This is a genomic window from Pseudomonas sp. UC 17F4 (genome assembly GCF_900101695.1).
GTDB lineage: Bacteria > Pseudomonadota > Gammaproteobacteria > Pseudomonadales > Pseudomonadaceae > Aquipseudomonas.
The window spans coordinates 3150505-3208175 of the sequence record NZ_FNKV01000001.1 but is presented as its reverse complement, the minus strand read 5'-3'; the positions used below and the strand labels follow the sequence as shown (position 1 = coordinate 3208175).

Below are 57671 nucleotides of genomic sequence, written 5' to 3'. Positions count from 1 at the left end.
ACCGGGTCGCCAATGCGCTGGCTGCTCATGTGCTGGCTGTTGTCCCGGGCCTGGGCCACGCGGCCCATCAGGCTGTCGATCTGGGTCAGCAGGCGCTGCGCCGCGACCGCCCGCCAATAGGCCGAGCGCACGTCCTGGGTGATGGTGTGGATGACCTTGCGGCGCCGTTCCTGGAGGATCAGGCGCTGGTCGGCCTGCTGCTTGGCACTGACGTAGCTGACACCGAAGTCCAGTACGTTCCAGACCATGGTCAGGTCCGCCACTTCACGGTCGCGGTCCTGGGAGGTCGACGGCTCCAGGGACTGGGTACCGGTCTGCACGCTCTGGCTGCTCGAAGCGCTGACATTGTTGCGCCCGGCGTAGCCGGCTTCCATGGCCATGCGTGGCAGCATGTCGAAGCGCGCCAGGTCGACCTGGCGCTTGGCCAGGGCTTCTTCCATGACCTTAAGGCGTGATTCGAGGTTGTACTTGACCGCCCGGGCCATGGCCTGGTGCAGGGTCAGCGGGCCGTTGAGCGGCTCCTGGTCCTTGAACATACTGACCAGGTCGGTGCGCGCGCGCTCCTCGCTGATGCTGCGCTCGATCGGTTCGCTGGTAACCGCACATCCGCTGATTGCCAGCGCCAGCAAGCTGGCGCTGAACAGTTTCTGACTTTTTTTCATCCTTGGGCCGCCCCCTGGTACGGCTCGATCATCTCTGAATAAGTGCTGGCGTTTCAGGTCCGGTTGCCGATCTGTGTCGGCTGTGCCAGAGCCATGGCCAATTCGCGTACGGGACGCTGTTCGGCGTCCTTGATGTCCTGCAACTGCTGCTCCAGCGAGGCGGCGCCAAACACTGCGCGCAAGCCTTGGGCAGGGTCGGTGGTGCGCCACTGCTTGCCGTCGAAAACCCGCATCGACTCGCCCTCCGGCGCCGCCTCGCGGGCAAACAGGGCGGCAAAGGTACTGGTGCCGAACACGCCCCCATCACCGCCGCCAAAACCGAGAAAGCCCTGCCCCGATCCGTCGCCGCTGCCATCGCTGCTGGCAAATACCTGGGCGATGAAGCTCGGCGCGCTGAGACCGTTGTGAATGAAAATGCTGCCCAGGGTGTCGATGCCACTGCCCAGCGTGCGCTCCTCGAACAGCGGCGCGGGCAGCATCGGCGACGTGCTGGCAACCGACGGCAACTGCGGAACTTGTGGCTGCAGCAGCGGTACGCTCACCGCCGGGTTGCTGACGGGCGGATTGACCCGGAATTCGAGATCGCCGACATCCTGGTTCGGCAATTGATACAGCGGGCTGCTCATCGACACCGCCAGGGCATTGCCGGCGCCGTCGCGGATGCCGCTGTTCAGCGCGTTGAGGCTCAGCCCCAGGCCGCCCTGGCCGCTGATACTGCCCAGGGTTACCCGGTAGGTACGCGCATCCAGTTGCTGCACCGACTGCACCACCCCCGTGGCGCTGCCGCTGGACAGCACGCTGAAGTCAGCGGCATCGACGCCGCTGACCGCCTCGTCAAAGCTCAAGGTGTAGCTCAGCGTCCGCTCGCCGGGCGTTGCCGGAGTTTGCACGGCGATCTCGGCAGGCCGCGGTGCCCGGGCATCGACGAGGATGCCGGCGGTGCTGGCGACGTTGCTCAGGCCGGTGCCGGCATCGTTGCCGCGTGCATCACGCACGGTGCTGCCATTAAGGTCCAGGCTCGGCGCCACGCTCAGGCCATTGCTGGCCTGCAGGCCCGGGCTGATGGTCAGGCGGAACACCAGGGTGTTGCTGCCGGAGCCGGAAACGTAATCGGCATACACCACCCGGCCATTGTCCAGGGTGACCGCCAGGCGCGGCGCGCCATCGGCGGTATCGACCAGCACCGCTTCGTCCAGCTGCACGCTGAACTCCAGCCCCTGCCCGGCGACATAACTGCCCGCCGCCGGCACCGCCACCGCAGTCACGCTTGGCGCCACGCGGTCGATACTGTAGCTGCTGCCTTGCAGGCCCCCTGCAAGGGCGTTGCCGGCCGCATCGGTGATGCCGGTGCCGGTCGGATTCAGGTCCAGGCGCAGGGTGCCGACACCGCTGAGGTTGTCGACCAGGACGCTGTAGGTGCGCCCGTCAAGCTGCGTCACGCTGCTGATCCGCCCGCTGGCGCTGGCGCTGAACGCCAGGCTGAAGTCGGCCAGGTCAACGCCGCTGACGCTCTCGTCGAAGCTCACGGTGTAGCGCAGCGAACCGCTGTTGCTCGGGCTGACATCGACGCGAACGATATCCGCCACTTGTGGCGCTGCGGTATCGATACGCACCCCTGTGGTGCTGGCGAGCCCGTTCAGGCCCAGGTTAAGGGGGTTGCCTGCCGCATCGCGCACTGTGCCACCGTTCAGATCCAGGGTGCTGCCGACCTGGATGCCATCGGCATCGTTGTTACCGGCTTGCACGCTGTACTGGAACACCAACTGGCCGCTACCAGAGCCGGACACATAGCTGGCATAGCGGGTCAGCCCGCCAATAGTCAGCTGCAGGCGCGGCGTGCCGGCAGAGGTATCGACGATCAGCGCTTCACTGGCGTTGACCGTGAAGCTCAGCACGTCGCCAGCGTTGTAGCTGCCTGCTGCCGGTACCGACACGCTGGCCACCGTCGGCAGCACAGCGTCGACCAGTACGCCACTGGTGCTGGCGACGTTGTTGAGGCTGATCAGCGCGTCATTGCCAACGCTGTCGCGCAGTGCACCGCCATTGAGCACCAGGCCGCTGCCCAGGCTGATGCCGGTGCTGTCGAGCTGGCCGTTGCTGACCGTCAGGCGGAACACCAGCGCGCCAGTGCCAGAGCCGGACAGATAATCAGCGAACACTGTGCCGCCAGTGTCGAGGGTGATTTGCAGGCGCGGTGTACCGGTGACCATCACCGCCTCGCTGAGGTTGACGGTAAAGTCCAGGTGCTGGCCAGCGACATAGTTGCCGTCGGCCGGCACCGTAACGCTGTTGACCGTCGGTGCCACCCGGTCGATCTGGTAGCTGGCGCCGCTCTGCCCATTGCTCAGGCTGTTGCCGGCCGCGTCGCTGATGCCGGTGGCGCTGCTGTTGAGGTCCAGGCGCAGGCTGCCAAGGCCGCTCAGGCCGGACACCAGTACGCTGTAGGTGCGCCCGTCCAGCGAGGTGACGCTGCTGATGCTGCCGTTGGCCGTGCCACTGAACACCAGGCTGAAGTCGCTGGCATCGACACCGCTGACCGCTTCGCTGAAGGTCAAGTTGTAGCGCACGCTGCCGGCATTGCTCGGGCTGGCATCGATGGCCAGCAGCGCTCCAGCGCTGGGTGCCAGGGTATCGACCAGCACGCCGGCGGTACTGCCCAGGCCATTGAGGGCCAGCACCAGCCCGTTGCCGGCGGCGTCGCGCAGCGTACCACCGTTGAGGTCCAGGGTGCTGCCGAGCTGAATGCCGTCGGCATCGTTGACGCCGGCATCGACACTGTACTGGAACAGCAACTGGCCGCTACCGGAGCCGGACACATAGCTGGCATAGCGGCTCAGCCCGCCAATGGTCAGTTGCAGGCGCGGCGTACCGGTGGAGGTATCGACGATCAGCGCTTCGCTGGCGTTGACGGTGAAGCTCAGCACGTCGCCGGCCTTGTAGCTGCCCGCAGCCGGTACCGCGACGCTGCCGATAACCGGCGCCACGGCATCGACATTGACGCCCGTGGTGCTGCCGACGTTGTTGAGTGTCGCGACTGCCAGATTGCCCGCCTGGTCGCGAACCGATCCGCCGTTGAGCACCAGGTTGCTGCCAAGGGTGATGCCGTTGCTATCGAGCTGACCGCTGCTGACCGTCAGGCGGAATACCAGCGCGCCGGTCCCGGAGCCGGAAAGGTAATCGGCGAACACGGTGCCGCCAGTGTCCAGGGTGATCTGCAGGCGCGGTGTACCGGTCACCGTCACTGCCTCGCTGAGGTTGACGGTGAAGTCCAGCTGCTGGCCGGCGACGTAGGTGCCATTGGCCGGCACGCTGACACTGGTAACCTGCGGCGCGATGCCGTCGATGACCAGGTTGTGGTTGGCCCCCAGCGAATGGGCGGAGCCCGGCGTTGGCAATGTCAAAACGGCATTGTCGAAGGTGGCGTTGCGAATCACTGCACCATTGAGGGCCAGGGCGGCGCTGCCGGCGTAGTCGAGGTCGGCGCTGGTATCACCGGCCTGCACGGTGTACTGGAACGTCAGGGTGTTAGTGCCCGAGCCGGCCACATAGGTGGCATAGCGATCGATAAGGCCGGTTTCCAGCAGCAAGGCCGGGATGCCGCCAGTGGTGTCGACGCTGACCATCTGGTCGAAGGTCAGGGTCAGGGTAATGCTGTCGCCGGTCTTGTAGCTGCCATTGGCGCTCTGCGCCGAGACATCGGTAACCCGCGGGTTCAACGAGGCGACGTTGATGCTAACGGTGTCGGTGTCGGTCTGCGCCCCGCCGCTGCCGCTGCCGCCCAGGTCGCTGGTGGTGATCTGCAGGCTGGCCGAACCGTGGTAGCCGGCCACCGGGGAGAACACCAGGCCGTTGAGCGCGGCATTGATATCGCTTTGCGAGCCGGTGAAGGTCATGCTCGCATCGCCCGTGCCGCTGCCGACGGTAAACACCAGGCCGCTGAGGCTCGACAGCGTCAGCAGGCCATTGCTGGCGGTCAAGGTCACCTGCAAGGCGGCGCTGCCGGCGTCAACATCGCTGATGCTGATCAGGTTGCCGTTGCCGTTGTTGAAGGTCAGCGAGCCGTCCTGAAGGACGTTCTGGCTACTCGGTACCTGGTTGACCGGCGCATCGTTGACCGCACCAATGGCCAGTGTCACCACCCGCTGAGTGAGCTGCGCCCCGCCGCTGCCCGTGTTGCCGCCATCGTTGTAGGTCACCGTCAGGTTGACGTTGCCGTTGCCGTTGGCGGCGCCGATGTAGGAGACCCCGTTGGCGGCGATAAAGGCGTTGATGTCCGATACCGAGCCGACCAGTATCAGACCGCTGCCCAGCGTGTTGACCGAGACGCCGGCGCCACTGTTGGCGTGCAGTTGGCCCAGCGCCACGCTCAGGGTCAGGGTGACCTGCCCGCTGCCGGCATCGGCATCGCTGATGGAAATGCCCGACACCGTGCCAGAAGCATCTTCATTGAAGTTCAGGCTGCTCGGTACGCTGAGGATCCCGGCGTCGTTGACGGCCTGGATGTTGACGGCCTTGCTGGCGACGGCGCTGTCGCTGTTGCCGTCATTGACCGAGAACGAGACGGTGCGCGTCGAGGTGTCGGGGTTGTCGGAAACGTTGCGATAGCCCACCGATTGCAGGGCGACCTGCCACTGCCAAAGGGTCGCGGTGGCCCCCGCCGACGTCAGGGTCAGGACGCCGGTCGCGGCGTTGTAACTGGCGTTGATGTTGCCCGTAATCGGCGAACCGGAGCTGAACTCCAGTACATCCTGGCCGGCGCGGAAGTTGCCGGTGATGCTGATGGTAGCGCTGGCCAGGGTGTTGCTGTCGATGTCGCTGAGCGTCAGCCCGCTGTCGATTGCCACGGGCCCTGCGTTCTCGAAGTAGGTTTCGCTGCCGCCGCTGGTGGCGATCACCGGCGTGTCGTCTACTGTCGCCACGGTCAAGGTGCGCGTCGCGGCCGGGCTGTCCAGGGTGCCGTCGTTGACCACGAAACTCAGGGTCCGGGTAGCCGTGCTGGGCGATTCGCTCTGGTTGCTGAAGGTCACCGAGGCCAATGCCGCCTGCCACTGCGCAAGGGTGGCAGCGGCGCCTGCGGAGGTCAGGGTCAGCACGCCGGTGGAAACGTCGTAGCTGGCGCTGATGTTGCCCATGGTTGCCGGGTTGTTGGTAAATGCCAGCACGTCGAAACCGCCCTGGAAATTACCGATAATGCTGACCCTGGCGCTGGCCAGGGTGCTGTTGTCGGAATCGCTCAGGGTCAGGCCGCTGTCGATGACTACCGGGGTCGAGGGGCCGTTGTTGCCCTCGACGAAGTGCGCGCTGCCAGCGCTGGTGCTCAGGTTCGGCGCGTCATTGACCGCCGTGACGGTGATGCTGGCAGTGTCGCTGGCGATGGAAAACGCCGTGCTGGCGCCGCTGGCCGTGGTGTCGACCTTGCTGCCCTGCTGCCCTGCCGAGGCGCCAGTCTGGTCCCAGGCCTTGTAGGTCAGGGTTGCCACCATGGCGTTGGCGCCGTCGGGCACCAGGCGCAGCTTGTCGCTACCGCGCAGCAGCAAGGCGCTGTTGCCGGCCACGGCGCCGATATCGCTCCAGGTGCTGCCATCGGTGCTGTACTGCCAGGTGCCGGTGCCGCTGTTCAGGCCGGTGATGGCGATACCGACAAGGGCGCCGGTGTCGACATCGGTTACGCCACTGAGGAAGCTGGCAACGGTTTGCCCGGGGTTGTTCAGCTGGCCATCAGTGATGCCGATGAGCACCGGTGCAGTCGGGGTCAGCAGCGGCGCGTCGTTGACCGCGCTGATTGTGATCTGCGCCTGCGCGGTGCCGACCGAGAAGCTGCTGCTGCCGCCGTTAATGGTGGTGTCGCCAGTGCGGCGTACTGAGTTGCTGGAGGCCGTGCCGCTGGTCTGGTCCCAGGCCCGTAAGGTCAGGCTGGCGCTACCGGCATTGGCGCCATCGGGGACGAAACGCACTTGCGTGGTGCTCGACAGCAGCAGGCCGGCGCTGCTGGAGACCGCGCCGATGTCGGCCCAACTGAATCCGTCGCTGGAGTACTGCCAGAAGCCATTACCGCTGCTGCCGATCACGGCGACGCCGCTCAGCGAACCGGCGCCGTCGACATCGCCATGGCTCAGCCCGGCAAGAATGCTTGCAATCAGCTGGCCGCTGGAGCTGCTGTCTTCATCGGTGCCCGGCAGCACGAACGGCCCGCCCGAGAGGCTGGGCGCATCGTTGCTGGCCTGCACCGTGACCGTTGCGCTGATGGCCAGCGAAGTGCTGTCGGCACCGCCATTGCCGGTGCCGCCGGTGTCCGCCACGCCGCTCAAGGTGATCACCCGGGTGCCGATTGTCGGCGCATGGCTGAGGTTGCTGTATTGCACGCCATCGATCAGCGTCTGGGTCAGGCCGCTGCTGATGCCGGCGGCCTTGGTCAGGGTCACCGTCGCGGTCGCGCCGCTGAGCGTCACCGAATAGCTGAAGCCGTTGATGGCCGTGGTGCCCGAGGCGCCGTTGACCAGGTCGATGTTGCTGCCGTCGAGGGTCAGGCGCTCGTTGCCGGGATCACTGACATTGCTGACGGTGAAGGTCAGCTGCTTGATGCCCTGCCCGGCCTCGACGGTAGACACCACCACCGCGCTGAACAGGTCGACCGGCGCGCCACCTTCGGTGAAGGTCGGGGTGCCGCCGCTGGCGGTTACCGTCGGTGCATCGTTGACCGCGCTGACATTGACGCTGACCAGGGCGCTGGCGTCGCTGGCGCTGTCGCCATCGTTGATGCTGACCTGCACCGTACGCGCCGCGGTTGAGATATCGCCATTGTTGCTGTTGCTGTAGGTCAGGTTGCGCACCAGCGCCTGCACCGCAGCGGCGGTCGCGTTGCTGTTGAGCGAGATCACCAGGTTGCTGCTGGCGCTGCCGCCGGCAAAGCTGCCGATGATCACCCCGGCATAAGTCACGTTGCTGCCCGAGACACCGATCTGCCCGGCCCCGCTGCCCTGGTTGAAGATCCCCAGCAGGTCTTCGCCGCTGACCCGGTTGGCGGTGATCGCCACAGTGACGTTGCCGCCGTTGAAGTCCGCCGAGTCCAGGTCGGTGAGCAGCGCATTGCCGCCGGCATCGAGCAGCACCGGCGCCCCACCCTCGATAAAGGTGTTGCTGTCGCCATTAAGGTTGCTCAGCACCGGCGGGTCATTGGACTTGGTGGTGAAGTTCAGCGTGGTGTTGTTCTTCACCCCCTTGAAGATCGCGCCATCGCCATCGACGAAGGTCTTGGCGTCCAGGCGGATGGCATAGCCGGTGCCCAGTGCCAGGGGGACCGGCAGGGCGATGGTCCAGGTGGTGCCGGAGCCGCTGATCTGCGCACTGCCAATGGCGATGGTCTGGACCACGACATTGTCGAAGGTGCGCACGATGTAGATGTTGCCGCTGCTACCCTTGCTCACCGCTTCGTTGAAGGTCAGCACGATGTTGGCGTTGGTGTCGACGTTGCTGGCGTTGTCGCTGGGCGTCGAGCTGACCACGATCGGTGGGCGGTCGTTCTGTACATACAGGTTGCCGGCGGTGGCGTTGAACCCACCATACAGGTCGATATCGCCGTCGCCGTCGAAGTCGGCGGCGCGATAGGTGGTGCCGGTATGATCGACTAGGCTCAGGCCGGCCAGCGGCGACTGGGCCAGGGTCTGCAGGGTGAAGGTGCCGTCGCCGTTGCTGCGCGCATAGGCGAAAGCTGTGCCGTTGCCGCCAGTCTGGTAGAGGATGTCGGCGTCGCCATCGCTGTCGAAGTCGGCCAGCACCATGCGGCCGAACGCTGCCGGGGCCGGGAACGAGGCGGTTGACTGGCTGCTGAAGGAGGCGCCGTCATTGCGCAGGTAGACCCCGGTGGTGGCGTTACTGCCGGCCAGTACGTCGATGTCACCGTCGCCGTCGATGTCGGCGGCGTAGTAGTTGCTGCCGTTGTGGTCCGGCAGCGTCAACCCGGCAAAGGGTGATTGCGCCAGGGTCAACAAGGTAAAGGTGCCGTTGCCGTTGCTGCGCGCATAGGCGAAGCCGGTGCCGTTGGCGCCGGTCTGGTACAGCAGGTCGGCGTCGCCGTCGTTGTCGAAGTCAGCGGCGAGCATCCGTGAGCCGGCCGCTGGCGCCGGGAAGCTTGCCGTCGACTGGCTGCTGAAACTGCCGCCGTCGTTGCGCAGGTAGGTGCCGGTAGTGCCGTTGACCCCGGCCAGCACATCGAGGTCGCCGTCGCCATCGAAGTCGGCAACGTGGTAGTTGGAGCCGGTATGGTCTGGCAGCGACAACCCGGCAAAGGGCGACTGCGCCAGGCTTTGCAGGGTGAAGCTGCCGTTGCCGTTGCTGCGCGCGAATGCCCAGAGCGAACCATTGCCCCCGGTCTGGTAGAGGATGTCAGCGTCGCCGTCGTTGTCGAAATCGCCCACCACCACCCGGCTGCCGGCGGCGATGGTGGTGCCGCTCAGCGGCGCGCTGCCGGTACTCCAGGAGGTGGCCAGCAGCCCCTGGTAATCGTTGAGCGCCAGGGCCGTGGTTGCCAGCGGGCCGCTGCTGCGCTCCAGGGTCCAGTTGCCGCCCAGCGCACCGCTACCGGTGTCGTCGCTGGAGGCGCCGATGTCGGCACCGGTCAGGCTTGCCAGCTGGCTGACAAAGGCCTGGCCAGCATCGTCCTTGCCGACCTGGCAGCCATACAGCATCAGGTCGCCGTCGGCCTTGAGCGACTGGCCGATGGACTGCAGCGCCTCGCCGTGATCGGCAAGGTTGCTGCTGCTCAGCCAGACATTGCCCAACTGCACGGTACCCGAAGCACCGTGGGAAAATACATGGATGGCATCCAGGTCGCTGCGGCCCTTGAGGTAGTCGGCCATTTGCTGCAGGCCGTCCTTGCCCGGGTCGAGCACCACCACTTCACTGCCCGCCGGCAGGCCCTTGAGGGCTTCCTGCGGGTTGCTGATCTGGCCATCGACAAACACCACTTCATGGCGTTCGCTGGCACTGGCGCCACGCGTATCGGCAGTGGCCAGCGCGGCCCTGTCGGCCTGCGCGGTATCGCTTGCGCTGTCTTTGCCGGTGTCCTTGGCGGCCTCGGCAGTTGCCTCCTGGGCAACCACCGCAACCGAGGCGTCGAACATGATCCGCGGTTCCAGGGCAAACAACAGCGGTGCCTGACCGGCAGGGGTGGGCACTGGCCGGCCCTGGCGTTTGAATCGGTCGATGAACTTCATGTTGCACCTCAGGCTGTACGGGTTGTTGCCCTAAAACTGCTATGGAACGGCTATGGCAGCGGTGGCGCGCATCACGCGCCACCGCGCCGGTTCATCAACCGCGCGAAGGGAAGATGCCTTCGGTGGCGATGATCATGCTCAGGCCCAGGTACGGGCTGAGGTTGTTGAAGGGCTGATTGCCACCGGCAACGCCACAGCTTTGCGCTGCCAGGTTGGTCAGCGCCGTGGGGTTGCCATAGATGTTGACCGTGCCCAGGTTGGCATCGCCGCTCTGCGCCAGCACCAGGCTTGCCGTGCCTTTGTCGGCGCCGGCAGCTTCCGTCGAGACCATTAGCGGATGGCTGTGCATCGGCATTTGCTGCACGGTCAGCGTGGTGTTCTGGCTACCTCCCGTTTCACCGAGATCGACTTCACCCAGGCCCGGGCCCTGGCCCCAACCGACGGGCGAGCGGCCGCGCAGGTCGGGCAAGCCGAAGGTGACCCGGCCGTCGCCGCCATAGATCGTGCCGAGGATCGAAAACAGCGCGGCGTTTTGCGATATCGCCATCAATTGCCCACTGCACATTGCATAACCACGGGGCGCAAAGTTGCCACCGAACATCTTGATCTCACCGAGGAAGGGATCACTCATCTGGCATTACCTGTTTTTGGGTTGTGGGTGTGAACAGATCAGTTCAGGGCGCTCAGGCCTGCGGCTCCCGCTCACGGTGCAGCACCGCCTGCAGCACATGGCGGCCATCGGGCTCGGGCTGCACCGGGGTCATCAGCAGCAACCATTCCTGCTGCTGCGGACCGATAACGCGGTACACGCCCTGGTGCGGCAGCAGGCCGGCGGGCAAGGCGAAAAACACCAGGAAGCATTCGTGGCGGGCGCTCATGGCCACGCCCTCACTCAGTTGCACGCGTTCGACGGCTACGCGCTGCTCCGGCCCCAGCCAGAGCGCAAAGGCATGGCGGTCGGCCGCTTGCAGCTCGGCGAAGGTGGGCATGGGGATCTGGCCGGCGGCGCTCATGAGGCCTGCGCCATCAGGCAGCCAGGCACCGGCTCACGCCGCAGGCGGCGGTAGACCCCCGACTCGCCGACCGGGATAAAACCAAGCCTTGCATACAGCCGTTGCGCCGGATTGTAGTGCTCGACACACAGCTCGCAGGCGAGCCCGCGCTGGTCGGCGCGGCGCAGCAAGTCGTCGAGAATGGCGCTGCCAGTGCCGTGGCCAATGCAGGCGGGCAACAAGGCGATATCGATGAGGTTGAGTGCAGTCTGCCCCCAGAACAGGTACAGGCGGCCGATGGCTTGGCCCTGGCGTTCGACCAGGAGGAACTCACCGTCCGGGTAATGGGCCTGGTAATACTGGTGCTGGGCAGTGAATTGCTGGCGCAGAAACTGCGCAATCTGCTCGGCCGACCAGCCGCTGTGGCGCATTTCGCCGGCGCGGGTGGTGGCGTACAAATGCTCAAGGAAAGGCAGGTCGCCTTGGCCGATGGGGCGGAAACTCAAACCGAGTGGGTTCATCGTGTGTAGCGTCCCTGCGAGATGCTGAGCATTGATCCGTCCGCCCCAATGCCCCACGCCTGGCGTGAGATCATTGTGATGGCATTTTATTCTAATTGTCTGACAATCGCACTATCAAAATCCGCTTTCTCTTACCCCCAGCGCAGCCATTCGTCGCCATGCCGATGCCAGCAACGACTGGCCCTTGCCTTCGAGCACCACCAGCCCGCGAACCGGGCGTTGCAGGCCCCCAGGCGGGCTATTTTCGAGGGCAAAGCGTACGCCGTATTGCCCCTGCAGCGGCTGCGCCCGGCGGTTCTCATCGCGGCGGATGGCGATGGGGCCCTGGTGCTCGGAAACCAGCGCCTCCTGATCGATGGCGCTGACCCCGGTGGTGTCGATATCGCTGAGGCTGACCCGCAGCGAATCGCGCAGCGGATCATCGGCAACAAAATGCCCGGGCGCGCCGGCCTCGACCCGCCACAAGTCCGCTTCGGCCAGATAACCACGCAGGCGCAGGCCCTCCTCGACCACTGCAGCCAGCGGCAACTGCGCGGCAATCCAGCGGCCCGGTGCCAGGCCCACGGCCAGGTCGCGTATCACCCCGGCGTGCGGCGCGCGCAGGTTCAGGCGCTCGCGCTGGGCGGCCAGGCCGCGGTATTCGGCCACCGCCTCGGCCAGGCGCTGCTCGAGGATGCCGCTGTCGGCGGCGGTTTCACTGCGCCCGGCCTGGCGACGCAATTGCAGCTGCAGGATCTGGATTTCGCGCCGTACGATCTGCAGGCGCGATTCCAGGTCCGGTGACTCCAGCACCACCAGCAACTGATCGCGGGCCACGTGCTGGCCGTCCTGCACATGCACCTCGCGGATACGCGCTGCGGTCGGTGCATGCAGGGCACTGACCCGCGACGCTTCGAGCAGCGCCGGCACCTCGACATCGCTGCGCCACGGCAACACCAGCACCAGCAGCACCGCCAGCAGGCCGAGGCCCAGGCCCAGCACCTTGCGCGGTTGCGCTCGCTGGCGTTGCTGCCACCAGTGCTGGCCCTCCTTATAGACCGGCAAGGCGATGAACCAGGTCAGCTCGACCAGCATCAAAAAGATGCCCAGCGCCTTGAAAAACAAGTGATACACCGCCAGGGCGATGCCGAAAAACAGCACTGCGCGCCACAGCCAGGCGGCGTAACCCCAGCTCAACAAGCGCCGGCGCATGGCCGCCGACCACGGCTCGGGCGCCGCCTCGGCATAACCGAACAGCGCCTCGCGCAAGCGCCAGCGGCACAGGGCGAAGGCCCGGCCCTGGAGGTTGTCGACCGCCCACAGATCGCTGAGCAGAAAGTAGCCGTCAAAGCGCATCAACGGGTTGAGGTTGATCGCCAGGGTGGTGATCCAGGTGGCGCTGGCCAGCATGAACGCCGCCGTGCGCCCTGCCCCGTCCGGCAACAACGACCAGGCCAGCAGGGCCAGGCAGGCCAGCAGCAACTCGGCGAGCACCCCGCCGGCGCCGATCAACAGGCGGGTGCGGCGGTCCTGCACGCGCCAGGCATCGCTGACATCGGTGTAGAGCATCGGCAACAGCACCATGAACGCCAGGCCCATGCTCGGCACCCGGCAGCCGGCGCGTTTGGCCATGTAGGCGTGGCCGAATTCGTGGCACAACTTGGCAAAGCCCAGGGCGATGGCAAAGGCTGCAGCACCGCCGAGGCTCAACAGGTGGGGAAAGGTTGCGAGAAAACGCTGCCAGTCGCGCATGACCAGAAACAGCCCCAGGCACAGTACCGTGGGCAGGCCGTAGCGCAGCAGGTTCGGGCCGAACCGCGCCAGCCACGGCCAGGTACGGTTGAGAAAGGCATCCGGGCGCCACAACGGGATACGAAAGAACAGGTACTTGTGCAGCAACTGGGTCCACAGCCCCTGTCGCTGGCGGGCGGCTTTGTCGGCGTAGCTGGCCCGTTGCTCGTCATCACTGGCGGTGACCAGGTCATGGCCACGCAAAAAGCGCAACAGCTCCTCAATGGCCGTGCCCGGCAGCGGCATGCCCGGTTCGCGATTGGCTGCGGCCAGCACCCGCGCCGGATCGCCCAGCGCCCAGTGCCGCAACAGGCGCATGGCGGGCGCGCCGAGCTTGAAATAGCGCCCGCGCAGCGGGTCGGCCAGGGTCCATTGCGCAGCGCCGTCCAGCCCTGGCGCGGCGGGCGACAGTTGCAGGTCCGGGCGCAGTGCCGGCAGCATCAAAGGCCCACCGTCTGGCGCAGGGCCGCCAAAGGCCGGCGCAGCAGGTACAGCGCCAGCGGTGCACGCTGGCCAAACAGCTTGGCGGTGCCACGCAGGCCGATGCGCGGCGGCGCGTCGGTAAAGCGTGCGTCCAGGCGATAAGCCAGTTGCCCGGCCGGAGTGTTCTGCGCTTCGTAGGCGGCGCGTTCGAGCTCGGCGCCATGGCGGTGCAGCGGGTCGCTGTCAAGAAACAGCGCCACTTCGGCGCCAGGCTCAAGGCTCAAGGCATCGGCCACCGGCAGCTCGATGCGCAGCTCGGCCTGGGCCGGGTCGGCGATTTCCAGCAGACGCTCGCCGGTCTGCAATGGCTTACCGGTCAGGCGCTGGGCGTCGGCGAACACGGCAATACCGGCACGCTCGGCACGCACATCGGCGCGCGCCAGCAGCTCGCGGGCATAATCGCGCTCGGCGCGCTTCTGCTCGACACGGGCGGCCAGCAGGTCAAGCCGGGCGCTGGATTCAGCATCGGAAAATGCTCGCTGGGTGTTGGCCTTGAGCTCGGCCTCGGCGACCCCGAGGGTGCGCTCGGCAACATCGGCCTGGGCCTTGAGGCTGGTGGCGTCGAAGCGCACCAGCACCTGCCCGGCCTGCACCGCCTGGTTGGGCTTGATCAGGAACTCGGCGATCACCCCATCCAGCGGTGTGGCCACCACCTGGCCGTTGCGTGGCACTACTTCGGCCGGCGCCAACACCGACTGGCGCACCGGCACCAGCAGCACCAGCAGGGCTGCGGCGCCGATCGCCCAGCGGCTGCGTGCCGGCCAGCGCAGGCGCCATGGTTTGCCCGGCTGCAAGGCCAGCCAGGCATGGCTGTAACACTCGCCCAGGTGGTTGAGCAAGCTGTGCTCGGCCTCGACCCAAGGGTTGTCGCGGGCCAGCCACAAACCGCCAAAAACCACACCCTGGCGGTCCTTGAGCGGCAGCCAGAAGGCGTGGGCAGCTGACAACGACTGCCAGTCATCGCGGCTGGCCTGATCGAAACTGTCCGGGTTCAGCGGCCCGCTGGTGTCCAGGCGGGCGCTTTTACCCAACTGCGCGCCAGCATGCTCGATAAACGCCGCGAACGGCGCGTTCGCCTCGACCACGCTGATCGCGGTCAACGCCCGCACCTTGCCGGCAATCAGCAGCGCGGCGTGGCGAAAGGCGAACAGCGGCTGGGGGTCGTTGACCATGCTGAAGGCCAGCGCCTCGACCGTGGTCGCGGCGCGGGCCTGATGCTCCAGGCGCAGGTAATGCGCCAGCAGCTGCTCCATGCCATTGGCTACGGGCGCGTTCATGGCTGGCCGGCGAAGTGCGCGGAGCCGCTCATGCCGGCCAGCAGGCCGCGGCTGTCGGCCGGCAGCGTGCCGATCAGCAGCAGGGTCTGGCTGCCTTCATCGATGCGCGCGCCCAGGCGCTTGACCACCGCCTGCAGCGGCGCGCCGGTTTCATCGGGGACGAAGCTGAAGGTCTGTTCCGGCTTGAGCTTGCCCAGCCAGCGCGAAGGCACCAGCAGGTGCACCTCCAGCGAACGGTTGTCGACGATTTCCAGCAACGGCGCGCCGCTGGCCACGCTTTCGTGGGCCTGGACCTTACGGGCAACCACCTGGCCGTCGAACGGGGCCTTGACCTGGCAGCGCTGCACCTGCACCTGATAAACCTGCGCCTCAGCCTGGGCCTGCGCCTGGCGCGCTTCGGCCAGGGTCACTTCGAAGCGCCCGACCGAATTGAGCGCCGCCAGTTGCTGCTTGTTGCGCAGCTCTTCACGGGCCGCACGCACGGCAGCGCCGGCGGCATTCTGCTGGGCCTGGTAAGCGCTGCAATCAAAACGCACCAATACATCGCCCTTGCTGAACGACTGGCCTTCGGCGAACGGCATGTCCACCACCCGCCCGGCCAGCTCGCTGGCCAGCACCGCCTGCGAGCGCGCGCGCAGCACGCCGCGCACTTCGCTGACGCTCGAGGTCGCGCCCTCGAGCAGCGGATCGCTGTCGGCAGCCGCCTGCGCCAGGCTTGCGACCATCATCAACGCCAGGCACCAGGCTCCGTGCTTCATCTCGCTGCATCCTTTCATTATTGGTTGTATGCGTTGTGTATCGGTTGCAGCGGCGCGAACCTGATTACCGTTGGTCAGCAGCCGCTGGCTGGCAACCCAGGCACCGCCCTACGTGCCAGGCACAGGTGGCATGGCGAGTGTAGTAGCGGGGAACATGCGCGATGAAATGCGCGAACTGCAATCAAGGTAAGTGGCAGGATGCTATCAGTGTTTTTCGAGGCGCGGTAGCGGGTGCGAGGGGGTAAACACTATATTTTTTTGGCCCGGCGAGCTGGCCTTCGTCAGCGATGAGAACGATGCTGATTTTGCGCACGGTTCTCTACCAGCAGCACGCTCAAACACGTCTGAATACATACTCCATAAAATACGAACTTACATCTTGTCAAAACATTTGCATTGACGCTTCAGCCCCTCTGGCGAAAACAATAAACCCAGACCGAGCGATACACAGAAGTTTGAAAAGCAAACATTAAAGATGCTTCCTACAAACAATAAAAAACATTAAACAACTTCCCCCAATACGTTGAAAGCAAACGTTCACGCAGGGCCGCACATGTCATTAAAAAGTCGCTATATGGAAGAACGCCGGCGCCTGCGCGAACTGGCCGACGAATTTGCCGAAGACGATCCGCGCCTGGCGCACTTTCTCGGCAGCGAAGCCTCTGACCCCGACGTCGAGCGATTGATGGACGGCTTTGCATTCCTGACTGCAAAGCTTGCGATGAAGATCGACGACCACCTGCCGGAAATCACCCAGCCGCTGCTGCAACTGGTCTACCCCAATTTCCTTCGGCCCTTGCCCAGCGTCACCATGGTGCGCTTCGACCCGATCAATCATGCGCTGAGCGAAAGCCAGCTGATCCCCAAGGGTACCGCGCTGTTCTCCAGGCCGGTCGACGGCGTGAACTGTACCTTTCGCACCTGTACCGACGTGACCCTCTACCCCTTGGTCATCGATGAGATCTGCCACATCGACAGTGCCGACAAATCCATCGTCCGCATCGACCTTGGCGCGCTGACCGAGCAACCGCTGCGCCAGCTCGACTGCGACCGGTTGAGCTTTCATCTGGGAGGCGCTGCAAGCAACGCCCTGACGCTCTACCAATGGCTGTCACAGCACCTGCACAAGGTGGTTTTGCACATCAACGACCATCGCTATTCCCTCCCGCCCGCGACCTTGACCTTTGCCGGTTTCGAACCCGGCGAGGCACTCCTGCCAAGCCCGGGCGAGCACCTGGATGGCTACCGCCTGATACAGGAGTACTTTTACTTCCCGCAGCGCTTTCACGGCTTCAACCTGACCGAACTGCGCCGCTACTGGCCGGACGCCGCAGCCGAGCATATCCGCCTGGAACTGCGTTTTGACGCGCCCTTCCCCAACGGTTTCCAGCTCGACCGCGACAGCTTTTCACTGTACTGCACGCCGGCCATCAACCTCTTCGACCACCCAGCCAGGCCCATCCCGCTTGACGGGCAGGCCGTCTGCGAAGCCGTGCAACCCAGCGGGCGGCGAGCGCAGGCCTATGAGATTTTCAGCGTTGACAAGGTCGCTACCCGACGCCGGGACACGCAGACCTCGCAGGATCAACAAAGCCTGGAGTTTGCGCCCTACGAAGCGCTGCCCCGGCGTGTCGAACGCGCCGAAGAGCGTAGCGCACACTATTACAGCGTGACGCTCGAACAAGACCTGATCAAAGAGCGGGCGCGCCATGTCATCCGCCTGCTGCACGGTGATCAACGCCCCTACCGGGGCCAGCAGCAGACCCTGAACATCGACCTCACCTGCTGCAATGGCAACCTGCCCCTGCAACTGGACATCGGCGATATCAACCTCACCACCCAGGCCACGCCCTCGTTTGCCACCTACCGCAACCTGACCCGCCCGACCCGCTGTTACCCACCGGCGCTGGATGACGACCTGCACGGGGATGTGCAGTGGGTACTGCTTTCCAACCTGGCCCTTAATGACCTGTCGCTGTCCTGCGCCGACGCGCTCAAGGCGGTGCTGCAAGTCTATGACTTCGTGGCGCCCTATGACCTGCAGCACAAGCGCGCCACCCAGCGCCGCCTGAACGCTATCGAACACGCCAGCACGGCGCCGACTGACTGGTTGATCAAGGGCCTGCCCGTGCGCGGCATGCTCACCACCCTCAGGGTCAACCCCAACGCCTTCGACAATGAGGGCGACCTGCAGCTGTTTGGCAGCGTGCTCTCGCACTTCATGGCGCTGTATGCCAGCAGCAACTCCTTTCACCAGCTGGAAATCATCAACAGCGTGCGTAACACCAGCTTCGTCTGGCCCGCACGCACCGGCCAGCAGCCGGTGATGTGAACCCGGCAGGCCGCCACTACCTGAGTATGATCCGGGAAAAACTACGCGTGCGATGCGCTTAGTTGCGTTCAATAACGTGCACTTAAACCGCTCTGTAATCAGCAGAGCAAACTACTACGCCTGCAAAAAACACCCCAAAAACAACAAGTGACTTTTCCCACAAGCATTTAGGAAGCCCAACAAAGACAAGGCAGTAAGTTACCTCTTACTGTCTCCCCCCTCTGTAAGAACAAATCTTGTTGGACGTTCCATCCACGTCCATTCGACCTGCCCGACGCAATGAACAGCAGGAGTTGCCATGCCCGGCCAGCGCGATGTGCGTTTTACCTTCAGCTCGACGGCTGACATTGACTTTGATGTGGTGTCTTTTGAACTGAACGAGGGTATTTCCCAACTCTATCGTTTGACCATCGAGCTGGTCAGTGCAACCGCCGACGCCGACTTTGCCACCCTGCTCGACCAGCCTGCGGCTCTGACCCTCTGGCAGGGCAACCAGGCCGTTCGCCATGTGCATGGCCTGATCAGTCGTTTCGAACAGGGCCAGACCGGCTTTCGCCGCACCCGCTACCGCGCCGAGATCGAACCGCAGCTGGCCCGCGCGCAACTGCGCTCCGACTGGCGCATCTTCCAGAAACGCAGCGTGCCGCAGATCCTTGAACAACTGTGCAAGGAGCGTCAATGGGGCCAGGCCAGCCAGCACCTGAGCGAAACCCACCTGCCCCGCGAGTACTGCGTGCAGGCGGGCGAACTGGACCTGGACTTCTACCTGCGCCTGGCGGCCGAGGAAGGCTTGCTGTCGAGCTTCGAGCACAGCGAAGCCGGCCATCGGCTGATCCAGGCCGACCATATCGCGACCTTCGGCGCCATCGAGGGCGGGCCGGTGGTGTATGAGGCCAATCCGGGGGGCGAAGCCTGGCAACCGTCCCTGCGCCAGTTCACCTACCGCGAACAGGTACGGACCAGCTGCCAGACCCAGCGTGACTACACCTTCAGCCATCCGCGCTACAACCTGGAGCAAAACGTGCTGGCCGCCGAGATGGGCAGCCAGACCGTCGACTACGAGCGCTACGACTACCCCGGTCGCTACAAGCACGACGACGCCGGCAAACCCTTCACCCAGACCCGCCTCAAGGCCCTGCGCGGTGATGCGCGCACCGCCGAGGTCGAAGGCGACGATGCGCGTCTGCTGCCGGGCAAGGCCTTCACCCTCAGTGGCCATCCGCGCGAAGACCTCAACAGCGGCTGGCGACCAATCCAGATCAAGCACCAAGGCCGCCAGCACACCGCCCTGGAAGAAGAGTCTGCCGAAAGCGAACACGGCACCTGGTACAGCCTGACCGCCACCTTGATCCCCGATACCGTTGAATGGCATGCCCCGGCGCGCCCCAAGCCATGCATCGAAGGGCCGCAGATCGCCATGGTGGTCGGCCCGGCCAAAGAGGAAATCTACTGCGACGAGCATGGCCGCGTACGCGTGCAGTTTCCCTGGGACCGCGAAGGCTGCGAAGACGATCGCAGCTCGTGCTGGGTGCGCGTCGCCCAGACCTGGGCCGGGGCGGGCTGGGGGCATGTGGCCCTGCCGCGGATCGGCCAGGAAGTGGTGGTGGGCTTTCTCCACGGCGATCCGGACCAGCCAATGATCATGGGCCGCAGCTATCACGCGATCAACCGCCCACCGTACCGCTTGCCCGAGTTCAAAGCACTGAGCCCGCTGCGCAGCAAAGAGCACCACGGCCAGCGCCACAACGAACTGCGCCTGGACGACACCAGCGGGCAGATCAGCGCCACCTTGATGAGCGATCACGCCGCCAGTGCCTTGAACCTGGGCTACCTGACCCATCCCCGGCCCGGTGGCGGGCAGCCCCGGGGTGAAGGCTTCGAACTGCGCACCGACGCCCACGGCGTGGTGCGTGCCGGCGGCGGCCTGCTGCTGACCAGCGAACTGCGCGCCCGCGCCGCCTCCCACCACACCGACCTGCCGCAAACCGCCGAACGCCTGAAGACCGCCCAGCAATATCACGCCACTTTCGCCAGCGAAGCCCGCGACCACCTGGCCCAGGAAAGCGGCGACCAGGACGAAGTCGCCGATGCGCTTCAGGCCCAGCACGACGGCATACGCGGCCGCGGTACCGGCAACCCCAATGCCAATCAATACCCCGAGTTCAGTGAACCCTTCCTGGTCCTCGACAGCCCGGCCGGGATCGCCAGCAGCACGCCGCAATCCACCCACCTGGCCAGCGGCGAACACCTGGGCCTGAGCAGTGGCGGGCACACCAGCCTGGCCGTCGGCAAGCGCCTGCTGATCAGTGTCAGCCGAGGCCTGCGCACCTTCGTGCAAAGCCTCGGCTGGCGCCTGGTCGCAGCCTCCGGCGATATCGACATCCGCGCCTTGAAAGACAGCATCAACTTGCTGGCCAAACTCAAGGTCACCGTCAGCGCCGAACGCATCATCCTCAGCGCCAAGGAGGAACTGGTGATCCAGGCGGCGGGCAGCAGCACCACCTACAACGCCGGCGGCATCAGCCACGCCACCAGCGGCGTGTACACAACCCACGCCACTGACTTTCTCTACAAAGGCGCAAAGAGCCAGGCGGCGGCCTTTCCTGAAGGGCCAAAAGCCGGCAAAGGCAATCTTGAGCTGTTCCAGCACTACGCCAATGGTTTTGCGTTCAAGGGCTCGGAGTATCAGGTCGAGGATGCACTCGGGCAGGTTTTCAAGGGCACGCTGGATGACAACGGCTTTGCGGCGGTGGCAGGCCTGGCGCCAGGACCGGTCAAGGTGCTGTTCGGCACAGACAAGACTCGCGCCGCCTCGGCAGCGCCATTTGCAGAGCAAGCAGCACGATCAGCAGCGACGCCCGGCGCCATGACTACCTTGCGGCCGTCGCAGGTCATCCAGCAGACGTTGGACCGCCTCTTCGCAATGGAGTCCGCTGATAAAGGACTGCCCCTCTCCCTTACCGCTATTCCCGCAAATCGAACCATTAACGGAGGCGGCCCGAATGGCTCGATGTGAAGGTGCGGTCGCGCCCAAGAATACTTTTACCGAAGAGGATGTAAGGGCTGGCACCGACAAACTGGCGCAGTGGCTGACCGGGCTCACCGGTGATGCCGTCAACTGGCGCACTGTTATTACTGTCGGTGAAATGCTACCCGTCGCGGGCTCGATCTTCGCTGCGGCCGATGCGATCGGCGACATCATTGAGCTGGCCCAGGGCGACGCCACCTACAGGGCCGATCTCTACAATTGGGTCGGCCTGGGGATCAACCTGTTCGGCCTGGTTCCGCTTCCTGGAGTCGGAGCAGCCCGAGCGGTCATGCGCCCTTCACTGAAGACCCTCAGAACCACCAAAGGCGACATCAGCCAGGCGCTGCTGACTACCATAGAAAGCGCGCTGGCCGATGTCTGCCCCGGCGATCTCGAGGCATTCGTCAAGGAGGTTGAAGCCACCCTGCACAGCATCCTCAAGGCCTTTGCACAAAAGGTCATCGAGGTTTGTAAATTCCTTGCTGACCTCATCCGCTCGGTGGCAAGCGGCGTTGTACAGGACGTGGCACTGACCGTGCTCTTTCCCGGAATCAGCCTGGTAGTTGAAGCGGCCGATGCCTTCAAGAGACGCACCGGATTCGGCTTTGGAAAAGACGATATCGGCTTAGGCGACAGACAAAAGCAACAGTTGCAGAAAACCCTTGAGCCCGTTGCGGCGAGCATCGAGCAGATTGGCAATATCGCCAGCGACAAGATCATCCAGACAGGCAGTGAAACCAATCCGGACAGCCTTCTTAGCATCATCAGGGCGCTTTCCAGTGCCTTGCAGCGACGCAAGAATGCCCCACGCCAGGCGAATATGGCGCCTGGCAGAACCAACGAAGCCAGAAGGCCACAGCCGCAAAATGGCACTCAAGCCAGTCCGGCCCAGCGCTCTGCCCGTGCTGACGGTAACTGCCAAAAGCAGGGAAGCAAAGCTGGCACCCAGTGCAGCATCAGCTTCGCCATGGGCAGCGAAACAATTGTCCATACCGACTTCGAGCTTCCCGGCACCTTCCCCCTGGTGTGGAACAGGACTTACCGTTCCTCACTCTCAGCCTTTGACAACAACCCGTTCGGTGCCCGCTGGATCACGCCGTTCTCCAGCCGCTTGGATCTGAGCGAAGATCAACTCACCTACCATGCGACCGATGGGCGTAGCCACCACTACCCGCTTCCCGACGTTCACCATCACCATCTCGACCCGATTGAAAACCTGGTCATTGCGCGCACCAGCAAAAACAGATTGGTACTGCTGCGGGGGCATGACAGCCAGGAGCACTACGAACGGGTAAGCAATCAGTTCCGCCTGACAGCCATCAGCCTGCGCGGCGGTGCCCGCATTGCCTTGCACTACGAGCACCAACACGCTGAACACAGCGTGCTCTCGGATTTGCTCACCTACCAGAACGACACCCCGCACCAGCACATCCATACCCAGATCGACGACCAGGGCCGAATCAAGGCACTTTGGCTCATGCATGACGGCCAAGCGCTTCGACAGTTGGCACGTTATGAGTTCGACCACCAGGGTGACCTGCGCGCCGCCCGCGACGAGCACGATGCTCAATGGAACTATGACTACCAGCACCATCTGCTAACCCGCTACACCGACCGCACCGGTCGCGGCATGAACCTGCAATGGCAAGGCAACGGGCCGGATGCCAAAGCGGTTCGAGAATGGGCCGACGATGGCAGCCAGGACACCCGCCTGAGCTGGGACCCGGACATCCGCCTGACACGCCTGCTCGACGCCAACGGTCAAGAGACGCTGTATTACTACGATGTCCTCGGCTACACCTACCGCATCATCCATCCCGATAGCAACGAGGAGTGGTTCTATCGCGACGACGCCAAGAACCTCACCCAGCACATCCACACCGACGGCAGTGTCGACAGCTACGCCTACGATGAGCGCGGCAACCTGGTCCAGCACACCCGCCCCGACGGCACCAGCGTCCACCATGCCTACGACGACCAGGACCTGCGCTTCAAGACCCGCGATGCCGAGGGCGGGCTGTGGAAGTACGACTACGACCCGCGTGGCAACATCATCGAAACCCTCGATCCGCTGGAGCACAAGACCCAGTACAGATACAACAGCGACAACCTGCCCGTTGCCATCATCGACGCCAACGGCGCAGAGAAAAAACTCGCCTACAACGCCGACGGCCAGCTGATCCGCTACACCGACTGTTCCGGCAAAACCAGCCAATGGCGATACAACGCGCTGGGGCAACTGTCCCAAGTCACCGACGCCGCGGGCATGGTCACCAGCTACCATTACCAGGCAGGTCAGCTCAGCCGTATTGTTCACCCGGACAAGACCGAGGAGCGTTTCGAGCGCGATGCCGAAGGCCGTCTTCTCGACCACATCGACGCCCTGCAGCGCCGCACCGTCTGGCAATACAACGAAGCGGGGCTGATCCAGCAACGCCGGAACGCCGATGGCAGCATCCTCAACTACCGCTGGGACCGGCTTGGCCAGCTTGTCGAGCTGCGCAACGAGAACAACAGCACGGCTACCTTCAAGTACGACCCGGTTGGCCGCCTGCTGAAGGAAACCGGTTTCGACCAGCAAACCACCCACTACCTCTACGACAACGGCAGCAACCAGCCTACCCGCCGCCTTGATGGCGATCGCGTCACCTGTTTCGAATACGACCCCCTGGGCCGACTGCTAATGCGCCAGGCAGGCCAGAGGACGGCGCAGCAATGGCAAACCGAAACGTTCGCCTACGACGGTAACGGCAATCTGCTGCTCGCCGAGAACGACGCCTGCAAGCTGCAATGGTTCTACGATAGCGCTGGCAACAACACGCGCGAACACCAGTACCTGCGTTACCTGAAAAAGCCCCATGTTGCCATCTGGCGGCACGAGTATGACGCGCTGAACCAGCGGGTTGCCACGGTCCGCCCTGATGGCCATCGGGTCAGTTGGTTGACCTATGGCAGCGGCCACCTGCTGGCGCTGAAGCTGGACGATCGGGAACTGCTGAATTATCAGCGTGACGACCTGCACCGAGAGATTGGCCGCGAGCAAGGCAACGGTCTGCAACAACGCCAGAGCTGGACACCGAACGGTCACTTGCAGGAACAGACCGTCGCTCGACGCGGTGAGTCAAGCCGCTTGTCAGTGCGCAACTACCGTTACGACGTTGCCGGTCAGCTCACCAACATCCAGGACCTGCGCCGTGGCGCCATCAACTACCGCTACGATCCTGTTGGCCGCCTGCTCGAAGCAGGCAGTTTGGCAAATAGCGAACATTTCGCCTTCGACCCGGCCAGCAACCTCCTCGACCCGCAGGCACCCCAGGAGCACAACGGCTACCCGCGCAGCAAACTGCTCGACAACCTGCTGCGCGACTACTGTGGCAAGCACTACCTCTACGACGAACGCGGCAACCTCAAGGAGCGCATCGAGAACGGCAAGAAAGCCACCTTCAGCTGGGACCTCTACGACCGCTTGACGCACTACGAGGATGATCGGCTGACTGTCTACTATGCCTATGACGCCCTCGGCCGGCGCCTGTGCAAGCGCTCCCGCGCCAAGTACCAGAACCGCCGCGAGGCCGGTCCCGCATGGAACCAGAACGAACAGCGCAAGCTCGATCAGCAGTACGGCTGCGGCAACACCCTCTACGGCTGGGATGGCGACACCCTGGCCTTCGAAAACCGCACCCATGACCTTGGCGCCCGCCTGACCCACTACGTGTACGAGCCCGGCACCTTCGTGCCCGTTGCTCAAGCGGTGGAACACCACTCCATCAAGTTGCTGCTCGAGCCTGTCTACGACTTTCCCTACGACATCGAGCGTGACCCCGTCTGGCAGCACAAGCCCGCGCCAACGCCCTTCGATGCGTTTGCCTGGTACCAGTGCGACCACCTGGGCACGCCCATGGAGCTTACCGATGAACAGGGCGAAGTGGCCTGGAGCGGCACCTACAAGGCCTGGGGCGCGGCACAGGAGAAACGCAGCGACACCGCCAAGCGTGCAGACATCCGCAATCCGTTGCGCTTTCAGGGGCAGTACTTCGATGTCGAGACAGGGCTGCATTACAACCGGTATCGGTACTATGATCCGGGGGTCGGGCGGTTTGTTGGGAAGGATCCGATCGGGTTTGCGGGTGGGTTGAATGTATTTGCTTATGCGCCGAATCCAACCCATTGGACAGACCCATTAGGATTAAAGGCAAAGATCAACTGCCCAATATGTTGTGATGGATCACACGGAAGATCAAATAAGCAGGAGCGGCTTCTAGAGCTTGCAAACGACCCTAATCAGCCCAGACATGTTCGCGGATGGATACGCAATGAAATTCGTCACATTGAAACAGGGAACCGCACATCAATTCGCCTCCCTGGGAATTCGAGGAACTCCAGAGCTCCTGGCCGAGAGCTCGCCCATGGACGCAACACTCCCGCGAAAACAGGACACTGCTATCGTCACTCAGCTCTCCAGGACGCCGACTTGCACAAAGCACAACACAAAATAGGAGGTTATTAAGTGCAACACCACCCCAAAAAAATCAGCAACATCGTATCTCTATCAAAGAAAGAGCGATACGAGTATTTCCTTCGAAAAGTCACTGACTCCATGAAACTATGGGGACTATTCGATGCTGGATGGGCAACCCTCCAAGCCGAGAATTCGACTATAGTTCCTCTCTGGCCCGAGGAGTGCTTTGCCAAAATTTGCGCCACCAATGAATGGAGTAACCTAGAACCCCAACACATTGATCTGCAAAGTTTTATAGACAAGTGGATTCCAGGACTAGAAGGTGATAACCATTTGTGCTTAATATTCCCTACCCCTAGCGATCAAGGAATGATAATTACTGCCCACTCTCTACATCACGACTTGAAGAGGGAACTTTCCCAATATGAATAACCCGACACTACGATCATGGGTAGTTTGTTGTTGAAACGCAAACTGTTGAGAATCGCTCCATCAGCAGTACCTTTGCCTGGAACCAGTGCAATCACCTCGATACGCCGATGGAAGTTACCGACGAACGATGTGAAGTCGCCAGCGCCGCAACACTCTGACTGGCTGAATGCTCTTTAAAACCCAAATCGACTTACCTAATTCTAGCGCGACGCCTAAACCGACTAGAAGGATCAAGCCATAACCCCACCGTAAAACAACTTAATTCTCGCTCCGAAAAGAAAATGCAACTGAAAACGCCACACCTGCCGAGGTTCAATTCAGGCCATAGGAGAGGAAAACAAATGCATTTCTTCGCTGCGGAAAGCGACATGCTCCTCCTGATAAGGGAGGCTACGCACCTAAAACAACTAAACGCAATAGCCACTGGCAAAGCAAAAAAAAATCTTAAGGACGATGTCATTAATTTATCTAACATACCAAATTTAGGTAACTCACCATACAGTGACAGCGCATTGAACCCCTCCTATTTAGTCTGGGAAACTAAAAACAAGATCAAATCACGAGAAGTACCCCAAAGGAACGGTGGAGCGATAAATCTGGTTGACCAGAGAGACAACCCAGAAACGATAGTAATCCGACCCGGTAGTGCGCACCCAGATGGCATTATCTCAGGGGAGATATCCACCATTCACGCCTCCACCGAGAGCCTTGAGCTCTACAAACTGTTCGAGAAACTGATAAAACAGCGATTCACAAAAATAAAATCATATTATGTTGGAAATGATGCAATCAAAGCTCTATCTCGAGGCGAAAGGTTAACTTCCAGCACTAGCGCACCAACCGAGTACGATCTGACCATAGATTAGAAATCCAGGGACACGTAAATGGTGATTATTTGAAAAATCTGATTCGACTCGGAGACACCACCGATCATGGCGGCATAGTGATTGAATCTATCTCCCACACAAACCTCAACGGCAAACCAATAGCCGGCAAAGGCAACCTAGTTTCCTGCCCACTCTGCAAAGGCATCTTCCCCATCGTGGAAGGCAGCAGCACCTACAGCATCAACGGTATCCCGGTCGCGCTCGACGGCATGAAAACCGCCTGTGGCGCCAGCCTGATTGCCAGCGCCTCTCACGGCAGCGTGCATCGATAATCAGACGGTGTAGACAAGTGACAGATCGATAGTCAGAAACCAACAGAACAACTGTTCGCACGGATTGCGACTACACCTCAGCGTCAACGGAGGATGAGGCCATGGGCCAACTGAAGACCCGAATTGCCGAGCTGAAACAAGCCCTGCAACAGCTTGTCGAGCACAACGTCCACAACCCGGACGACGATGACCACTGGAGCGGCGTGCTGTTCTTCTGTGCCACTGACGAACGTACCCGTACCCTGGTCGAGCAAGTTGAAATCCTCGCCAGCGAGCTGTTCTTCGACCCTCAAGGCAGGGCACTGCGCCACCGCATGCGCACCGCCTGCATTGACGGCGTCATCATCCAGGAGTCAATGCCCTACCGCGGCGATGAAACGGTTATCCGCATCGAGGTGTTACAAGCGGGTCGTATCACTGTGAGTGCAGCCAGGGAGTAAGGGCTACCGCTTGAATACTTGGCCTTCGACCCGGCCAGCGCCCGCGCCAAGTACCAGAACCGCCGCGAGGCCGGTCCCGCATGGAACCAGAACGAGCAGCGCAAGCTCGATCAGCAGTACGGTTGCGGCAACACCCTCTACGGCTGGGATGGCGACACCCTGGCCTTCGAAAACCGCACCCATGACCTTGGCGCCCGCCTGACCCACTACGTGTACGAGCCCGGCACCTTCGTGCCCGTTGCTCAAGCGGTGGAACACCGCTCCATCAAGTTGCTGCTCGAGCCTGTCTACGACTTTCCCTACGACATCGAGCGTGACCCCGTCTGGCAGCACAAGCCCGCGCCAACGCCCTTCGATGCGTTTGCCTGGTACCAGTGCGACCACCTGGGCACGCCCATGGAGCTTACCGACGAACAGGGCGAAGTGGCCTGGAGCGGCACCTACAAGGCCTGGGGCGCGGCACAGGAGAAACGCAGCGACACCGCCAAGCGCGCAGACATCCGCAATCCGTTGCGCTTTCAAGGGCAGTACTTCGATGTCGAGACAGGGCTGCATTACAACCGGTATCGGTACTATGATCCGGGGGTCGGGCGGTTTGTTGGCAAGGATCCGATCGGGTTTGCGGGTGGGTTGAATGTTTATGCCTATGCGCCGAATCCGGTTGAGTGGGTTGATCCGCTGGGTCTTGCAAAAAAGAAGATCAAGGCAAGCGGAACACCCAAACAAGCACAAACCAAAGTTAAAAGGGAGCAAGCACCGTCTGAAATTGATCGTATCGACGCCCCCCAGCAGAATGTTCCTCACAGCCAATGGCATGCACACTGCCCATGTGGCTCAGGTTACAACCTTGACGGATCAATCCACGACAAGGGCAGAGGCGATGTAACATTTTCTAGAAAAACAATCGAATGGCTTAACGACCATGGCTGGAGCATACCATTAAAATGAAATTAACAGACTTGTACACTTCAATAATAAGCAAGGAATCATATGATGATATGGACGTATTTTTCTTGAGCTACGAAAGCTTTGAGGAAATTCCACTTATTTCAAGACACAACAGACTTGACCAGCTTGCCGACATATTAGGGAAAAGCAACACTCTAGACTTTTTGATTGGCCTTTCAGCGTTTCTACTTAACTCAATCACCACCCTGGCAAGGGTAAAAAAACTAAATGAGGACGAACTTTTCATAGCAATAACATTTACAGATTTTGACAACCCCTACGGAAGCGAACCCATAATCCCAAATATTTTTATCTACCCAAACCAAAACAAAGAAAATGACTTCCATCAAAGTCTAAAAAACAACACCCCCAACAAAAAATCCATTGAACTAACAACAATCCAAAAGCACTTCTCAAAATGCAACTTGGAAAATAGCTTTATATTTTACGAGAGCAGATTTTTTGACCCAGCTTGCGATGAAGAAATTGTAAGGATATTTGCCGTCCCCAAGCGCTCCCACAAAATATAATGCCGGCATAAGCGACGCCCACAACAGAACAAAAATATCGAGACCGGCCTGCATTACAACCGGAACCGATACTATGATCCAGGGGTTGGGCGGTTTGTTGGCAAGGCTCCGATTGGGTTTGCGGGAGGGTTGAATATTTATGCCTATGCGCCGAATCCGGGTAAGTGGTTAGTCCCAGCACGGGACCTTGAATCTATAGAACACAAAAACCTCGGCACATTGACAACAAAACAAATCAACCCAGCACCAGATAGAAACAAAAACAGAGCCGCTTACATCGACTGTGCAAAAAGGCACCTATCACAATGAACAAAGTAAAGCCAGGAGATATTTTTGCCGTACCACTTGATAATCGCAAACAGCACTATAGCTATATACGAATGTATAACGACCCCAACATAGCCATATTGAACGTGACATCCAAAAACAGATTGCTTAGCATTACCGAACTGGAAAATTACACACCCTACATGGATGCCTTTTCGTTAAGAACCGCAGTTGAAAAAGGTGAGTGGCCATACATTGGAAACATCCCATTCAACAAGAACGAAAATCCTTGGCCCGCCCCCAAAAAACAAGTATCCACAATCAGGCCCGACTTAAAGCTTGTAATATATCAAGGAAAACTAATCCCTTCCGAAAAATTCGGAGAATATGACAGCCTTCCCGAATTTAAAAAATTTACCGACGAAACACTAATCAAAGAAATAATCGCTAACTCTGAACATTTTCATAAGCTCTAACACTCATCAAGCATTCACCTAAAATATCACTAAATAAGAGGAGGGCTTGAGTGAAGAAAATTGCACGCCTTGGGGATTCGACTGATCACGGAGGTTCAGTGATTGAAGCTATCCAACATACAAACCTCAACGGCAAACCAATAGCCGGCAAAGGCAACCTAGTCTCCTGCCCACTCTGCAAAGGCATCTTCCCCATCATCGAAGGCAGTAGCACCTACAGCATCAACGGTATCCCGGTCGCGCTCGACGGCATGAAAACCGCCTGTGGCGCCAGCCTGATTGCCAGCGCCTCTCACGGCAGCGTGCATCGATAACCCGAAACCAAAGAGCACTTTGTTCGCACGGATTGCGACCACACCTCAGCGTCAACGGAGGATGAGGCCATGGGCCAACTGAAAACCCGAATTGCCGAGCTGAAGCAAGCCCTGCATCAGCTTGTCGAGCACAACGTCCACAACCCGGACGACGATGACCACTGGAGCGGCGTGCTGTTCTTTTGCGCCACTGACGAACACACCCGCACTCTGGTTGAACAGGTTGAAATCCTCGCCAGCGAGCTGTTCTTCGACCCTCAAGGCAGGGCACTGCGCCACCGCATGCGCACCGCCTGCATTGACGGCGTCATCATCCAGGAGTCAATGCCCTCCCGCGGCGATGAAACGGTTATCCGCATCGAGGTGTTACAAGCAGGTCGTATCACCGTGAGTGCTGCCAGAGCGTGACGGCTACCCGCGCAGCAAACTGCTCGATAACCGGCTGCGCGACTATTGCGCCAAGCACTACGTCTACGACGAACGCGGCAACCTCGGGTGACCACTCAACCAATTTGCAAGACAATGTGTCCAGGCGACCGGTCAGTCGAGTGTATGAAATGTCGTTGAGGCGCGTACCAGAGCCTTGGCTGAAAGCATTTAGCAAAACCGGCAGGCTTCGCGCCCTGGCCACTTGCGATTTCTCCCCATCCCGCCGCTTGCCCTGTGCACGCTCCTTGCCCGAAGATCCAGCCTGGCGATAGCAGATCGTCGAAACAACTCAGGCAAAGGACTTACCGTGAACAACAAGAAATCGCCAAACTCAGGCGACAGCCTCTCACCGCCCTGGACCACCCATATGCCGCGCGCACTGCACCAGCTGGAGCAGTTTCGCCGCGAGTACACTCGCAACTGGCGGGTCAATGCCAACAGCCACCGCAACCAGGGACACTATGCCTGGATGACCGCTCAGGTTGAGGGCTACCTGCGCCTCCTGGAGATTGGTTGCGGCGTCGGCCACTCCACCCTGGCGCTGCTGAAGAATGGTCACAGCGTGGTCTGCGTGGAAGAGAACCCCCACTGCATTGCAGCCACTCAGGCCCTGCTCTCAGAACACGGCTACTCGGTCGCGGTCATTGCACGCGAATCTGCCCAAAGCCTGGACGACAACGCCTACCGACTCGACTACTGCGCGCCGGGTGATGCGCCCAAGGCCGACTGCCTGCTGATCGAAGGCGATGCCCTGGGTGACCCGCAGCTCAAGCAGTGGCTCAAGGCCCAGCCTCGATTCGACGCGGTGGCCTGCTGGCTGCTCGGCACCCACAACGCCCGAGGCCACAACGTCGCGGTGGACACTCGCCTGATGCCAACCGCCTTCGAGCACCGAATTTTCGTGCAGAACAGCGTCTATGAACTGGCCGATGAAGTGCTGCGTCCCGGCGGATTGTTGAGCGTGATCGACCGTGGGCAAACACCCGACACGGACGTTCTCAAGCACGCCGTCCTTGGCGGTCACCGTGATCAGGCCAGTGTCACCTCATTGCAGGTCGAGAAGCTGGAGCACACGCCCTACATGCACACCCGCGAGGAAGGTGCGATGGGGATGCAACTGACAGCCCCCGTAGCCTCTGCCGTACCGACCGGTCCCGTGACGCTGTCGCTGACGGCGGTTACTTCGCGCAAACCCTGAAGCGGCTGCCCCGCCCTGCGTGGGCGGGCACTGCCACTTCACAGACCGTCAATGGAGAGCCAATGGACAACCCGCACCGAAACCTCAAGGCCGCTGCCGATATCCGCCAAACCCTGAAGGCCCTGCAAGAAAGCCTGCCACTTTTGGTAGCCAAAGGCTTTGCCAAGGAAGCGCATCGAATTGGCGAAATCGTCAAAGACACGCAGAAGACGATGGACCGCATTGCCGTAGACACGGATGGTGAATTCACCTCAAGGCACTGATGGTTCAGCGATGCGTCAGCGCCCTGGACCAGACACCTGCCCAGCACCGAACAGCAGAAACGAAAAAAGGCCCCGAAGGGCCTTTTTTCTATCACCACAGCACTCTGCTGAATGCTGTAGCGCCATATTTGGAGCGGGAAACGAGACTCGAACTCGCGACCCCGACCTTGGCAAGGTCGTGCTCTACCAACTGAGCTATTCCCGCGTCGTGATGGGGGCTATTGTAACGATTCAATAAATCTCGTCAAGCCCTTGATTCAAAAAAGCTTTATTTCTGCTCCGAGCCTTCGCGCAGGTGCGGCCAGGCGGCGCGCAGGTAGTGCACCATCGACCACAGGGTCAGGCCGGCAGAAATCATCAGCAAGGCGTAGCCAAGAATCACCCAGAAGGTCAGCACCGGCGGGTTGGCCAGCAGGATCACCAGGGCGAGCATTTGCGCTGCGGTCTTCCACTTGCCCAGGTTCGACACCGCCACGTGCGCCCTCGCCCCAAGCTCGGCCATCCACTCGCGCAGCGCCGAGACCACGATCTCGCGCCCGATGATCACCGCCGCCGGCAGGGTCAGCCAGAAGTTGGCGTGCACTTGCACCAGCAATACCAGGGCCACCGCCACCATCAGCTTGTCGGCCACCGGGTCCAGGAAGGCACCGAACGGCGTGCTCTGCTGCAGGCGACGGGCCAGGTAACCGTCCAGCCAGTCAGTGGCCGCGGCGATGGCGAAGACACTGCTCGCTGCGATATAGCTCCAGTGATACGGAACATAGAACAGCAAAATGAAGATCGGAATGAGCAGGACGCGAAGAACGGTAAGCAGATTTGGAATATTCATCGGCACAACTGGCTGCAAAGTGAGCGGGCATTCTACTCGCTATGCAGGTTGGCATAAATCGACTCGGCAAGCTTTTTACTGATTCCCGGTGCTTTGGCGATTTCTTCGACGCTGGCGCGGGTCAGCTCCTGCAAGCCACCGAAGTGTTTGAGCAGGTCGCGGCGACGTTTCGGGCCGACCCCGGCGACGCCTTCAAGGGTCGAGGTGCGGCGGGTCTTGCCGCGGCGGGCGCGGTGGCCGGTGATGGCGAAGCGGTGGGCTTCGTCGCGAATCTGCTGGATCAGGTGCAGCGCTGGCGAGTCGCCCTTGAGGGTGAACTCATGGGCCACGTCGTTCAGGTACAGGGTTTCGAAACCGGCCTTGCGCGTGGTGCCCTTGGCCACCCCGAGCAAAATCAGGTCGGGCACCGCCAGTTCCTGCAGCACTTCACGGGCCATGTTCAGCTGGCCCTTGCCGCCGTCCACCAGCAGCACGTCGGGCAGCTTGCCCTCACCGTCCTTGAGCCGGCCAAAGCGCCGGGTCAGGGCCTGATGCATGGCCGCATAGTCATCGCCCGGGGTTACGCCTTCGATGTTGTAGCGGCGGTAATCGGACTTGAGCGGCCCTTCCGGGCCAAACACCACGCACGAGGCGACGGTGGCTTCGCCGCTGGAATGGCTGATGTCGTAGCACTCCAGGCGCTGCGGGGTTTCGTCCAGGGCCAGCACCTGGGCCAGGGCCTCGAAGCGCGAGGCCATGTGCTGGCGGTTAGCCAGGCGCGCGCCCAGTGCCTGCTCGGCATTGGTCACCGCCAGTTGCTGCCAGCGCGCACGGGTGCCGCGCACCCGGTGGCTGATGGTCAGCTCGCGGCCGCGCAGGGTTTCGATCGCGGCGGTGATGGCGGCAAAATCCTCGTGGACGACGTTGACGATCAGCTCGCCCGGCAGTTCGCGCTCGGCGTTGCCCACGTAATACTGCGAGAGGAATGCGGCCATGACCTCGGCCACCTCCTCCTCGATGCCCACTTGCGGGAAGAAGTTCTTGCTGCCCAGCACCCGCCCGCCGCGCACGCTGATCAGGTGCACGCAAGCACCGCCGGGGTTGACGAAGGCGGCGACGACATCGACGTCGCCGCTGCCGCCTTCCATGCTCTGCTGGTCCTGCACGCGGCGCAGCAAGGCGATCTGGTCGCGCAGCTCGGCGGCCCTCTCGAACTCCAGGGCCATGGCCGCCTGTTCCATCTCGGCGTTCAGCTCGTTGGTCAGCTGGTGGCTACGGCCTTCAAGGAACATCACCGAGTGGCGCACATCCACCGCGTATTCTTCGGGTTCGACCAGGCCGACACAAGGCGCCTTGCAGCGCTTGATCTGGTACTGCAGGCACGGCCGGGTGCGGTTGCTGTAGTAGCTGTCTTCACACTGGCGGACGAAAAAGGTCTTTTGCAGCAGGCTCAGGCTTTCGCGGATGGCGCCAGCGCTGGGGTACGGGCCGAAGTACTTGCCCTTTTGCTTCTTCGCCCCACGGTGGATGCCCAGGCGCGGGTAGTCGCCGTCGGAAAGAAAGACATAAGGATAGGATTTGTCGTCGCGCAGCAGGATGTTGTACGGCGGCCGCCATTCCTTGATCAGGGTCTGCTCGAGCAGCAGCGCCTCGGTCTCGTTGGCGGTGATGGTGGTTTCGACCTGGGCGATGCGCGCCACCAGGGCAGCCGTCTTCGGCGCCAGGCCAGCTTTGCGAAAGTAACTGGCGAGGCGCTTCTTGAGGTTCTTGGCCTTGCCCACATACAGCAGCCGGGCCTCAGCGTCGAACATCCGGTAGACGCCCGGGCGACCGCTACAGGTCGCCAGGAATGCGCTTGAATCGAACACAGGTGTCATGAATGCGCTCAGAGACTGGCGTCAACCATGCCGTGGCGGACCGCCAGCAGCGTCAGCTCGACGTCGCTGGTGACCGAGAGTTTTTCGAAGATCCGGTAACGGTAAGTATTGACCGTTTTCGGTGACAGGCACAGCTTGTCGGAGATGATCTGCACCTTCTGGCAACCGACGATCATCAGTGCGATCTGGATTTCCCGCTCCGACAACGCATCGAACGGCGAGCCTTGCGGCTGGAACGACTTGAGCGCCAGTTGCTGGGCAATCTGCGGGCTGATGTAGCGCTGGCCGGCAAACACCAGGCGAATGGCCTGGACCATTTCGTCCAGCCCGGCGCCCTTGGTGAGATAGCCGGCGGCGCCAGCCTGCAACAGGCGGGTGGGGAACGGGTCTTCTTCGCAGACGGTCACCGCCACCACTTTCACGTCCGGGTGGCTGCGCAGCAGTTTGCGCGTTGCCTCCAGGCCGCCGATACCGGGCATTTTCACATCCATCAGGACCACGTCGGGCTTGAGCTCGCGCGCAACCTTCAGCGATGCCTCGCCAGAGTCGGCCTCGCCCACCACCTGCAAGCCATCGATATCGGCCAGCATGCGCGTGATGCCCGTACGCACCAGATCGTGGTCATCGACCACCAGCACCCTAATCAAGCAGACACCTCGCACTGCGGCGGTAATTGGATCCCGCCACCTTAGCAAAAAATACAGCCGTAGACCTAACGGAAGACGTCATTTACCTGACGTCATTTTTTTATTTGCCCGACAGTCGCCCGTACATCCCGCGCTCATAGCCGCCCGCTCTCGCCGGCGGCATCTGGGCACGCTCGGCAAGGCTGCCGAGCAACTGCCGGACGGCAGCCTGGTCGGCCTCTTGCAGCAGGCGAAAACTGCTGAGCAACTGTTCTTCCTGGGTGTTCAGGCTGCTGTGTTCGACCGGCGTGTGCACTCCGCTCAATACATACAACGCGTCGACCCCGCGCGCCGCCACTGCCGCCAGGTAGTCGGCCTTGGGCGTGCGCTCGCCGCTTTCATACTTGCCCTGGGCGTTGGGCTCTACCCCGCCAATGTCGCCAAAGGCGCGCTGGGTCAGGCCCAGCCGTTCTCTTTCTTCCCTGATACGCGAACCGATTCCGTTCATTTGCTTGGCGTCCTTTATCCAGCATCCGGATGGATGAGCACACAGCCGTCAATGGCGTGCCTCGAACGAAGCCCGAACTATGCCGCGATCAGCCGCGCGGCACAAGTCAAAGCCCGCCCTACCTGTCCGGGGTTGTCTGGACAACCTGCAACTCTGCCCCACACTTGTTACTCAAGGCGCTAATAAGCCAACAACTTTGCTTAATAGCTAAAGTGCCATCACCGACGAAATCAACAGCCACTAATACAACAGCGCGGGGAGAATAAAGAAGTTCCATAGCGCATGCAAAAGCCCCGTCAAAAAAACCGTAAAAATCGTCAAAAGCCACAGATGCAACGGCTTTCTGGCGCCATTTTCTCGGCAAAATGCCGATATCGGATTTTTGACGTCGAACTAACAACAAACTTTATCTTATTGATTTATAAGGGTTTTTAAACTTTAACAGAGCAGATTTAAACTTTATCCAAGCAAGAGTTAGAGACTGCTTGCCGAAGTTAAAAAAACTCCCTTAGGATGTAATAAGACAACGAAAAAACGCTTGCATCGCCTCCTTTTAGCGCGCTGCTTTTTCTTGCGCGTCTGCCGCGTCGACCATGCCGTTTAACTGAGTATCTCGGTCAGCTTTCGCTGCACCTTGGGAGAGGGAACTATGAATATCAGTATTTTTGGATTGGGTTATGTAGGCGCTGTCTGTGCCGGTTGTTTGTCTGCACGGGGCCATCAGGTGCTGGGCGTGGATATCTCGCCGGCCAAGATCGACATGATCAACCAGGGCAAGTCGCCCATTGTCGAGCCGGGCCTTGAGCAACTGCTGCTCGATGGCGTGCGCCATGGCCGCCTGCGCGGTACCACGGATGTCCAGGCTGCGGTACTGGCTACAGAGATGTCGCTGTTGTGCGTGGGTACCCCAAGCAAGAAAAACGGCGACCTGGACCTGGTCTACATGGAAGCGGTGTGCCGCGAAATCGGCACCGCCATGCGCGACAAGGCCAGCCGTCATACCGTCGTGGTGCGCAGCACCGTGCTGCCCGGCACGGCCAAGAACGTGGTGATTCCGATCCTCGAGAAGTACTCCGGCAAGCGCGCCGGCATCGACTTCGGCGTGGCGGTCAACCCCGAGTTCCTGCGCGAAAGCACCGCGATCCAGGACTACGATTTTCCGGCCATGACCGTGATCGGCGAACTGGACGCGCAATCGGGCGACCTGCTGCAGTCGCTGTACCAGGGCCTGGACGCCCCGGTGATCCGCAAGTCGATCGAAGTCGCCGAGATGATCAAGTACACCTGCAACGTCTGGCACGCGACCAAGGTCAGTTTTGCCAACGAGATCGGCAACATCGCCAAGGCCTCCGGCGTCGATGGCCGCGAGGTGATGGATGTGGTCTGCCAGGACTACAAGCTCAACCTGTCGCGCTACTACCTGCGCCCGGGCTTCGCCTTCGGTGGCTCGTGCCTGCCCAAGGACGTGCGCGCCCTCACCTACCGCGCCGGCCAGCTGGACGTCGAGCACCCGCTGCTGGCCTCGATCATGGCCAGCAACCGCAACCAGGTGAAGAACGCCTTCGAGCTGATCACCCGCCAGGACAAGCGCCGCATCGGCCTGCTGGGCCTGAGTTTCAAGGCTGGCAGCGACGACCTGCGCGAAAGCCCGCTGGTGGAGTTGGCGGAAATGCTCATCGGCAAAGGCTACGAGCTCACCATCTACGACGCCAACGTCGAGTACGCGCGGGTGTTCGGTGCCAACCGCGAATACATCGAATCGAAGATCCCCCACGTTTCGTCGCTGCTGTGCAACGACCTGCAGCAGGTGATCCGCGACGCCGAGGTGGTGGTGCTGGGCAACAACGATGACCGTTTTGCGCAGGCCCTGGATGCCAGCGATGGCAAGCAGATCATCGACCTGGTCGGCTTCATGGCCCACGGCAGCGATGCCCGGCGTGAAGGTATCTGCTGGTAAGGCCCCGTACTCCAGCAAAGAGCACTCCAGCCAGAAAGTACTCCATCCAGAGAGTACCCGGCGATTGACCCAGGCGCCCCGCCTGACTGACTGCCCACCTGCCTCCTGCCCGGCCGGCCTTGTCCTGGCCAGGCGCGAACAGTGCGCATGTCATTCAGCCGGGTGCGGCCCGAACACAGGAGCAACGACTACATGGAACGACAGCAACAGCCGCCCTCGGGCCGGCCGGACTACCTGCAGGCAGGCGCGCGGTTTTGCGCCTGGGCCTGCCTGTTCGGCCTGATTGCGCTGGCGTCGGAGATGGTCGCGCCGCAGTACCTCGACCCTGCGCACCATAAGTTCATCTTCATCATCGGTGCACTGGGCATGTGGCGCTATGGCAACGCCATCGTCCATTACCTGCGCGGCATGTACTTTCTGCACTGGAAGTTCCCGCGCATGCGCAAGGCGGTCGAGCGCATGGGCGATGCGGCGCTGCCGGCGCACATGTTCATGGTAGTGACCAGTTTTCGCATCCCCACCCACACCACCTTCAAGGTTTACCAGTCGGTGTTCCAGGAGGTGCAGCGGCTGAAGGTGCCGTGCACGGTGATTGCCTCGATCGTCGAGAAAGGCGACGAGCAGTTCATCAAAGAGATCATGCGCAACGAGGTCAAGGACCGCGACGACATCAAGCTGGTCATCGTCCGCGCCCGTGGCACCGGCAAGCGTGACGGCCTGGCCCATGCCTTTCGCGCCCTGTCACGGCAGATGCCGCTGGAAGACTCGGTGGTCGGCGTGGTCGATGGCGACACCATGATGCTGCCCGGCTGCGTCGAGCGTGCGGTCAAGCTGTTTGCCTACCTGCCCAACGTCGGCGGCCTGACCACCAACGAGTTCTGCGAAGTCGAAGGCAGCAGCCTGATGCGCCAGTGGCACTCGATGCGCTTCGTCCAGCGGCACATCAACATGTGCTCGATGGCCTTGTCGCACCGGGTGCTGACCCTGACCGGACGGCTGTCGTTCTTTCGCGCCAGCGTCATGACCGACCCGGACTTCATCCGCGACGTCGAGGCGGATTTTCTCCAGCACTGGCGCCTGGGGCGCTTTCAGTTTTTGACCGGGGACGACAAGTCGTCGTGGCTGAGCCTGATGCGCGCCGGCTGGGACACTTTCTACGTGCCCGACAGCAACACCCTGACCGTCGAGCATCCACCAGACAACAGCTTCTGGCGCGCCACCCGCCAGTTGATGTTCCGCTGGTACGGCAACTCGCTGCGCCAGAACTTTCGTGCCACCGCCCTGCTCGGCCGCGCTCGCCTGGGCCTGTTCACCCTGTATGTGCTGCTCGATCAGCGGGTGTCGATGTGGACCTGCCTGATGGGCCTGACCGCCTCGGTGGTCGCCGGCATCGTCTTCGGCATCCAGTACCTGCTGGTGTACCTGTTCTGGGTGCTGCTGTCGCGCAGCATCGTCACCGTGCTGTTTCTGTTCGCCGGCCACCCGGTCAGCCCGGTGTACCCGTTCGTTCTTTATTACAACCAGATCATCGGCTCGCTGATGAAAGTCTACGCCCTGTTCCACATGGACCAGCAGAGCTGGACCCGGCAAAAAACCACATTAAGCAACGGCGCCGTCAACTTCGATGCCGCCCTGAACCGCTGGTCCTCGAAGGCGATGCTGTTTTCATCCATCGCGATTTTCTTCGGGGTCATCTCGGTTCTTCTCGAACTCACGCAACGTTAAGGAAAGGCGCCTGCCATGAGTAGCTCAAGCACACCCGCAGTACCGGCCAACGTAGTCCACGAAGCCATCGACGAACGCCAGTACGTGCGCACCAAGCTCAACGCCCGGGTCAAGCTCAGCGCGGCCGGCCAGCCACCGTTCGACAGCACCCTGCAGGACATCTCCCTGGGCGGCATCGGCCTGGTCCACCCCGAGCCGCTGAAGATCGGCAGCCTGTACCACGCCTCGATCCAGCTGCGCCTGAACCAGGTCGACCTGAACATCGACAGCCAGATCAAGATCGTCTCCCAGCGCGGCCAGGAAGTCGGCGCCCAGTTCGTCGAGCTCGATTCGCAAAAGCGCGACATCCTGCGCTACATCATCAGCGCCTACCTGTCGGGCGAAATCGCCGACATCAATGGCCTGTTCAACGTGATGCAGCGGGAAAACTACATCAAGGAACGCAAGCACAAGTACGCCAGTGCGCGCAGCTCTGGCGAGCGCCTCAAGGCCACCCTCGGCACCCTGCTGTATGCCGCCGCCGGCCTCGCCGCGCTGGGCTTTGTCGCCTACAAGTGCTACCTGCTGTTCTTCCGTATCCCGGCAGTACAGGCCCAGGTCTCGGCCAATGCCCAGGTCATCAGCATGCCCGACAACGGCTATGTGAAGTTCCTCCTGGCGCCGGGGCAGACCGAGGTCAAGGCTGGCGCGCCGGTGGCGAGCATTTCCACCCAGCTGGCCACCAGCTTCACCAGCCCGGCCGACATGAAGGCCCTGGCCGATCTTGCGCCCGGCGACCTGCAGACCCTGCTCGGGCGCGCCACCATCGAAACCGTGATCAACAGCCCGTGCGACTGCGAGCTGTACTTCCCGAGCAAGCCCCTCGACGGCTTTGGCTACAAGCAGGCGCCACTGGTGCATCTGCTGCCCAGGGATGAAGGCCTGTTCGTCACCGCCAACGTGCCGTTCGACAAGCTCGCCGATATCGGCCGGGTGACCTCGGTGGACCTCAAGGTGTTCGGCCTGGATGAGACCTTCAGCGGCAAGGTCATCGACTCTCGCGTCGATGAAGCCAACAAGAACCTGGCCCTGACCATCGCCCCCGACAGCCCGCTGCCGCGCGCCGCGTACCAGAAGCCGGTGGCGGTGGACCTGTACCTGGGCCTGCCGTTCACGGCGTCGCGCTAAGCACCCCCAAGGAAGGAATAGGCAATGAATGCGAAGACGCCCTCCCGCCTGCTGCTGGCAGGCTTTGGCCTGGCCTGTGCCGGTAATGCCCTGGCCGGGCAAAGCCTGGAGCAGATCCGCTACGCGCTGTACAAGGATCCGAGCGCCAATGTCAGTGCCGACCTGCGCATCCTGGCCGAGCGCGGTGACCTGGCGTCCAAGCTGTTGCTCGGTGATGTGCTGGCCAACAGCGATGGCGCCAGCCGCGCAGACGTCATCGCCCTGTACAAGGAGGCGTTTGCCGACGGCCGCGGCCAGGTGCCGGCGCTGGCCTCGCTGGCGCGCCTGCTGGATCGCACCCCGAGCCTGCAAAAGGGCCAACAGCAGTGGATGGCCCAGGCCCTGACGCGTTACCCGGCGACCCTCGACCCGCGCAATGCCAGTACCACCCTGGAGGTGTTCCTGGTGTACCCGCAGCTGGTCTCCAGCGAACAGGCGGCGCAGTTGCTGGCGCTGTACCAACAGTCGTGCCTGCTCAACTGCCGTCCCGAGCTGTACCAGGCGGTGCTGGCCGAGCGCCAGGGCGACCGCGCCGGCGCCGAGCGCTGGTACCAGCAGGCAGTGCGCGTCGATGTGCGGGCGATCGACCGCTACTACCGCTTTCTCGGCGACGACCAGGACCGCACCTTCCCGGCCTTTGCCCGCAGCCTCGAAGCGCTGCGCCCGACCCTGGCGGTTGAAATCGTGCACCGCATCGGCTCGCTGCTCGACAGCATCAACAGCGTGCAGCGCGCCGAGCAGGAAGCCGACCGCTACCAGCGCCAGGCCAGTGCCATGGGCCCGGCGCGGGTGCAGCCGGACGCCGCGCAACTGGCCCTGGAGAAACAGCGCAGCGATGCCCTGGACCTCGCCCGCGGCGAAGCCCATCGCTGGCGTGACAACGCCGTCGAGCGCGGCTTCGTGCCGGCGATGGTGTCCAAGGCCAACTTTATGATTTCCAACCCCACCGAGCACAACGCCGAAGAGACCCAGGCGCTGATCGACCAGGTGCGGACCCGCGAAGCGACCCGGGCCAAGGCGCTGCAGGCCTCGTTCTACATGGTCAACAACTGGCTGACCCTGGACCCGGACAAGGCCCGCGCGCTGATCGACGAGCTGGTTGCCAGCCGCTACCCCGACGCCGAGCTGCTGCTGGCCGAGTACTACAGCAAGGGCGTGGCCGACCAGCCCGACCAGGACAAGGCCCTGCAGATTTTCCAGGCCCAGGCCCGGGCCGGCTCCACCGCCGCCTGGTACCGCATGGCCACCCTGCACGCTTACGGCCGTGCCATCTGCCATGACCCGGTCAAGGCCTACACCTATGCCCAGGTGGCCGTGGCGCTGGGCGAGAACGGTGCCCGCAGCCTGGTCACGCGCCTGGAAAAGACCCTGAAAAAGGATGACATCGCGCGCGCCCTGGCGGCACGCAACGATCTGTTGAAGGAGGCAACCCTGTGAAAGCCCACCACACCCTGTTCGGCGCCCTGCTGGCCCTGGCACCGCTGTACCCGGCGCACGCCCTGGAAGAAGTCACCGGCCCCGAGGCCGACAGCAGCGAGCCGGTGCGGGTCGCCGATGGCAGCGAGCCGGTGATCACCTCGGAGTTTTTCAACAAGCTCACCGTACAAACCGGCTACGGCCCGGAAAACGCCGAAGTCGGCCGCAGCCGCGAGATGTTCTACAGCTTGCGCTACGAGCCGTCGTTCGCCTGGTACTCGCCGGAAAAACGCTGGGCCAAGTGGATGGTCTATGGCCGCCTGTGGCTTAACTACGACTCCAGCGAGTCGGCCAGCGTGCAGAACGAAAACGCCAACAACCTCGACCGCGAACAGCCCGAAGGCTGGTACGCCGAATTGCGCGAGCTGTATGTGAAACGCAACCTGCTCGGCGACGACCCGCGTTTTTCGCTGTCGGCCGGGCGCCAGCGCTATTTCGACGATTACGGCATCTGGTGGGACGACAGCATCGAGTCGCTGCGTTTCAACTACAACGACACCTTCTCCCGTGGCTTTGTCGCCGTGGCGCAGAAGTTCTACAACTACAACAGCGACGTCAATCGCCTGGCCGACAGCGAGGAGCGCACCACCTACCTGATGGGCGAGTACGCCTACCGCTGGAGCGAGCACAACTGGGCCGGCGTGCGCCTGATGCACGAGAATGACCACAGCGGCCACGACGCCGAAGACCGCTACGACTTCAAGGGCATGCGCTACGGGCTGTTCTTCAAGGCTGACGATCTTGACCTGACGCCGCTGTTCAGCGACTACCACCTGGAACTCGCGGGCCTCGACGGCAAGGTCGACAACACCGATGTCAACGGCCTCACCAGCAGCGGCCACAACGCCAGCGGCTGGGCGGCCCTGGGCGAAATCGGCAAGCGCTTCCACGACCTGCCATGGACACCACGGGTGGCCCTGCGCGGCGGCCTGACCGACAAGCCGAGCAACGACAACGACGGCTTTCGCCTGAATGCCATCCAGTCCGACCGCATCACCCGCCAGGGCAGCTACAGCACGCGCCTGGCCAGCTCTTTCGTCAGCCTCGACCTGCGCAATCTGAGCTACTACGGCATCGCCCTGGAAACCAACCCGACACCGCGCAGCGCCCTGGATTTTCGCCTCACCGAACTGAAGCTGCGCGATGCCAACGGCACCCTGCCGATTCGCCTTGAAGGCGACCAGCGCAGCGAGCGCAACCGCGCCATTGCCCAGGGCAACCACGGCGGCGGCAAGGACGTCGGGCAGATGCTCGACCTCAACTACTACTGGAAGATGTTTCCAGTGGCCATCGACGGCAAGCACCTGGACGTCAACGCCCTGGTCAGCGCCAGCTACCTCAACGCCGGCAACGCCCTGGACAGTGGTGATGACTACCAGCTGACCTTCGGCGTCGTGGTCAGCTACTAAGGACGGAACCCGAGATGATCTTCGCCTCCAACGTCTTCCTGTTCCTCTACCTGCCGTTGTTCCTGGCCGTGTACTTCCTCGCCCGGGCGCCGTGGCGTTCGACGGTGATCGTCGCCGCCAGCTACATCTTCTATGCCTGGTGGCGGCCGGACTTTTTGCTGCTGTTCGTCGCCATCACCTACTGGAACTACTGGTTCGGCCTGCGCATCAAGGCGCGCCTGGATGCCGGCGACAAGCGCTGGGCGTTCCGCCTGCTATGGATCGGCATCATCGGCAACCTGTCGACCCTGGGCTACTTCAAGTACGCCAACTTCGGCGCCGAGGTGCTGGCCGCCCTGCTCGCGCCGCTGGGCATCAACACCTTCACCCTGGAGACGATCTTCCTGCCGCTGGGTATCTCCTTCTATGTGTTCCATGCCCTGAGCTACATCGTCGACATCTACCGCAAGGACGCCACGCCGACCAACAACTTCATCGACTTCGCCGCCTTCGTCGCGCTGTTCCCGCACCTGGTGGCCGGCCCGATCCTGCGCTATAGCCAGCTGGCACCGCAGCTGCGCCAGCGCACCCATTCGCTGGAGCTGTTCTCGCTGGGCGTGTGCCGGTTCATGCTCGGCTTCATCATGAAGGTGCTGATCGCCGACCAGCTGGCGCCGATCAACGTGCTGTTCATCAGCGAAGGCACCCTGCAATTGAGCGATGCCTGGTTCGGCCTGGTGGTCTCGACCCTGCAGCTGTACTTCGACTTCGCCGGCTACAGCCACATGGCCCTGGGCCTGGCCTTGATGATGGGTTTCCGTTTTCCGGAAAACTTCAACCAGCCGTATGTGTCGCAGAGCATCACCGAGTTCTGGGCGCGCTGGCACATGACCCTGGCGCACTTTCTGCGCGACTACGTGTACATGCCGCTGGTGCGCAAGCGCATCGCCGGGGCGCTGCCGGCGCTGGTCTACACCATGCTGCTGTCAGGGCTGTGGCACGGCGCCAGTTTTGCCTTTATCTGCTGGGGGCTGTTCTTCGGCTTGGGCATGGTCATCGAGCGCAAATTCAACCTGGCGACCAAGATCACCACGCCCTACCACCTGGGCCGCAACCTGCGCACCTTCGTGCTGATCATCCTGAGCATGCCGCTGTTCTTCACCAACGACCTGCGCCACAGCATCGACATCTACCAGGCGCTGTTCGGCCTCAACGGCCTCGGTTCGCTGGACCTGTACGTGCTTGGCGCCTCGAAGATGGCCATGTCGTTCGCCGCCATCGCCCTGTGCTGGCTGGTGCTGGCCGGCAGCAACAACGTGCGCTTCTACGCCGGCAACAAGGAGCAGTACTTCATGCGCCATGTCGGCGGCCTCAAGGCCCTGCTGCTGTGGGCCGGCTTTGCCCTGGCGCTGAGCAGCCTGGCGGCGCATTCGTTCTCGCCCTTTCTGTACTTTCAGTTCTAGGAGACCGCCATGTACCCGGTCATGAATTCGGCCAGCAAGGTCAACGGCATTGCCTTCGGCGTCCTGCTGGCGGGCATGTTCGTCTACTCGCTGCCCCCGGTGTTCAGTTTTGCCCGCAACCAGACCGACGCCTGGAACCTGTTCGTCGACGGCAAGCTGCTGCGCAAATTCGAGCAGGTCTACGACAAGCGCTTCTTCCTCCGTGAGCCGTCGGTCGAGCTGTGGGCCAACGCCCAGTACCGGCTGTTCGACGAAGGCACCAAGGGCGTGGTGCTGGGCAAGGACGGCTGGCTCTACACCAACCAGGAATACCGCGTGCCGAACAACCTTGAGGCCAACCTCGACGGCCAGCTCAAGCAGATCGCCGAGGTCGAGCAGCAGCTCAAGGCCCACAACAAGCGCCTGATCGTGCTGCCGCTGCCGATGAAAGTCGATGTCTATGCCGCGCACACCCAACGCGCCGTCGACCCACGGGCGATCAGCCTCTACGACCGTTTCGTCGAGCGCCTGCAGGCGCAGGAGATTGCCGTCACGCCGTTGCGCTCGGCATTTCTGGCCAACCTTGCCGGCCCCGAGCTGTTCCTCAAGTCCGACACCCACTGGAGCCCGCAAGGCGCGCGCCTGAGTGCCTACGAGCTGGCCCGCCAGCACCCGGAACTGCTCGGTGACCAGCGTTACCTGTCGCACAAAGTCGCCGACAAGACGGTCAAGGGCGACCTGATGAACTACATCCAGTTCAACCACGCGCAACTGGCGCCGCAGTTCGGCCCCAACCAGATCGCCCTGTACGAAACCCTCAAGGCCGAGCAAAGCGCCAGCGACCTGTTCGCCAGCGAAAACCAGAGCCTGATGCTGGTGGGTACCAGCTACAGCAAGATCGATGACTGGAACTTCGTCGGCTTTCTCAAGGAGGCGCTCAACCGCGACCTGCTGAGCGTGTCGGTGGAAGCCCGCGGGCCGTTCGAGGCCATGAGCCAGTTCCTTGCCAGCGACCAGCTGAGCAACCCCGAGATCGACACCGTGGTCTGGGAATTCCCCCTGCGCACCCTGCTCGCCCACCGCCTCGGCTCGCTGAGCCGCCCCGGCCAGACCCAACATTTCTAAGGAGAGACTGATGAACACTGCACTGCAACGCCTGCTCGCCACTTCCGCCCTGCTGCTGGGCAGCGCCGCCGTTCATGCCGCCGAAGGCAACGCCGACCTCTATGACGCCGTAGCCCCGGCCGACTCGGCCTTCGTGCGCGTGCTCAACCTGTCCGGCGGCAACATCGATGTGACCCTGAGCGGCAAGATTACCGCGCAACGGGTCGCCGCCGGCCAGCTCAGCGGTTACCGCTTCACCCCGGCCGGCGCGCACAAGATCGCCGTCGGCGGCACCGCCATCGAGCCGCAGCTCAAGGCCAACGCCGCCAGCACTGTAGTCTTTGATGGCAGCAAGCTGACCCTGATCGCCGACAAGTACGTCAACGAGCCGAAGAAGGCCCAGGTCGCCTTCTACAACCTGACCCCGGCCCAGGCAGCGCTGAAAACCGTCGATGGCAAGCACGTGATCGTCGACCCGCTGGGCAAGGACCAGACCGGCAGCCGCATGGTCAACGAGATCAAGATCGGCTTTGCCGCCTACGTCGATGAGCAGAACGTTGCCCAGTTCGACGAACTGTTCCTGAAAAAGGGCCGCTCCTACAGCTATGTGCTGCTGCCCAAGGGCGCCGGCTACCAGAGCATGAGCCTGGCCAACAGCATCGACCCGAGCGAGTGATCATGAAGCGCATTCTTCCCCTTGGCCTGGCGGCGCTGCTGGGCCCTCTGCTGAGCGCCCCGAGCGTGGCCGCAGAGCCCGCCAAGGCCAGTTGCACGAGCCTTGAGTGCATGGTCTGCCCGGGACTGAGCAACCCGCAGAATTACGCCGAAGGGCGCATGAAGCTGATGCGCGAAATCGTTCCGGCCAAGGACCGCTGGCTGTTCCGCTCGGCGGTCGACCTGACCAACGACTTCGGCATCCCGGCGCCCATGCGCCCGGAGTTTGCGCGCTTGATGGCCGCCTTTCGCCAACAGGGCATCCATGTGGCCATGGCGGTGCAACCGACCCGTGGCCTGATGCACCGCGACAAGCTTTACGCCGACAAGCTGCATGGCTTCGACTTTGCCCGCGCCAGCGGCAACCTGGAAAATTACCTGCAGCAATTGCGCGCCGGTGGCGCGGTGGTGCCGCCGTTGATGCAACTGGTGCACACCCCGCCCAAGGGCGAGTTCTTCTTTCGCCGTGACCACCACTGGACCCCGGCCGGTGCCCAAGCTACGGCGCGGCTGGTTGCCGAAGAAATCCGTCGCCAGCCGTTCTACGCCGACCTGAGCAAAAAAAGCTACCGCACCGAACCCGGGGTCATGGTGCCCAAGGACGGCACCCTGAACCTGGCGCTGAGCTATATCTGCGGCAACAACTACGGTTTCCAGTACGTGCGCGGCTACCAGACCATCCCCGAGGCCGCTGGTGCCGATGCGCTGTTCGACGACGCGCCGGACCCAGAGGTGATCCTGGTTGGCGACAGTAACGCCGCCGCCCGTGAAGACGAGAGCAAGCAGTTCAACTTCGACGGCTACCTCAAGCAGTACCTTGAGGTCGACATCCTCAACTACGCCCTGCCCGGCGTCGGCCAGGACGGCTCGCTGCTCGAATACCTGCTGTCAGAGAACTACAAGCCCAAGGCACCGCCGAAGCTGATCATCTGGGAGCTGCCGGCCAACTACCAGCTGGAATCCGAGCAGATGTACCGCCAGCTGATCCCGGCGATCAAAGGCGGTTGCCCGGTGTCGACCGAAGTCCTGGCCAACCGGGTAGAGCGCCCGCCGCTGCGGGTCAATGAGCGCATCGAACTGCTCAGCAACGCAGGCGAAAACCGCAAGCACCTCGGCAACGGCCAGGGCTTTCTCGATATCCGCATCAGCGACAAGAACGTCAAGGATTTCTACGTGATCGTCTATTACGACAACGGCGCCCGCGACAAGGTCTGGTTTCGCCGCGAGGCGGTGGTTAGCGGCGGCCAGTACTACCTTGAATTGAGCCGGGCCAAGGAATTTGCCGGGGCCAACCTGCTGTCGGTGTTCATGGAGCCGACTAAGCCCGGCACCGCCGCCACCCAAGTGGAAACCCGCGTATGCCTGTAAAGACCTGGACCGCGCTGGGCCTGGGCCTGTGCGCCAGCCTGCAGTTGGCCGACAGCCTGGCGGCCAGCTCGATCTGGCCACCGCGGGCCACCGCGCAATCGGCGATGATCGCCGACTACCGCACCTTGAGCTGCAGCAAACAAGCACCGCCGCCCTACACCGGCAGCCTGCAGCTACAAAGCAAGTACGACCAGCGCGACGCCAGCAAGTCGACCCTGCGCAGCAGCCCGGACGCCAACAGCGAACAGATCGGCAAGCAGGTCAAACAGTTCATCGGCGGCCTGATCTACGCCAGCAAGCGCTTCCAGCGGGCGAAGAATCCGCAGGAGGCGAACATGGCCCTGGCTTGCCAGGACCAGTGGCTGGAACGCTGGGCCGAGGCCGGTGCGCTGCTCAACCCCGACGCCAGCAGCACCGGCATGGCCGCGCGCAAATGGGCGGTGGCGGCCATGGCCTCGACCCTGCTGATGACCCAGGCCGCCAGTGACGCCAAGCTGCAACTGTCACCGGCGCAGCAGGCCTGGTTCAACCAGTTGGGCGAGCGCATCATCGCCGAGTACCAGCCGCGCCGCACCCCGGGCTTTACCTGGTTCAACAACCACGACTACTGGGCGGCCTGGGCGGTGGCGGCGACCGGCATGCTGGTGCAGCGCGACGACTTCATCCAGTGGGCCGACGGCAACCTGCGCCGCGGCCTGCAGCAGGCGGTGAAGTCCGCTGACGGCAGCTACGCCTACCTGCCGCTGGAAGTGGCGCGCAGCAAACTGGCCGCCACCTACAGCCAGTACGCCTTGGTGCCGCTGGTGTTGCTGGCCGAGTCGGCGCGGGCCAACGACCTGCCGTGGAGCAGCGACGATCAGCAGACCCTGGAGCTGCTGGCCAACTTCGCCGCCCGCAGCATCCTCGACCCCGACAGCCTGCCCGAGCTCAAGGGCAAATCGCAGAGCGACGTCGCCCCGTACAAACTGGCCTGGCTGATCCCCTTCCTGCAGCGCGCCCCGGGTAACCGCCTGGCCCGCCAGCTGTATGACAGCGAGGATGGCGAGGTCGACAACTACAGCCAGATCGGCGGCCCGCTCAAGCCGTTCTATCCCACACTGCCGTAACCCAAGGACGAACCGTCATGGCCATGCTTGCCCGCCCGCTTACCCTTTCCTGCCTGGCGCTGCTGTTCAGCGCCCTGACCCAGGCTGCCAGCCAGAGCTTGCCGCTGCAGCAAACACTGAGCCCGGTAGACAGCGTCGAACACCAGCGCGACCTGCAGCAGTTGCAGCAACAGGTCAGCCAGGCCGTGCAACTGCAGGTCAGCGAACGTCCGCGCCCGGCCGGCCGCGCCAGTGTCAGCCTGCAACCGATGTTCTCGTCACAGGCCGGCAGCTGGCCGTTCGAGCCGTTCGTCAACAACGGCCTGTTCCGCGCCATCGCCGGCTACCAGGCGCATCACCCGCAAGCAGTGCTGGTGCGCGGCGGCAGCGTCAGCCTGGCGCAGTTGCACGATGCCCTCAACGACCCGAAGATCATCAAGCGCTACAAGGACGGCTACCTGCTCAGCTACCCGCTGGTGATCGCCAGCGACGGCGGCCTGTTGCTCGAAGGCACCAGCCTGTACCTGTACAGCTACTCCGGCACGGCGCTGATCAACCAGGGCTGGCTGGGCCTGAACCAATCGCGCCTGGAGAGCGTCGCCGGCGACAAGCCCGGCAGCACCGAGCGCGCCTGGCGGCCGTTCGTGGTGGCCTGGGCCGGTAGCCACACCCAGGTGATCGGCTCGACCCTCAACCGCCTGGGCTACAACGCCAACCTCTCGCGCGGCCTGAGCACCGCCCTGAGCAGCCAGCAGGGAGCCTCTACCCGCCCGGCCACGCTGATCATCCGCGACAGCCAGTTCAATGAACTGTCCAGCGCGGTAGAGCTGCAACACAGCCAGGCGCAGATCGACAACAGCCAGTTCGGCCAGTCCCAGCAGTACGCCATCGACGTGCGCGACAGCCAGGTCGTGGTACGCAATAACCAGCTACGCGGCATCGACAACAACAGCGGCATCCGCCTGCGCGGCCAGACCCGCGCACGTATCGAGCACAACCTGATCCTTGGCGCGCACAAGGCGGCCATCGAAGTCAGCGAGCAACAGGGTGCCCTGCTACTGAGCGGCAACTTGATTGGCGATAGCCGGGGCAACGGCATCCAGCTGCGCAACCTGACGCCGAGCGCAGCCGCACCGTTGCTGATCAGCGACAACCTGATCGGCAACAGCCAGGGCAGCGCCGTGGATGCCAGCGAGGTCGGCGCCGTCAGCCTGATCGGCAACCGCATCGGCAACAGCCCGGAGTACGCCGTCAGCCTGCGCAATGCCACGCCGCTGGCCGGCCCCCTGACCTTGAGCGGCAACACCCTGGGCAAGGTCGGCAAGGCGGTGGTGCGGGTCGAGGGTGTGCAGCAGGTGGTGCTGGGGCCGAACACCTTCGAGGGCAAGCCGATTTTGCAGAACCTGCTGATTGGCGACCTGTTACCGGTGCAGAGCCTGCTGCTTGAGGCGACCCAACGCCAGGGCTGCGTAGTACGGGTCGAGCTAAGTGATCGCCCGCTGCATGCGCAAAAAGCACTCGTCTTCGCCGACGCAGACAAAGCCCTCGCGCAGGTACAGCAAGCGTGCCGGGTTGCTCCTGAACACCATCAGACGCAGCAGCGGCAAGTGCCGTTGGCCGGTCCAGACGGCCAGTTGCGTTAATACCCAGCTGCCGATGCCGCGGCCGCGAAAACCTTCGAGCAGGTGCAGTTCACGGATGAACAGGGCCTGGCGGTCCTGGCTGAGGCTGAAGTAACCCAGCGGCTGTTCGGCGTCGCTGATCAGCCATTGCTCGCGCCACCCCCAGGCCTGGTCGAAGGCTTCTTCCTGCCAGAGCAGGTCGAACTCGCAGTAATAGGGCAGCATGGCCCGCCGGGTGAGGTCGCGGGCGAAGGTGCGGTGCTGGTCGGTGGCGGGGGTCAGTTGCACAGTCATAGTGGTTCTCTTCGCGGGTCAAGGTTTGAACTCGTCGGCATAACACACCGGCGAACTCCCCGGCCCCTGGCGCTCCAGCTCATCCTCAAGCCATTGCGCCAGCACCGTGGCATTGTTGTGCCCGGTGTCCTTGCCGGCATACAGCAAGGTCAGATCGCCCTGCCCGGCCATGCCCAGCAGTTTCCACCAGTGTGCCGGCTGCGCCGCCAGCTCCTGGCGATAACGCTGGGCAAAGCCGGCAAAGTCCACTTCACCCTGATGAAACGCCTGGCGCAACGCCGTTGACGGCGCCACCTGCGGCAGCCACAGGGCCTGCAGCTGGTCCTTGCGCGTGTTGCGCGGCCACAGGCGGTCGACCAGCACCCGCTGGCCATCGGCAGCGTCCTGCGGGTCATAAACGCGTTTGCAACGGATCATCGTTACCCTCCATCGGCAGGTCCCTTGATCCTAGGACTTTCCTTGACCGAGGTCACGGTGCTGTCACCGATTGTTTTTATCATGGCCGGGCAAGGCTAGACCCTTTCTGGTAACCCGGACCCGTCATCATGACCACCCCGACCCTGGCTGGCAGCCCATCGCTGGCCAACCACGATCCACGCCCACGTCTGGATCACAAACCCGGCCGTACCACCCTGACCCTGTTTTTCGGCCTGCTGGTGGCCGGCCTTGTATATACCGCCTGGAGCGTGTTGCGCGACATCGACGCCACCGGCACCGTCGTCACCACCTGGACCCCCTTCCTGCTGCTCGGCCTGGCGTTGCTGATTGCCCTGGGCTTCGAGTTCGTCAACGGTTTTCACGACACCGCCAACGCCGTCGCCACGGTGATCTACACCCATTCGTTGCCGCCGTCGGTGGCCGTGGTGTGGTCTGGCTGTTTCAATTTTCTTGGCGTGCTGCTGTCCAGCGGCGCGGTGGCCTTCGGCATCATCGCCTTGCTGCCGGTGGAGCTGATTTTGCAGGTTGGCTCTTCGGCCGGCTTCTCGATGGTGTTCGCCCTGCTGCTGTCGGCGATCATCTGGAACCTGGGCACCTGGTGGCTGGGCCTGCCGGCTTCGTCCTCGCATACCTTGATCGGCTCGATCATCGGCGTTGGTATCGCCAACGCACTGATGCACGGGCGCGACGGCACCAGCGGCGTGGACTGGGCCCAGGCCAGCAAGGTCGGCTATTCGCTGCTGCTCTCGCCGCTGGTGGGCTTTACCTGCGCGGCGCTATTGCTGCTGGCCCTGCGCATGCTGGTCAAGCGCCGCGAGCTGTACCAGGCGCCGGTCGGCAACACGCCGCCGCCCTGGTGGATTCGCGGGCTGTTGATCCTTACCTGCACCGGGGTGTCGTTCGCCCATGGCTCCAACGACGGGCAAAAAGGCATGGGCCTGATCATGCTGATCCTGGTCGGCACCCTGCCCATGGCCTATGCCCTGAACCGGACCATGCCGGCCGACCAGTCGCTGCAGTTCGCCGCCGTCGCCGAGGTCACCCAGCAGGCTTTGCAGCGCAGCGCCCCGCAAGCAGCGCCGGCGGACCCACGACAGACCCTCAGCGCCTTCATCCGCCAGCCACAGGCCAGCGACGAACTGCTGCCGGCCCTGGCGGCGCTGGCCGGGATGATCGGCAGCGAAGTCAAAGGCTACGGTTCGCTCAACCGGGTGCCCGCTGAGGCCATGGCCAACGTGCGCAACGACATGTACCTGACCTCCGAGGCCATCCGCCTGATCGACAAGCACCAGCTGGCGCGGTTCGATGCCGATACCCGGGCCAAGGTGCAGCTGTTCAAGCAACAAATCGACAGCGCCACCCGCTACATTCCGTTGTGGGTGAAGATCGCCGTGGCCATCGCCCTGGGGCTGGGGACCATGGTCGGCTGGCGGCGCATCGTGGTGACCGTCGGCGAGAAGATCGGCAAGACCCACCTGACCTACGCCCAGGGCGCCTCGGCGGAACTGGTGGCGATGTGCACCATTGGCGCGGCGGACATGTACGGGCTGCCGGTGTCGACCACCCACGTGCTGTCGTCCGGGGTGGCCGGGAGCATGGTTGCCAATGGCTCGGGCTTGCAGATGCGCACCCTGTTCAACCTGCTGATGGCCTGGGTGCTGACCTTGCCGGCGGCGATTGTGCTGGCCGGGGGGTTGTACTGGGTGTTTCGGCAGGTGTTTTAGTCATCGCGGGGCAAGCCCGCTCCCACAGGTATGTGCGAGCGGTCTTGCCCCGCGATAAGGCGCTAAGCTGGGATCTTCAGCCCCCGCTCCACCGCCGGCCGCGCGACAAACGCCGCGAGCACGCGCTTGACGTTGGCAAAATCGTCAAAGCCCACCAGCTCGCCCGCCTCATAAAAACCGATCAGGTTGCGCACCCAGGGCACAATGGCGATGTCGGCAATGCTGTACTCGTCCATCACCCAGTCGCGCCCTTCAAGACGCTTGTCGAGCACCCCGAGCAAACGCCGCGACTCGGCCACATAGCGGTCACGCGGGCGCTTGTCTTCATAGTCCTTGCCGGCGAACTTGTTGAAGAACCCTATCTGGCCGAACATCGGCCCGATGCCGCCCATCTGGAACATCAGCCACTGCAGGGTCTGGTAGCGCTTGGCCGGGTCGGCCGGCAGCAGCTTGCCGGTTTTTTCCGCCAGGTAGATGAGGATCGCCCCGGACTCGAACAGCGGTAGCGGCTGGCCGCCCGGGCCGTTGGGGTCGAGGATCGCCGGGATCTTGTTGTTGGCGCTCAGGGAGATAAATTCGGGGGTGAGCTGGTCATTGCTCTCGAAGCTGACCTTGTGCACCTCGTAGGCCAGGCCGATCTCCTCGAGCATGATCGACACCTTGACGCCGTTGGGCGTGGGCAGCGAATACAGCTGCAGCAGCTCGGGCTGTTTGGCCGGCCATTTGCGGGTGATCGGGAATGCGCTGAGATCAGTCATGAACACAACCTTGAGCAATAAGAGGTGAACGACACTTTAACCAGTTTTATCAACGCCGCGCGACCATCACCCAGTCACGATGACGCTCCGGCCCGCATTCGAACACGGCCTCGCCGACCTTGTTAAAGCCATTGCGCTGGTAGAAGCGGATCGCCCGGGCGTTTTGTTCGTTGACGGTCAGGCGAATGGCGCCGCTCACCTGCGCCAGGGTGTCGTCGAGCAGCCGCTGGGCGCCGCCGTGGCCATGGTGCTCGGGTAGCACGTAGCAGCGGCTGAGCTCCGGCAAGCCGTCCGCTTCAGCAATTCCCAATACCTCGGGTGTGCTGTCGACCAGGCTGTAGCCCACCACCGCGCCCAAGTGCTCGAGCACGCGCAGGCGCTTGCGCCGATTGAGCAGGTGCAAGACAAAGTGCTCGGGCTGCAACTGCGTGTCGATGTACGCCTGCAATGCCGGGGCGGCAGCGTCTGGCGGGCTGGCCAGGGCAAAGGTCTGGCCAGCGATGATGCTCAGCGCCTCGGCATCACTGGGCCGGGCAACGCGGGTAGTGAATGGCATGCAGCAACATCCTGTCGAACGGGCGATCCGGCATGGTAGCCCGAACCCGGCGACGGCGTCAGCGCCGACGAAACAGCGGCCGTGGTTCGATCACCGAACGCCCGTACAGCACGCTCATGCCGGCCAGGCCCTTGAGGGCATCCTCGGCACACTTGTCTTGGCGCACGGCATAGCTGTCGAAACCGCACTGGCGCATATGGCTGAGCTGGTCACGCAGCACGTCGCCCACCGCGCGCAGCTCGCCATGCCAGCCCAGGCGGCTGCGCAGCAGGTAGGCCTGGCTGTAGCCACGACCGTCGCGAAAGCTCGGGAAATCCACGGCAATCAGTGGCACCTGGGGCAGCCACGGGCGCAGCGGCTCGAGCTCGTCGTCCGGGCCCAGCAACACGCCATCACGGCCGAAGGGCCGCTGGGTACGGCGGGCAATCCAGCTGGCCAGGGGCAAGATCACCAGGCCGTCAGGCAGCAGCTCGCCGGGTTCGCGCAACAGCTGCCAGGGATCGTCCTCGATCAACTGCGCTTCACCGTTGCGCAGGCCAATCACATTACGCATATCAGCTCCTCAGGGCGCTTGGCATAGACACGTTCCTTGAAAGGCTCCAGGCCGACCCGGCGCACGGTGTCGACAAAGGGTTCGTCCAGTTCGCGATAAGCGCAGTAGGTGGCGATGATCTGCTCGATCACCTGGGGGATCTCGGCGGCACTGAACGACGGGCCGATGACCTTGCCCAAGGTGCTGTGCTTGCCCTGGGCGCCACCGAGGGTCACCTGGTACCACTCGCTGCCGTTTTTATCGACGCCGAGGATGCCGATGTTGCCGATGTGGTGGTGGCCGCAGGCGTTGATGCAGCCGGAGATATTCAGGCTCAGCTCACCCAGGTCGTGCAGGTAGTCAAGATCATCGAAGCGGCGCTGGATCGACTGCGCAATCGGGATCGAGGTGGCGTTGGCCAGGGCGCAGAAGTCGCCGCCCGGGCAGGCGATGATGTCGGTCAGCAGGCCAATGTTGGCGGTGCCCAGGCCGCGCTCGCAGGCCAGGCGCCACAGCGCGTGCAGGTCGCGCTTGCGCACGTCGGGAAGGATCAGGTTCTGCTCGTGGGCAATACGGATCTCGCCGAAACCGAACTGCTCCGACCAGTCGGCCACCGCATCCATCTGCGCATCGGTCAGGTCGCCCGGTGGCGAGGCATCGCCCGGTTTGGTCGAGAGCACCACGCTGGCATAACCCGGGACCTTGTGCGCCTTGACGCAGCAGGCCACCCAGCGGGCGAAGGCGTGATCCTGGGCCAGGTGGGTGTCGTAGGCCAGCTCATCATCGATGACGCTGTCGTAGGCCGGTGGTTCGAAGGCGGCGGCGACACGCTGGAATTCGTCCTCGGTCAGTTGCGCCGGGCCGTCCTTGATGTGTTGCCACTCCTCCTCCACCTCGCGGGAGAACGCCTCGATGCCCAGCGCCTTGACCAGGATCTTGATCCGCGCCTTGTACTTGTTGTCGCGCCGGCCATGGCGGTTGTACACGCGCAAGATGGCTTCGACGTAGGACAACAGGTGCTGCCACGCCAGCCCTTCGCGAATCTGCAAACCGAGGATCGGCGTGCGCCCCAGGCCGCCGCCGACCATCACCCGCAGGCACATCTGGCCACGGCCGTCGCGGTAAAGATAAAGGCCGATGTCATGCATCATGATCGCTGCGCGGTCTTCGATGGCCGAGCAGATGGCGATCTTGAACTTGCGCGGCAAGAACAGGAATTCGGGGTTGATGGTCGACCACTGGCGCAGGATCTCGGCCAGCGGCCGCGGGTCGAGCAACTCGTCGGCGGCCACCCCGGCGAAGGCCTCGGTGGTGATATTGCGCACGCAGTTGCCGGAGGTCTGGATCGCATGCATCTCGACCTCGGCCAGGCGCTGGAGGATGTCCGGCACCTGGGCCAGTTCGATCCAGTTGAACTGGATGTTCTGGCGCGTGGTGAAGTGGCCGTAGCCACGGTCGTACTCGCGCGCGATCTGCGCCAGGGTGCGCAGCTGCCGGGCACCCAAGGTGCCGTAGGGAATGGCCACGCGCAGCATGTAGGCATGCTTTTGCAGGTACAGGCCGTTTTGCAGGCGCAGGGGCAGGAACTCTTCTTCACTCAGTTCGCCAGCGATGAACCGGCGCACCTGATCGCGAAATTGCGCCACGCGCTCGAACACCAGCGCACGGTCATACTCGTCATACTGATACATGGTTCGGACCTCATCAGGGAGGCCGTTACTATGGCTTTTGGGTGTACTGAGTTACAGATTCAGGTTGGCGGTAATTATACGGATCAGATGGACTTTAAGCATCGCGGGGCAAGTCGGGTCGCCGCGATGAGGCCCTAAAGGGCGACACCGTCCGTGCGCTTCAACTCACCAATTTTCTCCAGCCGCGCGCGCACGATGTTGCGGCTGATATTCAGCAAGCGCCCGGTCTGCAACTGATTGCCATGGCAGAAGCGGTACGCGCTGCGAAACACCGTCTGCTCGATATGCTCGTACAAGTCCGGGATGTTCTGCTCGAACAGCGCCGTCAGCGCCGCTTCAAGGCTTGGCGGCTCGCTGGCGATACGCAGCGGCTGGCTGTGTTCTTCCTGGCGGATGCCCACCGAGCGCATGTCCACCAGGTGCAGGTCGGCCGGCTGCACCACTTGTTGCCGGCACACCAGCAGCGCATGGTGAATGGCGTTTTCCAGCTCGCGGATGTTGCCCGGCCAGCTGTGCGAGAGCAGCTTGCGTTCGCTTTCCAGGCTCAGGCTGGCGCGGCTGTAACCCAGGCGCTGGCAGTGCTCTTCAAGGAAAAACTCAGCCAGCGGCAGGATATCCCCAGGCCGTTCGCGCAGCGGCGGCAGGCGGATGGTTGCCACGTGCAGGCGGTAGAACAGGTCTTCACGGAAATGCCCGGCCACCACCGCATCGGCGAGGTTGACGTTGGTCGCCGCCACCAGGCGCACGTTGATCGGGATCGGTGTGCGCGAACCGAGGCGCACCACTTCGCGCTCCTGCAGCACGCGCAGTAATTTCACCTGC

General features: G+C 62.7%; 45 protein-coding genes, 1 tRNA gene and 1 pseudogene (2 of these 47 only partly in view). 27 read left to right on the top strand and 20 right to left on the bottom strand.

What is annotated here, in order from left to right:
* From BLR26_RS14805 to BLR26_RS14770, 8 genes are all read right to left on the bottom strand, one after another.
* Positions 1-662: the 5' portion of a TolC family protein gene (locus BLR26_RS14805; protein WP_045194002.1), read on the bottom strand. 814 nt of this gene lie to the left of the window's left edge; the window shows 662 of its 1476 coding nt (coding positions 1-662); its start codon is at positions 660-662; its stop codon lies off the left edge, out of view.
* Between the two features lie 53 nt (positions 663-715).
* Entirely contained in the window at positions 716-9874 is a 9159-nt protein-coding gene (locus tag BLR26_RS14800) for a DUF4347 domain-containing protein (RefSeq protein ID WP_093381801.1), read from the bottom strand.
* Between the two features lie 94 nt (positions 9875-9968).
* Positions 9969-10505 (bottom strand): phage tail protein, encoded by a 537-nt coding sequence (locus BLR26_RS14795; RefSeq protein WP_045194004.1) that lies wholly within the window; start codon positions 10503-10505, stop codon positions 9969-9971.
* 52 nt (positions 10506-10557) lie between these two features.
* The gene (locus tag BLR26_RS14790) at positions 10558-10887 is read right to left on the bottom strand and encodes a DUF6916 family protein (protein WP_093381788.1); all 330 of its coding nucleotides are present in this window, start codon (positions 10885-10887) and stop codon (positions 10558-10560) included.
* Positions 10884-11387, bottom strand: a complete 504-nt coding sequence (locus BLR26_RS14785) for a GNAT family N-acetyltransferase (protein WP_093381786.1) — start codon at positions 11385-11387, stop codon at positions 10884-10886. The genes BLR26_RS14790 and BLR26_RS14785 overlap by 4 nt, the downstream gene beginning before the upstream one ends.
* A 114-nt stretch (positions 11388-11501) precedes the next feature.
* A complete protein-coding gene (locus BLR26_RS14780; protein ID WP_176794247.1) occupies positions 11502-13601 on the bottom strand; it encodes a site-2 protease family protein in 2100 nt (699 codons plus the stop codon).
* Positions 13598-14917, bottom strand: coding sequence for an efflux RND transporter periplasmic adaptor subunit (locus BLR26_RS14775; RefSeq protein ID WP_093381784.1), 1320 nt, complete (start codon positions 14915-14917; stop codon positions 13598-13600). The genes BLR26_RS14780 and BLR26_RS14775 overlap by 4 nt, the downstream gene beginning before the upstream one ends.
* Positions 14914-15675: an efflux RND transporter periplasmic adaptor subunit gene (locus tag BLR26_RS14770; RefSeq protein WP_093381783.1), complete on the bottom strand. Its 762-nt coding sequence runs from the start codon at positions 15673-15675 to the stop codon at positions 14914-14916. Before BLR26_RS14770 ends, BLR26_RS14775 begins: the two co-directional genes overlap by 4 nt.
* 553 nt (positions 15676-16228) lie before the next feature.
* Between BLR26_RS14770 and tssF the strand changes: the two genes are divergently transcribed.
* The 15 genes from tssF to BLR26_RS14700 all read left to right on the top strand — a co-directional run bounded on the left by tssF (position 16229) and on the right by BLR26_RS14700 (position 31950).
* A complete protein-coding gene (gene tssF, locus BLR26_RS14765) occupies positions 16229-18007 on the top strand; it encodes a type VI secretion system baseplate subunit TssF (RefSeq protein WP_093381782.1) in 1779 nt (592 codons plus the stop codon).
* A gap of 298 nt (positions 18008-18305) precedes the next feature.
* Positions 18306-21023, top strand: coding sequence for a type VI secretion system Vgr family protein (locus BLR26_RS14760; protein WP_093381781.1), 2718 nt, complete (start codon positions 18306-18308; stop codon positions 21021-21023).
* Positions 21010-25542, top strand: coding sequence for an RHS repeat-associated core domain-containing protein (locus BLR26_RS14755; RefSeq protein ID WP_093381780.1), 4533 nt, complete (start codon positions 21010-21012; stop codon positions 25540-25542). Before BLR26_RS14760 ends, BLR26_RS14755 begins: the two co-directional genes overlap by 14 nt.
* Positions 25543-25926: a DUF2750 domain-containing protein gene (locus BLR26_RS27745; RefSeq protein ID WP_093381777.1), complete on the top strand. Its 384-nt coding sequence runs from the start codon at positions 25543-25545 to the stop codon at positions 25924-25926.
* 281 nt (positions 25927-26207) lie between these two features.
* Positions 26208-26792 (top strand): hypothetical protein, encoded by a 585-nt coding sequence (locus BLR26_RS27135; protein WP_143013274.1) that lies wholly within the window; start codon positions 26208-26210, stop codon positions 26790-26792.
* Between the two features lie 29 nt (positions 26793-26821).
* Positions 26822-27085: a PAAR domain-containing protein gene (locus BLR26_RS14745; protein WP_093381774.1), complete on the top strand. Its 264-nt coding sequence runs from the start codon at positions 26822-26824 to the stop codon at positions 27083-27085.
* Between the two features lie 101 nt (positions 27086-27186).
* Complete coding sequence (locus BLR26_RS14740; RefSeq protein WP_093381772.1) at positions 27187-27525, top strand: hypothetical protein; 339 nt, start codon at positions 27187-27189, stop codon at positions 27523-27525.
* An 18-nt stretch (positions 27526-27543) separates the two neighbouring features.
* Entirely contained in the window at positions 27544-28473 is a 930-nt protein-coding gene (locus BLR26_RS14735; RefSeq protein WP_093381768.1) for an RHS repeat domain-containing protein, read from the top strand.
* Positions 28470-29003 carry an Imm15 family immunity protein gene (locus BLR26_RS14730; RefSeq protein ID WP_093381765.1) on the top strand — a complete coding sequence of 178 codons (534 nt, stop codon included), beginning with the start codon at positions 28470-28472 and terminating at the stop codon, positions 29001-29003. Before BLR26_RS14735 ends, BLR26_RS14730 begins: the two co-directional genes overlap by 4 nt.
* A gap of 36 nt (positions 29004-29039) precedes the next feature.
* Positions 29040-29312 carry an RHS repeat-associated core domain-containing protein gene (locus BLR26_RS14725; protein ID WP_093381761.1) on the top strand — a complete coding sequence of 91 codons (273 nt, stop codon included), beginning with the start codon at positions 29040-29042 and terminating at the stop codon, positions 29310-29312.
* Positions 29309-29746, top strand: coding sequence for an Imm26 family immunity protein (locus tag BLR26_RS14720; RefSeq protein WP_093381758.1), 438 nt, complete (start codon positions 29309-29311; stop codon positions 29744-29746). Before BLR26_RS14725 ends, BLR26_RS14720 begins: the two co-directional genes overlap by 4 nt.
* Positions 29747-29796: 50 nt before the next feature.
* Complete coding sequence (locus BLR26_RS14715) at positions 29797-30060, top strand: PAAR domain-containing protein (RefSeq protein WP_093381755.1); 264 nt, start codon at positions 29797-29799, stop codon at positions 30058-30060.
* A 69-nt stretch (positions 30061-30129) separates the two neighbouring features.
* Positions 30130-30468, top strand: coding sequence for a hypothetical protein (locus tag BLR26_RS14710; RefSeq protein WP_093381752.1), 339 nt, complete (start codon positions 30130-30132; stop codon positions 30466-30468).
* A gap of 388 nt (positions 30469-30856) precedes the next feature.
* Positions 30857-31687, top strand: a complete 831-nt coding sequence (locus tag BLR26_RS14705) for a class I SAM-dependent methyltransferase (protein ID WP_093381749.1) — start codon at positions 30857-30859, stop codon at positions 31685-31687.
* A gap of 62 nt (positions 31688-31749) precedes the next feature.
* Positions 31750-31950, top strand: a complete 201-nt coding sequence (locus BLR26_RS14700) for a hypothetical protein (protein ID WP_045194012.1) — start codon at positions 31750-31752, stop codon at positions 31948-31950.
* Positions 31951-32079: 129 nt separating this feature from the next.
* Here the strand turns inward: BLR26_RS14700 and BLR26_RS14695 are convergent.
* From BLR26_RS14695 to BLR26_RS14675, 5 genes are all read right to left on the bottom strand, one after another.
* Positions 32080-32155 (bottom strand) — tRNA-Gly (locus tag BLR26_RS14695).
* A gap of 63 nt (positions 32156-32218) precedes the next feature.
* Positions 32219-32779 (bottom strand): CDP-diacylglycerol--glycerol-3-phosphate 3-phosphatidyltransferase, encoded by a 561-nt coding sequence (gene pgsA / locus BLR26_RS14690; protein ID WP_010221879.1) that lies wholly within the window; start codon positions 32777-32779, stop codon positions 32219-32221.
* A gap of 32 nt (positions 32780-32811) precedes the next feature.
* Positions 32812-34635, bottom strand: a complete 1824-nt coding sequence (uvrC, locus tag BLR26_RS14685) for an excinuclease ABC subunit UvrC (protein WP_045194013.1) — start codon at positions 34633-34635, stop codon at positions 32812-32814.
* Positions 34636-34643: 8 nt separating this feature from the next.
* On the bottom strand, positions 34644-35282 hold the full coding sequence (gene uvrY / locus BLR26_RS14680) for a response regulator transcription factor GacA (protein WP_010221877.1): 639 nt from the start codon (positions 35280-35282) through the stop codon (positions 34644-34646).
* A gap of 100 nt (positions 35283-35382) precedes the next feature.
* A complete protein-coding gene (locus tag BLR26_RS14675; protein WP_045194014.1) occupies positions 35383-35769 on the bottom strand; it encodes a helix-turn-helix domain-containing protein in 387 nt (128 codons plus the stop codon).
* A gap of 649 nt (positions 35770-36418) precedes the next feature.
* Here BLR26_RS14675 and BLR26_RS14670 point away from each other — a divergent pair.
* The 11 genes and pseudogenes from BLR26_RS14670 to BLR26_RS14620 form a co-directional block, all read left to right on the top strand.
* Positions 36419-37726, top strand: coding sequence for a nucleotide sugar dehydrogenase (locus BLR26_RS14670; protein WP_045194015.1), 1308 nt, complete (start codon positions 36419-36421; stop codon positions 37724-37726).
* A gap of 192 nt (positions 37727-37918) precedes the next feature.
* Positions 37919-39451, top strand: a complete 1533-nt coding sequence (locus BLR26_RS14665; RefSeq protein ID WP_082075380.1) for a glycosyltransferase — start codon at positions 37919-37921, stop codon at positions 39449-39451.
* Positions 39452-39466: 15 nt separating this feature from the next.
* Positions 39467-40618: a PilZ domain-containing protein gene (locus tag BLR26_RS14660; protein ID WP_093381746.1), complete on the top strand. Its 1152-nt coding sequence runs from the start codon at positions 39467-39469 to the stop codon at positions 40616-40618.
* Between the two features lie 24 nt (positions 40619-40642).
* The gene (locus tag BLR26_RS14655) at positions 40643-42094 is read left to right on the top strand and encodes an SEL1-like repeat protein (protein ID WP_093381743.1); all 1452 of its coding nucleotides are present in this window, start codon (positions 40643-40645) and stop codon (positions 42092-42094) included.
* Complete coding sequence (locus tag BLR26_RS14650; protein WP_093381741.1) at positions 42091-43542, top strand: alginate export family protein; 1452 nt, start codon at positions 42091-42093, stop codon at positions 43540-43542. The genes BLR26_RS14655 and BLR26_RS14650 overlap by 4 nt, the downstream gene beginning before the upstream one ends.
* Positions 43543-43556: 14 nt before the next feature.
* Complete coding sequence (locus BLR26_RS14645) at positions 43557-44984, top strand: MBOAT family O-acyltransferase (protein WP_045194019.1); 1428 nt, start codon at positions 43557-43559, stop codon at positions 44982-44984.
* 9 nt (positions 44985-44993) lie between these two features.
* The gene (locus BLR26_RS14640; RefSeq protein WP_093381738.1) at positions 44994-46088 is read left to right on the top strand and encodes an alginate O-acetyltransferase; all 1095 of its coding nucleotides are present in this window, start codon (positions 44994-44996) and stop codon (positions 46086-46088) included.
* A 10-nt stretch (positions 46089-46098) separates the two neighbouring features.
* A complete protein-coding gene (locus BLR26_RS14635; RefSeq protein ID WP_093381735.1) occupies positions 46099-46743 on the top strand; it encodes an alginate O-acetyltransferase AlgF in 645 nt (214 codons plus the stop codon).
* 2 nt (positions 46744-46745) lie between these two features.
* A complete protein-coding gene (locus tag BLR26_RS14630) occupies positions 46746-48149 on the top strand; it encodes an alginate O-acetyltransferase AlgX-related protein (RefSeq protein ID WP_045194022.1) in 1404 nt (467 codons plus the stop codon).
* Positions 48140-49255 (top strand): polysaccharide lyase, encoded by a 1116-nt coding sequence (locus BLR26_RS14625; protein ID WP_093381732.1) that lies wholly within the window; start codon positions 48140-48142, stop codon positions 49253-49255. Before BLR26_RS14630 ends, BLR26_RS14625 begins: the two co-directional genes overlap by 10 nt.
* Before the next feature lie 17 nt (positions 49256-49272).
* Positions 49273-50481 (top strand): annotated as a pseudogene (locus tag BLR26_RS14620) (right-handed parallel beta-helix repeat-containing protein); the annotation flags it as partial.
* A gap of 237 nt (positions 50482-50718) precedes the next feature.
* Here the strand turns inward: BLR26_RS14620 and BLR26_RS14615 are convergent.
* Both BLR26_RS14615 and BLR26_RS14610 read right to left on the bottom strand, forming a co-directional pair.
* Positions 50719-51150, bottom strand: coding sequence for a GNAT family N-acetyltransferase (locus tag BLR26_RS14615; protein ID WP_093381730.1), 432 nt, complete (start codon positions 51148-51150; stop codon positions 50719-50721).
* Positions 51151-51168: 18 nt separating this feature from the next.
* Positions 51169-51567, bottom strand: a complete 399-nt coding sequence (locus BLR26_RS14610; protein WP_093381728.1) for a DUF488 domain-containing protein — start codon at positions 51565-51567, stop codon at positions 51169-51171.
* Positions 51568-51695: 128 nt separating this feature from the next.
* Here BLR26_RS14610 and BLR26_RS14605 point away from each other — a divergent pair, with 128 nt between their 5' ends.
* Positions 51696-53312, top strand: coding sequence for an inorganic phosphate transporter (locus tag BLR26_RS14605; RefSeq protein WP_093381726.1), 1617 nt, complete (start codon positions 51696-51698; stop codon positions 53310-53312).
* Between the two features lie 62 nt (positions 53313-53374).
* Here the strand turns inward: BLR26_RS14605 and BLR26_RS14600 are convergent, their stop codons facing one another.
* The 5 genes from BLR26_RS14600 to BLR26_RS14580 form a co-directional block, all read right to left on the bottom strand.
* Complete coding sequence (locus BLR26_RS14600) at positions 53375-54070, bottom strand: glutathione S-transferase N-terminal domain-containing protein (protein ID WP_093381724.1); 696 nt, start codon at positions 54068-54070, stop codon at positions 53375-53377.
* Positions 54071-54119: 49 nt separating this feature from the next.
* Positions 54120-54626 (bottom strand): GNAT family N-acetyltransferase, encoded by a 507-nt coding sequence (locus tag BLR26_RS14595; RefSeq protein ID WP_093381722.1) that lies wholly within the window; start codon positions 54624-54626, stop codon positions 54120-54122.
* Positions 54627-54684: 58 nt separating this feature from the next.
* A complete protein-coding gene (locus tag BLR26_RS14590) occupies positions 54685-55179 on the bottom strand; it encodes a DUF934 domain-containing protein (protein ID WP_093381720.1) in 495 nt (164 codons plus the stop codon).
* Positions 55167-56849, bottom strand: coding sequence for a nitrite/sulfite reductase (locus BLR26_RS14585; RefSeq protein WP_093381718.1), 1683 nt, complete (start codon positions 56847-56849; stop codon positions 55167-55169). Before BLR26_RS14585 ends, BLR26_RS14590 begins: the two co-directional genes overlap by 13 nt.
* A gap of 134 nt (positions 56850-56983) precedes the next feature.
* On the bottom strand, positions 56984-57671 hold the 3' portion of the coding sequence (locus tag BLR26_RS14580) for a sigma-54 interaction domain-containing protein (protein WP_093381715.1). It continues 386 nt past the right edge of the window; the window shows 688 of its 1074 coding nt (coding positions 387-1074); its start codon lies off the right edge, out of view; it ends in the stop codon at positions 56984-56986.

Excerpts from the sequence above, each read along its gene's own strand:
- BLR26_RS14800 (WP_093381801.1), bottom strand. The coding sequence starts at position 9,874 with ATGAAGTTCATCGACCGATTCAAACGCCAGGGCCGGCCAGTGCCCACC.
- BLR26_RS14795 (WP_045194004.1), bottom strand. The coding sequence starts at position 10,505 with ATGAGTGATCCCTTCCTCGGTGAGATCAAGATGTTCGGTGGCAACTTT.
- BLR26_RS14790 (WP_093381788.1), bottom strand. The coding sequence starts at position 10,887 with ATGAGCGCCGCCGGCCAGATCCCCATGCCCACCTTCGCCGAGCTGCAA.
- BLR26_RS14785 (WP_093381786.1), bottom strand. The coding sequence starts at position 11,387 with ATGAACCCACTCGGTTTGAGTTTCCGCCCCATCGGCCAAGGCGACCTG.
- BLR26_RS14775 (WP_093381784.1), bottom strand. The coding sequence starts at position 14,917 with ATGAACGCGCCCGTAGCCAATGGCATGGAGCAGCTGCTGGCGCATTAC.
- BLR26_RS14770 (WP_093381783.1), bottom strand. The coding sequence starts at position 15,675 with ATGAAGCACGGAGCCTGGTGCCTGGCGTTGATGATGGTCGCAAGCCTG.
- tssF (WP_093381782.1), top strand. The coding sequence starts at position 16,229 with ATGTCATTAAAAAGTCGCTATATGGAAGAACGCCGGCGCCTGCGCGAA.
- BLR26_RS14760 (WP_093381781.1), top strand. The coding sequence starts at position 18,306 with ATGCCCGGCCAGCGCGATGTGCGTTTTACCTTCAGCTCGACGGCTGAC.
- BLR26_RS14755 (WP_093381780.1), top strand. The coding sequence starts at position 21,010 with ATGGCTCGATGTGAAGGTGCGGTCGCGCCCAAGAATACTTTTACCGAA.
- BLR26_RS27135 (WP_143013274.1), top strand. The coding sequence starts at position 26,208 with ATGCAACTGAAAACGCCACACCTGCCGAGGTTCAATTCAGGCCATAGG.
- BLR26_RS14740 (WP_093381772.1), top strand. The coding sequence starts at position 27,187 with ATGGGCCAACTGAAGACCCGAATTGCCGAGCTGAAACAAGCCCTGCAA.
- BLR26_RS14730 (WP_093381765.1), top strand. The coding sequence starts at position 28,470 with ATGAAATTAACAGACTTGTACACTTCAATAATAAGCAAGGAATCATAT.
- BLR26_RS14720 (WP_093381758.1), top strand. The coding sequence starts at position 29,309 with ATGAACAAAGTAAAGCCAGGAGATATTTTTGCCGTACCACTTGATAAT.
- BLR26_RS14710 (WP_093381752.1), top strand. The coding sequence starts at position 30,130 with ATGGGCCAACTGAAAACCCGAATTGCCGAGCTGAAGCAAGCCCTGCAT.
- BLR26_RS14705 (WP_093381749.1), top strand. The coding sequence starts at position 30,857 with ATGCCGCGCGCACTGCACCAGCTGGAGCAGTTTCGCCGCGAGTACACT.
- BLR26_RS14700 (WP_045194012.1), top strand. The coding sequence starts at position 31,750 with ATGGACAACCCGCACCGAAACCTCAAGGCCGCTGCCGATATCCGCCAA.
- pgsA (WP_010221879.1), bottom strand. The coding sequence starts at position 32,779 with ATGAATATTCCAAATCTGCTTACCGTTCTTCGCGTCCTGCTCATTCCG.
- uvrC (WP_045194013.1), bottom strand. The coding sequence starts at position 34,635 with ATGACACCTGTGTTCGATTCAAGCGCATTCCTGGCGACCTGTAGCGGT.
- BLR26_RS14675 (WP_045194014.1), bottom strand. The coding sequence starts at position 35,769 with ATGAACGGAATCGGTTCGCGTATCAGGGAAGAAAGAGAACGGCTGGGC.
- BLR26_RS14670 (WP_045194015.1), top strand. The coding sequence starts at position 36,419 with ATGAATATCAGTATTTTTGGATTGGGTTATGTAGGCGCTGTCTGTGCC.
- BLR26_RS14665 (WP_082075380.1), top strand. The coding sequence starts at position 37,919 with ATGGAACGACAGCAACAGCCGCCCTCGGGCCGGCCGGACTACCTGCAG.
- BLR26_RS14660 (WP_093381746.1), top strand. The coding sequence starts at position 39,467 with ATGAGTAGCTCAAGCACACCCGCAGTACCGGCCAACGTAGTCCACGAA.
- BLR26_RS14655 (WP_093381743.1), top strand. The coding sequence starts at position 40,643 with ATGAATGCGAAGACGCCCTCCCGCCTGCTGCTGGCAGGCTTTGGCCTG.
- BLR26_RS14645 (WP_045194019.1), top strand. The coding sequence starts at position 43,557 with ATGATCTTCGCCTCCAACGTCTTCCTGTTCCTCTACCTGCCGTTGTTC.
- BLR26_RS14640 (WP_093381738.1), top strand. The coding sequence starts at position 44,994 with ATGTACCCGGTCATGAATTCGGCCAGCAAGGTCAACGGCATTGCCTTC.
- BLR26_RS14635 (WP_093381735.1), top strand. The coding sequence starts at position 46,099 with ATGAACACTGCACTGCAACGCCTGCTCGCCACTTCCGCCCTGCTGCTG.
- BLR26_RS14630 (WP_045194022.1), top strand. The coding sequence starts at position 46,746 with ATGAAGCGCATTCTTCCCCTTGGCCTGGCGGCGCTGCTGGGCCCTCTG.
- BLR26_RS14625 (WP_093381732.1), top strand. The coding sequence starts at position 48,140 with ATGCCTGTAAAGACCTGGACCGCGCTGGGCCTGGGCCTGTGCGCCAGC.
- BLR26_RS14615 (WP_093381730.1), bottom strand. The coding sequence starts at position 51,150 with ATGACTGTGCAACTGACCCCCGCCACCGACCAGCACCGCACCTTCGCC.
- BLR26_RS14610 (WP_093381728.1), bottom strand. The coding sequence starts at position 51,567 with ATGATCCGTTGCAAACGCGTTTATGACCCGCAGGACGCTGCCGATGGC.
- BLR26_RS14605 (WP_093381726.1), top strand. The coding sequence starts at position 51,696 with ATGACCACCCCGACCCTGGCTGGCAGCCCATCGCTGGCCAACCACGAT.
- BLR26_RS14600 (WP_093381724.1), bottom strand. The coding sequence starts at position 54,070 with ATGACTGATCTCAGCGCATTCCCGATCACCCGCAAATGGCCGGCCAAA.
- BLR26_RS14595 (WP_093381722.1), bottom strand. The coding sequence starts at position 54,626 with ATGCCATTCACTACCCGCGTTGCCCGGCCCAGTGATGCCGAGGCGCTG.
- BLR26_RS14590 (WP_093381720.1), bottom strand. The coding sequence starts at position 55,179 with ATGCGTAATGTGATTGGCCTGCGCAACGGTGAAGCGCAGTTGATCGAG.
- BLR26_RS14585 (WP_093381718.1), bottom strand. The coding sequence starts at position 56,849 with ATGTATCAGTATGACGAGTATGACCGTGCGCTGGTGTTCGAGCGCGTG.